This window comes from Herminiimonas aquatilis (assembly GCF_042665175.1).
Classification (GTDB): Bacteria; Pseudomonadota; Gammaproteobacteria; order Burkholderiales; family Burkholderiaceae_D; genus Oxalicibacterium; species Oxalicibacterium aquatilis.
In genome coordinates, this window is the sequence record NZ_JBHTCC010000001.1 from 1,681,812 (window position 1) to 1,737,671 (window position 55,860).

At 51.3% G+C, this 55,860-nt stretch carries 62 protein-coding genes and 4 tRNA genes (2 of these 66 running past the window's edge); 59 read left to right on the forward strand and 7 right to left on the reverse strand.

Going from position 1 to position 55,860, the window contains the following annotated elements:
• The 3 genes from ACFQO0_RS07765 to ACFQO0_RS07775 form a co-directional block, all read left to right on the forward strand.
• Nucleotides 1-88, forward strand: partial view of a hemolysin family protein gene (locus ACFQO0_RS07765; RefSeq protein ID WP_382233443.1) — the end only. 1,244 nt of this gene lie to the left of the window's left edge; the window shows 88 of its 1,332 coding nt (coding positions 1,245-1,332); its start codon lies beyond the left edge, outside the window; the stop codon is at nt 86-88.
• 391 nt (nt 89-479) lie between these two features.
• A complete protein-coding gene (locus tag ACFQO0_RS07770) occupies nt 480-1,733 on the forward strand; it encodes a GGDEF domain-containing protein (RefSeq protein ID WP_382233444.1) in 1,254 nt (417 codons plus the stop codon).
• 223 nt (nt 1,734-1,956) lie between these two features.
• Nucleotides 1,957-3,639 carry a response regulator gene (locus tag ACFQO0_RS07775; protein WP_382233445.1) on the forward strand — a complete coding sequence of 561 codons (1,683 nt, stop codon included), beginning with the start codon at nt 1,957-1,959 and terminating at the stop codon, nt 3,637-3,639.
• 40 nt (nt 3,640-3,679) lie between these two features.
• Here ACFQO0_RS07775 and ACFQO0_RS07780 read toward each other — a convergent pair whose 3' ends face one another.
• On the reverse strand, nt 3,680-4,051 hold the full coding sequence (locus ACFQO0_RS07780) for an ArsC/Spx/MgsR family protein (protein WP_382233446.1): 372 nt from the start codon (nt 4,049-4,051) through the stop codon (nt 3,680-3,682).
• A 272-nt stretch (nt 4,052-4,323) separates the two neighbouring features.
• Between ACFQO0_RS07780 and ACFQO0_RS07785 the strand changes: the two genes are divergently transcribed.
• The 50 genes from ACFQO0_RS07785 to ACFQO0_RS08030 all read left to right on the forward strand — a co-directional run bounded on the left by ACFQO0_RS07785 (nt 4,324) and on the right by ACFQO0_RS08030 (nt 42,657).
• The gene (locus ACFQO0_RS07785) at nt 4,324-5,382 is read left to right on the forward strand and encodes a gamma-glutamyl-gamma-aminobutyrate hydrolase family protein (protein WP_382233447.1); all 1,059 of its coding nucleotides are present in this window, start codon (nt 4,324-4,326) and stop codon (nt 5,380-5,382) included.
• A 129-nt stretch (nt 5,383-5,511) separates the two neighbouring features.
• Nucleotides 5,512-5,597, forward strand: a tRNA-Tyr gene (locus ACFQO0_RS07790).
• Nucleotides 5,598-5,657: 60 nt separating this feature from the next.
• Nucleotides 5,658-5,731, forward strand: a tRNA-Gly gene (locus tag ACFQO0_RS07795).
• A 50-nt stretch (nt 5,732-5,781) separates the two neighbouring features.
• A tRNA-Thr gene (locus ACFQO0_RS07800) sits at nt 5,782-5,856 on the forward strand.
• 82 nt (nt 5,857-5,938) lie between these two features.
• Nucleotides 5,939-7,129 (forward strand): elongation factor Tu, encoded by a 1,191-nt coding sequence (tuf, locus tag ACFQO0_RS07805; RefSeq protein ID WP_382233448.1) that lies wholly within the window; start codon nt 5,939-5,941, stop codon nt 7,127-7,129.
• A gap of 71 nt (nt 7,130-7,200) precedes the next feature.
• A tRNA-Trp gene (locus ACFQO0_RS07810) sits at nt 7,201-7,276 on the forward strand.
• A gap of 35 nt (nt 7,277-7,311) precedes the next feature.
• Nucleotides 7,312-7,695: a preprotein translocase subunit SecE gene (gene secE, locus ACFQO0_RS07815; protein ID WP_382233449.1), complete on the forward strand. Its 384-nt coding sequence runs from the start codon at nt 7,312-7,314 to the stop codon at nt 7,693-7,695.
• Complete coding sequence (nusG, locus tag ACFQO0_RS07820) at nt 7,695-8,297, forward strand: transcription termination/antitermination protein NusG (protein WP_382233450.1); 603 nt, start codon at nt 7,695-7,697, stop codon at nt 8,295-8,297. Before secE ends, nusG begins: the two co-directional genes overlap by 1 nt.
• Nucleotides 8,298-8,440: 143 nt before the next feature.
• Nucleotides 8,441-8,872, forward strand: a complete 432-nt coding sequence (rplK, locus tag ACFQO0_RS07825; protein ID WP_112990589.1) for a 50S ribosomal protein L11 — start codon at nt 8,441-8,443, stop codon at nt 8,870-8,872.
• A complete protein-coding gene (gene rplA / locus ACFQO0_RS07830) occupies nt 8,872-9,567 on the forward strand; it encodes a 50S ribosomal protein L1 (protein ID WP_382233451.1) in 696 nt (231 codons plus the stop codon). Before rplK ends, rplA begins: the two co-directional genes overlap by 1 nt.
• 313 nt (nt 9,568-9,880) lie before the next feature.
• Nucleotides 9,881-10,429 (forward strand): 50S ribosomal protein L10, encoded by a 549-nt coding sequence (gene rplJ / locus ACFQO0_RS07835; protein WP_382233452.1) that lies wholly within the window; start codon nt 9,881-9,883, stop codon nt 10,427-10,429.
• Nucleotides 10,430-10,522: 93 nt separating this feature from the next.
• Nucleotides 10,523-10,897 (forward strand): 50S ribosomal protein L7/L12, encoded by a 375-nt coding sequence (rplL, locus tag ACFQO0_RS07840; protein WP_011872536.1) that lies wholly within the window; start codon nt 10,523-10,525, stop codon nt 10,895-10,897.
• 286 nt (nt 10,898-11,183) lie between these two features.
• Nucleotides 11,184-15,290, forward strand: a complete 4,107-nt coding sequence (gene rpoB, locus ACFQO0_RS07845) for a DNA-directed RNA polymerase subunit beta (protein ID WP_382233453.1) — start codon at nt 11,184-11,186, stop codon at nt 15,288-15,290.
• A gap of 254 nt (nt 15,291-15,544) precedes the next feature.
• Nucleotides 15,545-19,789, forward strand: coding sequence for a DNA-directed RNA polymerase subunit beta' (gene rpoC / locus ACFQO0_RS07850; RefSeq protein ID WP_382233454.1), 4,245 nt, complete (start codon nt 15,545-15,547; stop codon nt 19,787-19,789).
• Between the two features lie 442 nt (nt 19,790-20,231).
• Complete coding sequence (gene rpsL / locus ACFQO0_RS07855) at nt 20,232-20,615, forward strand: 30S ribosomal protein S12 (RefSeq protein WP_011872533.1); 384 nt, start codon at nt 20,232-20,234, stop codon at nt 20,613-20,615.
• Between the two features lie 134 nt (nt 20,616-20,749).
• Nucleotides 20,750-21,220, forward strand: a complete 471-nt coding sequence (rpsG, locus tag ACFQO0_RS07860; protein ID WP_011872532.1) for a 30S ribosomal protein S7 — start codon at nt 20,750-20,752, stop codon at nt 21,218-21,220.
• Nucleotides 21,221-21,344: 124 nt separating this feature from the next.
• Nucleotides 21,345-23,453, forward strand: coding sequence for an elongation factor G (gene fusA / locus ACFQO0_RS07865; RefSeq protein WP_382233455.1), 2,109 nt, complete (start codon nt 21,345-21,347; stop codon nt 23,451-23,453).
• A gap of 134 nt (nt 23,454-23,587) precedes the next feature.
• Complete coding sequence (gene tuf / locus ACFQO0_RS07870; RefSeq protein ID WP_382233448.1) at nt 23,588-24,778, forward strand: elongation factor Tu; 1,191 nt, start codon at nt 23,588-23,590, stop codon at nt 24,776-24,778.
• Nucleotides 24,779-24,879: 101 nt separating this feature from the next.
• Nucleotides 24,880-25,212: a 30S ribosomal protein S10 gene (gene rpsJ / locus ACFQO0_RS07875; protein ID WP_012081250.1), complete on the forward strand. Its 333-nt coding sequence runs from the start codon at nt 24,880-24,882 to the stop codon at nt 25,210-25,212.
• 211 nt (nt 25,213-25,423) lie between these two features.
• Nucleotides 25,424-26,098 carry a 50S ribosomal protein L3 gene (gene rplC, locus ACFQO0_RS07880; RefSeq protein WP_382233456.1) on the forward strand — a complete coding sequence of 225 codons (675 nt, stop codon included), beginning with the start codon at nt 25,424-25,426 and terminating at the stop codon, nt 26,096-26,098.
• A gap of 3 nt (nt 26,099-26,101) precedes the next feature.
• Nucleotides 26,102-26,722, forward strand: coding sequence for a 50S ribosomal protein L4 (gene rplD / locus ACFQO0_RS07885; RefSeq protein WP_011872527.1), 621 nt, complete (start codon nt 26,102-26,104; stop codon nt 26,720-26,722).
• Entirely contained in the window at nt 26,719-27,036 is a 318-nt protein-coding gene (gene rplW, locus ACFQO0_RS07890; protein WP_112990597.1) for a 50S ribosomal protein L23, read from the forward strand. Before rplD ends, rplW begins: the two co-directional genes overlap by 4 nt.
• On the forward strand, nt 27,036-27,863 hold the full coding sequence (gene rplB / locus ACFQO0_RS07895; RefSeq protein WP_112990598.1) for a 50S ribosomal protein L2: 828 nt from the start codon (nt 27,036-27,038) through the stop codon (nt 27,861-27,863). Before rplW ends, rplB begins: the two co-directional genes overlap by 1 nt.
• A gap of 9 nt (nt 27,864-27,872) precedes the next feature.
• Entirely contained in the window at nt 27,873-28,148 is a 276-nt protein-coding gene (gene rpsS, locus ACFQO0_RS07900) for a 30S ribosomal protein S19 (RefSeq protein WP_008113170.1), read from the forward strand.
• On the forward strand, nt 28,145-28,477 hold the full coding sequence (rplV, locus tag ACFQO0_RS07905; protein ID WP_304780203.1) for a 50S ribosomal protein L22: 333 nt from the start codon (nt 28,145-28,147) through the stop codon (nt 28,475-28,477). The genes rpsS and rplV overlap by 4 nt, the downstream gene beginning before the upstream one ends.
• A 9-nt stretch (nt 28,478-28,486) precedes the next feature.
• Nucleotides 28,487-29,338, forward strand: coding sequence for a 30S ribosomal protein S3 (gene rpsC / locus ACFQO0_RS07910; RefSeq protein ID WP_382233457.1), 852 nt, complete (start codon nt 28,487-28,489; stop codon nt 29,336-29,338).
• 2 nt (nt 29,339-29,340) lie between these two features.
• A complete protein-coding gene (rplP, locus tag ACFQO0_RS07915) occupies nt 29,341-29,760 on the forward strand; it encodes a 50S ribosomal protein L16 (protein ID WP_304933779.1) in 420 nt (139 codons plus the stop codon).
• Between the two features lie 11 nt (nt 29,761-29,771).
• A complete protein-coding gene (rpmC, locus tag ACFQO0_RS07920) occupies nt 29,772-29,963 on the forward strand; it encodes a 50S ribosomal protein L29 (RefSeq protein WP_382233458.1) in 192 nt (63 codons plus the stop codon).
• Entirely contained in the window at nt 29,963-30,235 is a 273-nt protein-coding gene (gene rpsQ, locus ACFQO0_RS07925) for a 30S ribosomal protein S17 (RefSeq protein ID WP_011872520.1), read from the forward strand. The genes rpmC and rpsQ overlap by 1 nt, the downstream gene beginning before the upstream one ends.
• Before the next feature lie 225 nt (nt 30,236-30,460).
• Nucleotides 30,461-30,829: a 50S ribosomal protein L14 gene (rplN, locus tag ACFQO0_RS07930; protein WP_382233459.1), complete on the forward strand. Its 369-nt coding sequence runs from the start codon at nt 30,461-30,463 to the stop codon at nt 30,827-30,829.
• Between the two features lie 9 nt (nt 30,830-30,838).
• On the forward strand, nt 30,839-31,153 hold the full coding sequence (rplX, locus tag ACFQO0_RS07935) for a 50S ribosomal protein L24 (RefSeq protein ID WP_382233460.1): 315 nt from the start codon (nt 30,839-30,841) through the stop codon (nt 31,151-31,153).
• A gap of 6 nt (nt 31,154-31,159) precedes the next feature.
• Entirely contained in the window at nt 31,160-31,699 is a 540-nt protein-coding gene (gene rplE, locus ACFQO0_RS07940; protein WP_011872517.1) for a 50S ribosomal protein L5, read from the forward strand.
• Nucleotides 31,700-31,706: 7 nt separating this feature from the next.
• On the forward strand, nt 31,707-32,012 hold the full coding sequence (gene rpsN, locus ACFQO0_RS07945) for a 30S ribosomal protein S14 (RefSeq protein WP_304780138.1): 306 nt from the start codon (nt 31,707-31,709) through the stop codon (nt 32,010-32,012).
• A 14-nt stretch (nt 32,013-32,026) separates the two neighbouring features.
• A complete protein-coding gene (rpsH, locus tag ACFQO0_RS07950; protein ID WP_304778488.1) occupies nt 32,027-32,422 on the forward strand; it encodes a 30S ribosomal protein S8 in 396 nt (131 codons plus the stop codon).
• Between the two features lie 10 nt (nt 32,423-32,432).
• Complete coding sequence (gene rplF, locus ACFQO0_RS07955) at nt 32,433-32,966, forward strand: 50S ribosomal protein L6 (RefSeq protein ID WP_382233461.1); 534 nt, start codon at nt 32,433-32,435, stop codon at nt 32,964-32,966.
• Between the two features lie 9 nt (nt 32,967-32,975).
• The gene (gene rplR, locus ACFQO0_RS07960; protein WP_382233462.1) at nt 32,976-33,338 is read left to right on the forward strand and encodes a 50S ribosomal protein L18; all 363 of its coding nucleotides are present in this window, start codon (nt 32,976-32,978) and stop codon (nt 33,336-33,338) included.
• 12 nt (nt 33,339-33,350) lie between these two features.
• Entirely contained in the window at nt 33,351-33,869 is a 519-nt protein-coding gene (gene rpsE / locus ACFQO0_RS07965; protein WP_382233463.1) for a 30S ribosomal protein S5, read from the forward strand.
• A gap of 10 nt (nt 33,870-33,879) precedes the next feature.
• Nucleotides 33,880-34,059 (forward strand): 50S ribosomal protein L30, encoded by a 180-nt coding sequence (gene rpmD, locus ACFQO0_RS07970; protein WP_011872511.1) that lies wholly within the window; start codon nt 33,880-33,882, stop codon nt 34,057-34,059.
• Nucleotides 34,060-34,085: 26 nt separating this feature from the next.
• Nucleotides 34,086-34,517: a 50S ribosomal protein L15 gene (rplO, locus tag ACFQO0_RS07975; RefSeq protein ID WP_011872510.1), complete on the forward strand. Its 432-nt coding sequence runs from the start codon at nt 34,086-34,088 to the stop codon at nt 34,515-34,517.
• 25 nt (nt 34,518-34,542) lie between these two features.
• A complete protein-coding gene (secY, locus tag ACFQO0_RS07980; protein ID WP_382233464.1) occupies nt 34,543-35,874 on the forward strand; it encodes a preprotein translocase subunit SecY in 1,332 nt (443 codons plus the stop codon).
• A gap of 20 nt (nt 35,875-35,894) precedes the next feature.
• A complete protein-coding gene (infA, locus tag ACFQO0_RS07985; protein ID WP_014004414.1) occupies nt 35,895-36,113 on the forward strand; it encodes a translation initiation factor IF-1 in 219 nt (72 codons plus the stop codon).
• Between the two features lie 36 nt (nt 36,114-36,149).
• Nucleotides 36,150-36,263, forward strand: a complete 114-nt coding sequence (rpmJ, locus tag ACFQO0_RS07990; RefSeq protein ID WP_012081231.1) for a 50S ribosomal protein L36 — start codon at nt 36,150-36,152, stop codon at nt 36,261-36,263.
• A gap of 29 nt (nt 36,264-36,292) precedes the next feature.
• On the forward strand, nt 36,293-36,658 hold the full coding sequence (rpsM, locus tag ACFQO0_RS07995) for a 30S ribosomal protein S13 (protein WP_112990612.1): 366 nt from the start codon (nt 36,293-36,295) through the stop codon (nt 36,656-36,658).
• 43 nt (nt 36,659-36,701) lie between these two features.
• Nucleotides 36,702-37,106, forward strand: a complete 405-nt coding sequence (rpsK, locus tag ACFQO0_RS08000) for a 30S ribosomal protein S11 (RefSeq protein ID WP_011872507.1) — start codon at nt 36,702-36,704, stop codon at nt 37,104-37,106.
• A 170-nt stretch (nt 37,107-37,276) separates the two neighbouring features.
• Entirely contained in the window at nt 37,277-37,900 is a 624-nt protein-coding gene (rpsD, locus tag ACFQO0_RS08005; RefSeq protein WP_382233465.1) for a 30S ribosomal protein S4, read from the forward strand.
• Nucleotides 37,901-37,994: 94 nt separating this feature from the next.
• The gene (locus tag ACFQO0_RS08010; RefSeq protein WP_382233466.1) at nt 37,995-38,972 is read left to right on the forward strand and encodes a DNA-directed RNA polymerase subunit alpha; all 978 of its coding nucleotides are present in this window, start codon (nt 37,995-37,997) and stop codon (nt 38,970-38,972) included.
• Between the two features lie 145 nt (nt 38,973-39,117).
• Nucleotides 39,118-39,513, forward strand: a complete 396-nt coding sequence (gene rplQ, locus ACFQO0_RS08015) for a 50S ribosomal protein L17 (protein WP_112990616.1) — start codon at nt 39,118-39,120, stop codon at nt 39,511-39,513.
• A gap of 201 nt (nt 39,514-39,714) precedes the next feature.
• Nucleotides 39,715-40,056, forward strand: coding sequence for a divalent-cation tolerance protein CutA (gene cutA, locus ACFQO0_RS08020; RefSeq protein ID WP_382233467.1), 342 nt, complete (start codon nt 39,715-39,717; stop codon nt 40,054-40,056).
• A 79-nt stretch (nt 40,057-40,135) separates the two neighbouring features.
• Entirely contained in the window at nt 40,136-41,887 is a 1,752-nt protein-coding gene (gene dsbD, locus ACFQO0_RS08025) for a protein-disulfide reductase DsbD (RefSeq protein WP_382234073.1), read from the forward strand.
• A gap of 131 nt (nt 41,888-42,018) precedes the next feature.
• Nucleotides 42,019-42,657: a peroxiredoxin gene (locus ACFQO0_RS08030; RefSeq protein ID WP_382233468.1), complete on the forward strand. Its 639-nt coding sequence runs from the start codon at nt 42,019-42,021 to the stop codon at nt 42,655-42,657.
• Between the two features lie 76 nt (nt 42,658-42,733).
• Here ACFQO0_RS08030 and ACFQO0_RS08035 read toward each other — a convergent pair whose 3' ends face one another.
• From ACFQO0_RS08035 to yihA, 3 genes are all read right to left on the reverse strand, one after another.
• Complete coding sequence (locus tag ACFQO0_RS08035; protein WP_382233469.1) at nt 42,734-43,849, reverse strand: magnesium transporter CorA family protein; 1,116 nt, start codon at nt 43,847-43,849, stop codon at nt 42,734-42,736.
• A gap of 149 nt (nt 43,850-43,998) precedes the next feature.
• Nucleotides 43,999-45,012: a porphobilinogen synthase gene (hemB, locus tag ACFQO0_RS08040; protein WP_382233470.1), complete on the reverse strand. Its 1,014-nt coding sequence runs from the start codon at nt 45,010-45,012 to the stop codon at nt 43,999-44,001.
• Between the two features lie 199 nt (nt 45,013-45,211).
• Complete coding sequence (yihA, locus tag ACFQO0_RS08045; RefSeq protein WP_382233471.1) at nt 45,212-45,934, reverse strand: ribosome biogenesis GTP-binding protein YihA/YsxC; 723 nt, start codon at nt 45,932-45,934, stop codon at nt 45,212-45,214.
• A 158-nt stretch (nt 45,935-46,092) separates the two neighbouring features.
• Between yihA and ACFQO0_RS08050 the strand changes: the two genes are divergently transcribed.
• From ACFQO0_RS08050 to msrQ, 5 genes are all read left to right on the forward strand, one after another.
• Nucleotides 46,093-46,749 (forward strand): c-type cytochrome, encoded by a 657-nt coding sequence (locus ACFQO0_RS08050; RefSeq protein WP_382233472.1) that lies wholly within the window; start codon nt 46,093-46,095, stop codon nt 46,747-46,749.
• 145 nt (nt 46,750-46,894) lie between these two features.
• On the forward strand, nt 46,895-49,018 hold the full coding sequence (locus tag ACFQO0_RS08055) for a cytochrome c biogenesis protein ResB (RefSeq protein ID WP_382233473.1): 2,124 nt from the start codon (nt 46,895-46,897) through the stop codon (nt 49,016-49,018).
• A gap of 148 nt (nt 49,019-49,166) precedes the next feature.
• Nucleotides 49,167-50,318, forward strand: coding sequence for a c-type cytochrome biogenesis protein CcsB (gene ccsB / locus ACFQO0_RS08060; RefSeq protein ID WP_382233474.1), 1,152 nt, complete (start codon nt 49,167-49,169; stop codon nt 50,316-50,318).
• A 132-nt stretch (nt 50,319-50,450) separates the two neighbouring features.
• Nucleotides 50,451-51,434: a protein-methionine-sulfoxide reductase catalytic subunit MsrP gene (msrP, locus tag ACFQO0_RS08065; protein WP_382233475.1), complete on the forward strand. Its 984-nt coding sequence runs from the start codon at nt 50,451-50,453 to the stop codon at nt 51,432-51,434.
• Between the two features lie 61 nt (nt 51,435-51,495).
• Entirely contained in the window at nt 51,496-52,140 is a 645-nt protein-coding gene (gene msrQ, locus ACFQO0_RS08070) for a protein-methionine-sulfoxide reductase heme-binding subunit MsrQ (RefSeq protein WP_382233476.1), read from the forward strand.
• A 38-nt stretch (nt 52,141-52,178) separates the two neighbouring features.
• On the opposite strand, the gene lysA is transcribed toward msrQ, so the two are convergent.
• The gene (lysA, locus tag ACFQO0_RS08075; RefSeq protein ID WP_382233477.1) at nt 52,179-53,462 is read right to left on the reverse strand and encodes a diaminopimelate decarboxylase; all 1,284 of its coding nucleotides are present in this window, start codon (nt 53,460-53,462) and stop codon (nt 52,179-52,181) included.
• A gap of 7 nt (nt 53,463-53,469) precedes the next feature.
• On the reverse strand, nt 53,470-53,691 hold the full coding sequence (lptM, locus tag ACFQO0_RS08080) for an LPS translocon maturation chaperone LptM (RefSeq protein ID WP_382233478.1): 222 nt from the start codon (nt 53,689-53,691) through the stop codon (nt 53,470-53,472).
• Between the two features lie 40 nt (nt 53,692-53,731).
• On the opposite strand from lptM, the gene cyaY reads away from it, so the two are divergent.
• Nucleotides 53,732-54,073 (forward strand): iron donor protein CyaY, encoded by a 342-nt coding sequence (gene cyaY, locus ACFQO0_RS08085; protein ID WP_382233479.1) that lies wholly within the window; start codon nt 53,732-53,734, stop codon nt 54,071-54,073.
• A gap of 84 nt (nt 54,074-54,157) precedes the next feature.
• Here the strand turns inward: cyaY and ACFQO0_RS08090 are convergent, their stop codons facing one another.
• A protein-coding gene (locus ACFQO0_RS08090; protein WP_382233480.1) for a penicillin-binding protein 1A crosses the window boundary here: on the reverse strand, nt 54,158-55,860 show its 3' portion. 649 nt of this gene lie beyond the right edge of the window; the window shows 1,703 of its 2,352 coding nt (coding positions 650-2,352); its start codon lies beyond the right edge, outside the window; its stop codon occupies nt 54,158-54,160.

The window sequence follows — 55,860 nt, forward strand, 5'->3', positions numbered from 1 at the left end:
CGATATGGACAGGAATCGTATTGATCGCTTGCTGATTACCCAGATCAATCCTGAGCCGGAAGAGCCGGCACCAGAGAGTGAAAGCTGATAAGTCGCAAAACTGCTGAATAAAGAAATGGGCCGGATAATGTATCCGGCCCATTTTTTATGCGGCTGATGAAATGGTCTAGCGCACCATACGCCGATGTTCTTGCGGAGACGAAATAAATCACCCATGTCAGGCATCGCTTTGGCGCCGGACATTGAAGCCGATAAAACAGTAAATAAGCCGATATGTCAGGAAATGCAGCGGAATAGCCACAAAATTGCCGTTTTTTGACGATAGATGGCCACTGTAGGGCATGCGGATTGTGACGGATGGTTAAAAAGGGATTATATTGCGTGCGATTTACTGCAGGATATGATTTAGTTGCATCAAGGAAATTGACGGAATTTCTGTCGATTTATTTGTTTTTGACGAACCATTCTCGGTGGGTTTCATGCGGCAGACGGGTGATCAAAATGCTGTTTCGCAAACTGATGCACACGCGGATACTTTTCCGTCGGAGGCGGCTGGGCGTCAACTAGAATTCTTTGCGGAAACATCGCAGCATGCTGCCAAAGCCAAGCAGACTAAAGTCCATGTAGTACGCGCACGGCATATGACGCCGGTAGATCTCAAGGCCCGTCAAGGTGCGCGCGTCCAGCGTTTGATGTTTTCCGCCACGCTGGCGCTGATCTATCTGTTAGTCATCACGATTTTCTATCTGAAGGGTTTGGTCGAACTTCACGTGTTGCAAATGAATGCGGCTTTGATCGCTGCAAACTTTGTTTTTTTCCGTCTTTGCTTTGCCTCTGGTTTGAATCTTAAAGCCGAGGAAAAAAATCTGCGCTTGCCGATTACGCTATCCGCCATCTGCGTCATGCTGTACACGGTGTATGTAGCCCCGGTAACGCAAATTGCTTTTATTCCCTTCCTGTTCCTCATCCTTGCCTTTGTCATGCATCGCGTTACGCCGCGCGAGGTATTGTTTCTTGCCGGTGTCACTTTGGTCGGCTATGGCGTGGTAGTGGCTGTACATTACCGCGCGCGTAACGATAACGACATGCTGATGCTGGAATGCGCACAATTCCTGGTTCTGGCATTGACGCTGCCGGCGTTTGCCGTGCTGGCGAATCGTGTGCAACGGCTGCATAGCGCTCTGTTCAAGGCGAATCGCAAAATCAGGGATATTGAAGAAGATGCGCAACGCGATGTCTTGCTCGGTTGCTTCAATCGCCGCTACATTGTCGCTGCACTCGAACAGCAAAAGCGTCTGGCAGATGAAACCGGCACGCCACTTTGCCTGGCGGTGATCGATCTGGATCACTTCAAACGCATTAACGATGAAGCTGGTCATCTGGGAGGTGACGAAGTTTTGCGGGTATTTACCCGCATTGCACAAGCCAATGTGCGTGAAGGCGATATCTTTGGGCGCTACGGTGGTGAAGAATTCTTGCTGGTCTTGCCGGAGACTACATTGCTGGCCGCTCTAAATGTCGCTGAACGCATACGCGAGCAGGTCGAACATTTTGACTGGGATGAAAAATTGCGCAATCGCGTGACGGTGTCTATCGGTTTGACCCAGCATATGCCGGGCGAATCGGTGTTGGATCTTTTTTCGCGTACCGATACCGCCATGTATATGGCCAAGCAGGGCGGGCGCAACCAGGTCGTTGTTGAAGAGCCTACGCTGGATCTCGGTATCGTTTGAGTTGTCGTAGAACTCTAGGCACTACGCTGCCGTCGTTCGCGGTAGATTCCTCTTGTCAAATTCTTATCAAGATGCGCGCAAACGCGCGTAATTTTCGCTCGCGTCGTCCGCGCGTCACAATTGCGATGACGTCGATTAACAAATGTAATATTGTTCTGCAGTAATAGCGCTTTCATTCATTCGATGCGGGCAGTAACACCTACTTCTAGTGGTTTCAACGATCATGCAAGAACTCGCAGGACTCACCGCACTAATTATCGAGCCACACGCCGGCATGCGCGCCAGCATCCACAATATGTTGAGCCTGGGCGGCATCAGCAAGATAGATTATGCAAACAGTTCTGGCACGGCGATTCGGCCGCTGAAGCAAAAAGTCTTCGATCTGGTCATCTGTGAATATGATCTGGGCGAAGAGCAGCAGGATGGCCAGCAACTGCTGGAAGACTTGCGCCATAACAAATTGATTCCGCTATCGACTGTATTCTTCATGGCGACCGCCGAACGCACGCATGGCAAAGTAGTGAGTGCGGCCGAACTGGCGCTGAACGACTACGTATTAAAGCCCTTCACCGCAGATACCTTGATGGAGCGGATTGCCAAAGCGATTGAAAAGCGCAATGCACTGATGCCTGTGTATCGGATGATGGAACTCGGAAATCTCGGGGCGGCGATAGAAATTTGCCAGGCTGGCGAGGCTCCCAAAGCGCCACATCGCGTGGACTTTCTACGCTTGCGCGCAGAGATGCACATGACATTAGGTGAAGTCGGCGCGGCAGAAGAAATCTATACCGAGCTATTGTCCAAGCGGTCGATCGCGTGGGCGCATCTGGGTTTGGCCGGGACCTTGTTCATGCAAGATCGCTTCGAGGAAGCGGAAGAAAAACTGAGTGCACTGATAGAGACCAAAAGAGAATTCCTTGACGCTTACGACTGGCTGGCTAAAACGCAGGAGGCCAGAGGTAATTTGACGGCGATGCAAGCCACGCTGGAAAGCGCTGTCGCACGTTCGCCTCACGCATTGCGACGCTTGCGTACCTTGGGCAAGGTTGCATTGCAAAACGGCGATACTGAAACGGCGCATCGCATTTTTCAGCAGGTTGTCAGCAAGGCCAAGTTTTCCGAATTTCGCGAACCGGAAGATCATGTGCAATTGGTTGAAGCCTCGCTGGCCAAAGGCGAGGCAAAATCGGTGCCGGCGATCATTCGTGATCTGGCCAAATCATTATCCGGCCTCAAGAAAACCGCAGCCTGCCGTGCAATCGCGAGCGCGATGTTTCATCGGCATAACGGCGACAAGGAGCAGGCGACCGAGGAATTGGAAGTGGCTTTGCTCGCCTGCAAAGAGCCGATAGGCTTGAGCAACGAGACCAAGATCACGCTGGCAAAGAACTGTCTGGAAGCCGGTATGGAGCAAGGCGTCGTCGAGATCATGACCTCGGTGGTCGGCAATGCGCCTACCGCTGCGGCCATGAGCAGTGCGATGCGCCTGTTGCAGGAAGGTGGCCGCGAAGATCTGGCCAAGCGTGTCACGCAAGCCAGCAAGAACGAAGTGGTGGACCTGGTTTCTGCAGGAGCAGAGAAAGCACGCCTGGGCGATTTTCAAGGCGCGGTGACCTTGATGTCGCAAGCGGCAGAAAAACTGCCGCATAACCCGCAAGTGGTTTTCAATGCCGCGGTGGCAACACTGAAATGTCTGGATAATCTCGGGTGGGACATGCAATTGGGTGACAAAGCGCGCCGCTATGTGGCGGATGCCCGTCGTCTGGACCCACGCAATCCGCGCCTTTCCTTATTGGCTGGGATGTATCGCGATATTTTGAAAAAATACAAGATCAGTGGCGTAGATGATATCCCGACTCAACCCGTGATCAGCGTCGAAGCGCAAACTGCAGCATCTACAAAATAGTTGCTCGCGATTTTGATGAATGAAAATCGCGCCGGGCTACTTACTTCAGTTGCAATATGTTGTTGGCCAATTCGACCGGCCGCGCGATGACTGCGCGTTGATTGAAACGGAGGATCGGTCTTTGCAACAATTGCGGATGGGCGGCGAGCGCTGCCAGCAATGCAGCATCATCCGCATCTTGTAGTGCGAGTGTGGCAAACAATTCTTCATTGTCGCGCAACATTGCCTGCACACTGACGGTTTGCTCTGATTGCAAGACCTGATGCAGCTCTGTCAATTGCGCCAGCGTCAACGGCGATTTCTGATAGTCGATGACGGTGAGCTCAATGTGATGTAGTGCCGAAAATTGTTGTGCTAGTTCTAATGCGCTGCGTGATTTGGAACAGCTTGGGTTGTGATAAATGATGAGCATGATTTTTGCGCGAATAGGTAAGTATGGAAAGTATATTTGATCGGGGCAGGTATTCTGCCTTTTGGAGAAGAACGTTTTTAGTGAGCCAGTGCCAGGTTTATAAGATTGCTCATTACAGAAATCACACGCTTATACATCATGCGCAATCTATGAATTTGTTGCAGACTTAGATGCTGTTCTGCGATTTTTCTAGCGTTTTTATGAATGTTGAGCCAGTGCGGATAAATTGTTGCAATCTGTTGTCTACTCTTTCTCGATATTAAAGTGAACCCATGTCTGACAATTCCGATAGCAATTTGCCACCAATTGTTTCTGCTTCTTCCGAAACACCGACTCCCGATCACAATCCAACGCCCGCTACGACAAGTGCCGGTGCAACGGAGCCTCCTATTGCGCGTGCGCCAGCTGCGCCATACGTCCCCGCAGCCAAAATCGAATTCGGCAAGCATACTGCGCCAGCATGGCAACTGCCGGATGACACACCGTGGAAGCAAACCTGGCGGGTCTTTTCTGCGCGTTTGCAAAGCCTGTCTGATCAGGTGGGGCGTCGTCTTACCCAACGGACGCTGAAAATTGGTGTATCAGCGCGTATTTTTCATCCGGAAGCGGGCGCGCGTGGCCTGCAAGGCAAGACTCTGCAATATCTGGAGGAGTCGATTGCGCAATGGGTGATGTCGCGTGATGTGTTGGTGCTGATGATCCCGACCGTCAATACCAACGGGCTTTTGCATCCAAGCAAAATTCGCCTGCGTGACTATGCCAAGCATCTGGATGGGCTGGTGTTGCAGGGCGGTGCTGACGTCGCGCCACAAACCTATTCGCAAACCGCCACGCGGCCAGAATGGATAGGCGACAGCGCGCGCGACATGTATGAATTGGAGTTGTTGCATGAATTTGTCGAGGCTGGCAAGCCGGTGCTCGGTATCTGCCGCGGTTGCCAGTTGATTAACGTTGCGTTTGGCGGCACGCTATATCAGGACATCGCATCGGATGTGCCGGAGGCCAAACCCCACGTCAACGACTTGTACGATAGTCATCGCCATACAATTCAATTTCCGCCAGGATCGTCGTTGGCATCCATGTTTCCGGCGCAAACGCCGTTGGTGAACTCCATTCATCATCAGGCGGTGCGTGATCTAGGGCGTGATTTGATGATTGAGGCGGTGTCTGAGGGCGATAATATTGTAGAGGCGGTGCGTCATACCAAATCCCGTTTTGTGATGGGTTTGCAATGGCATCCGGAATTTCACCGCGCCGGTGGCTCCGAGCTGCTGGATTGCACGCCGATTCTCGATAATTTCTTGCGCGCGGCACGAGAAACGCGCTTCTAATATCTGCGCTGTTCATCAAAGCGGGTCGAAAGTGCATCCGCTTTGAAATTTTTTGAAAATATTACGCATCAAACCGCTTGCAGTTGTTGACAAGAGGTACTGACTCCCCTATAGTTTGGGGTTCCCCGCGGAGGGGTGGCCGAGTGGTTAATGGCAGCAGACTGTAAATCTGCCTTCTTACGAATACGCTGGTTCGAATCCAGCCCCCTCCACCAAGTTTCTAGGGAAGCTTATTAAGTTGAGTAAGTAGTGGCAGCGAAGATTAGGTGACCCTCGCGGGTGTAGCTCAATGGTAGAGCTGAAGCCTTCCAAGCTTATGACGAGGGTTCGATTCCCTTCACCCGCTCCAGTTTTAAGGTTGGACGTGCCGCTGTAAGGCGGCATCGGACGGCTAGTTTTGCCCTTTTAGCTCAGTGGTAGAGCACTCCCTTGGTAAGGGAGAGGCCACGTGTTCAATCCACGTAAAGGGCACCAAAGAATTCTGTTGTTTCAGTTTTTCAGTAAGTCGGTCGGGCGTGTGCCTGAACATTCTCATCAAAATTGTTAGGAGTTCAAAATGGCAAAAGGCAAATTCGAGCGGACCAAGCCGCACGTCAACGTCGGCACGATTGGTCACGTCGATCACGGCAAAACCACACTGACCGCAGCGATTGCGACTGTGTTGTCGAAAAAATTCGGTGGCGAAGCAAAAGCGTACGATCAAATTGACGCAGCGCCAGAAGAAAAAGCGCGCGGCATCACGATCAACACCGCACACGTTGAATACGAAACCACCAACCGTCACTACGCTCACGTTGACTGCCCAGGCCATGCCGATTATGTTAAAAACATGATCACCGGCGCGGCTCAGATGGACGGCGCGATCCTGGTTTGCTCCGCAGCAGACGGCCCTATGCCGCAAACACGTGAACACATCCTGTTGGCCCGCCAAGTTGGCGTTCCATACATCATCGTGTTCCTGAACAAATGCGACATGGTCGACGACGAAGAGTTGTTGGAATTGGTCGAAATGGAAGTGCGCGAACTTCTTTCGAAATACGAATTCCCAGGCGACGACTTGCCAATCATCAAAGGTTCGGCCAAGTTGGCACTCGAAGGCGACACCGGTCCATTGGGCGAACAAGCCATCATGGCACTGGCTGACGCACTCGACAGCTACATCCCAACACCAGAACGCGCAGTAGACGGCGCCTTCCTGTTGCCAGTAGAAGATGTATTCTCGATCTCGGGTCGCGGTACAGTTGTGACCGGTCGTATCGAACGCGGTATCGTCAAAGTTGGTGAAGCACTGGAAATCGTCGGCATCCGCGACACCCAAGTGACCACCTGCACCGGCGTTGAAATGTTCCGTAAACTGCTCGACCAAGGTCAAGCAGGCGACAACGTCGGCGTACTGTTGCGCGGCACCAAGCGTGAAGACGTAGAACGTGGTCAAGTCTTGGCAAAGCCAGGCTCGATCAAACCGCACAAACATTTCACAGGCGAAATCTACGTTCTGTCGAAAGATGAAGGCGGCCGTCATACACCATTCTTCAACAACTACCGTCCACAGTTCTACTTCCGTACAACGGACGTGACTGGTTCGATCGAGTTGCCGAAGGATAAAGAAATGGTTATGCCAGGCGACAACGTCTCGATTACCGTGATGTTGATCAACCCGATTGCGATGGAAGAAGGTCTGCGCTTCGCGATTCGCGAAGGCGGTCGTACCGTCGGTGCCGGTGTTGTTGCTAAAATTATTGAGTAATAAATGAAGTGTTTGCGGCGATCTTTGAAGGTCGCCGCAAATATTTCAAGTAGTGGTAGTGTTTAAAACGTAGGGGCGTAGCTCAATTGGCAGAGTGTCGGTCTCCAAAACCGAAGGTTGGGGGTTCGAGGCCCTCCGCCCCTGCCACCGATTCTGGTGCAGGGCATCGAAAGTAGAAAAGTATGTCTAATCATCCCGTACAAACTGTTGGCGCGTCAGGCGATAAGATCAAGATCGTCTTGGCGATACTCGTCGCAATCGCGGGCGTAGTTGGATTTTATGTTTTGTCGGACAAGGCAACCATCGTGCGCGCTGCTGCGCTGGTTGGTGGCTTACTGGTTGCAATCGCAATCGCATGGACGTCGTCGTCGGGTCGTGACTTTGTTAATTTTGCCAAAGAAGCGGTTCGTGAAACCAAGAAAGTAGTTTGGCCAACCCGCAAGGAAACATTGCAGATGACTGCGATTGTTTTCGGCTTTGTGTTGATCATGGCGCTTTTCCTGTTCGGTACGGATAAGTTACTCGAAGTTGTGTTGTACGACCTGATTTTGGGCTGGAAAAGATAATGGGCGACAATATTCAGGATGACGCGCAAGAAGGCGTGCCAAGCACGGCTGCCGCGACTGCTGCTACAAGTAAAAAACGTTGGTATGTTGTTCACGCCTATTCCGGTATGGAAAAGAGCGTGATGCGTGCGTTAACGGAGCGTGTTATACGCGCCGGCATGCAAGATCAGTTTGGCCAGATTCTGGTGCCTACCGAAGAAGTGATCGAAGTCAAAAACGGTCAAAAATCGGTCAGCGAACGCCGTTTCTTTCCTGGTTATGTGCTGGTCGAGATGGAAATGACTGATGAAACATGGCATTTGGTCAAGAATACAAGCAAGGTAACTGGCTTTATTGGTGGTAAATCGAACAAGCCTACGCCGATTCCGCCGCGCGAAGTCGACAAGATCATGCAGCAAATGCAGGATGGTGTTGAGAAGCCGCGTCCAAAAGTCTTGTACGAAGTGGGCGAGCTGGTGCGTATCAAGGATGGTCCGTTCACCGATTTCAATGGCAATGTCGAAGAAGTCAATTACGAGAAATCCAAGGTCCGTGTTTCGGTGACGATTTTCGGTCGTGCCACGCCAGTGGAACTTGAGTTCGGTCAAGTCGAAAAAGTATAAAGAACAAGCGCGGGTCGAGGCGCTGCAAGTCTTGCTGGTTTCAGGAAGACTTGCAAATTCGATGGCAGTAAAAAGAGGAGCCCAAGTAATGCGCCGCAAGGCAAGTGAACAGGCGCTACCACTCAATCAATGTAGGAGCCATCATGGCAAAGAAAATCATTGGTTTTATCAAGCTGCAAGTTCCAGCTGGTAAAGCAAACCCATCCCCTCCAATCGGACCTGCTCTGGGTCAACGTGGTCTGAACATTATGGAATTCTGCAAAGCGTTTAACGCGCAGACTCAAGGTGTTGAGCCAGGTATGCCAATTCCGGTTGTGATTACCGCGTTTGCGGACAAGTCTTTCACTTTTGTGATGAAGACGCCGCCAGCAACGTACCTGATCAAAAAGGCTGCGAACATCACTAAAGGTTCGCCTAAGCCACATACCGACAAAGTCGGCAAGATCACACGTGCGCAAGCTGAAGAAATCGCAACAACCAAACGGCCGGATTTGACGGCTGCCGACATGGATGCAGCTGTGCGTACAATCGCCGGTTCCGCACGTTCCATGGGCATCACGGTGGAGGGTCTGTAATGGCTAAGTTATCCAAACGCGCTAAGGCATTCGCGGCAAAAGTTGATCGTACCAAAGCGTACCCGTTCGACAATGCAGTTTCCTTGATCAAAGAATGTGCAACAGCAAAATTCGACGAATCGATCGATATTTCGGTTCAACTTGGTGTTGATGCCAAGAAATCCGACCAAGTGGTTCGTGGTTCGGTTGTTTTGCCAGCTGGTACCGGTAAATCGGTTCGCGTTGCGGTTTTCGCAACTGGCGAAAAAGCGGAGCAAGCGAAAGCTGCTGGTGCGGACATCGTTGGTATGGAAGATCTGGCTGAGCAAATCAAAGCTGGCAACATGCCTTTCGACATCGTTATCGCATCGCCAGATACCATGCGTATCGTTGGTACCCTTGGTCAAATCCTGGGCCCACGCGGCATGATGCCTAACCCGAAAGTCGGCACCGTGACTCCTGACGTAGCGACTGCAGTTAAAAATGCAAAAGCGGGTCAAGTGCAATACCGTACTGACAAAGCTGGCATTATCCACGCCACTATCGGTCGTAAATCGTTCTCCGACGAAGCGCTCAAATCCAACTTGTTGGCTTTGATCGATGCGTTGAATAAAGCTAAGCCAGCGACCAGCAAAGGTGTTTACCTGCGTAAAGTTTCGCTGTCGTCGACGATGGGCGCTGGTGTACGCGTCGATCAATCGACCCTGGCTGCTTAAGTATTGAATTAAGTCCCGTTGCCATATTGGTGACGGGCGCATCTTTGGGCTGGACCGGATTCGGCAATATTGAAGACGGTGCAGGCAATCAAAGACCGTTGGGCGGCGTGCATGTAAGTTGTGTGCAAAGTTAAATGAGAGGTTGGCAACGACTTCATACCCAACGCAGATGGTGACCCCGAACAAGTTTTGCAGTCTCTTCGCTGGCTTGCCAGTATGAACTCCTAACTTCGGACGCCGTGTTCGAACCGATGCAAGGCAAGCAATCAATGATGATTGTGTAAGCGCCGAGTATCATTTTTGGAGGTTGATCTTGAGTCTCAATCTGAATGACAAAAAGGCCGTAGTCGCCGAAATCTCTGCAAAGATCGCATCTGCACAGACTATCGTCGTGGCCGAATATCGTGGCATCCAGGTTGGTCACTTGACACAACTGCGCGCCAAAGCGCGGGACCAAGGCGTCTACTTGCGCGTGTTGAAAAACACACTCGCTCGTCGTGCTGTTGAAGGTACCGCATTTGCCGACCTCGCTTCTGAAATGACCGGCCCGTTGATCTATTCGATCTCGGACGATGCCGTTGCTGCAGCTAAAGTCATCAGTGACTTTGCTAAAACCAACGACAAACTGGTTGTTAAAGCAGGTAACTATGCAGGCAAGACGCTTGATAAAGCGGCTGTTACTGCATTGGCAAATATTCCTAGCCGTGAAGTCCTGCTGGCCCAAGTCTTGGGCATGATGCTGGTTCCGGTTGCGAGCTTTACGCGTGGTCTGGCTGCTCTTGCTGCTAAAAAATCTGAAGGCGAAGCGCCTGCAGCTGCAGCAGAACCAGTCGCCGAAGTTACCGAAGCAGCAGCGGAATAACGGGTCGCCTTTTAGGCGGCCTGCGCTCTTGTTTCGACGCTTCGCGTCAGTACCAATCAGATGTAATTATTGAAAAATATTTAGGAGTTTCAAATGGCAATTAGCAAAGACGACATCCTGGAAGCCGTAGGCAACCTGACAGTCCTGGAACTGAATGACTTGGTTAAAGCATTCGAAGAAAAATTCGGCGTATCCGCTGCTGCAATGGCTGCTCCTGCAGCTGGCGGCGCAGCTGGTGGCGCTGCTGCTGAAGAACAAACTGAATTCACCGTTATCTTGGCTGATTTCGGCGCGAACAAAGTTGGCGTGATTAAAGCAGTTCGTGAAATCACCGGTCTGGGCCTGAAAGAAGCTAAAGATCTGGTTGATGCTGCACCGAAACCTTTGAAAGAAGGCGTTTCGAAAGCAGATGCTGAAGCAGCTAAGAAAAAGCTGGAAGAAGCTGGCGCGAAAGCAGAAATCAAGTAATTCGGTTTTATCTGCGCTCGTTAATAGTTTTATTATCAGCGCCCGAGTCAAAGCATGGAACTACCCGAAAGGGTGGTTCGGCTTTGGCTCCTTTGTCGTTTTTGGATTTAAAAATGTGGTTGTCAGCAAGCTTGATTGACTTGATGTAATCTGGTGTGTTGTTCGACCGACCGGCCCAAGGGCAGAGACTTGAGGTTTCAATGTTTCGAATTGTGCGTTATTGCAATTCGGCAATGCAGCCTGAATCCTGAATTCTCTATCCTTCCCTGTCACTCACGGAGTGTCCATGCACTACTCATTTACTGAGAAAAAGCGCATTCGCAAATCATTCGCGAAACGCGCTAACGTTCACAACGTTCCGTTCCTGCTGGCGACCCAGCTCGAGTCTTATCACGGCTTTTTGCAAGAAGACAAAATACCGTCTCAACGCAAAAATGAAGGCTTGCAATCCGCCTTCACGTCCATTTTTCCTATCGTTTCGCACAATGGTTTTGCGCGTCTCGAATTCTTGTCGTATGTGCTCGGCGATCCGCCGTTCAACATCAAAGAATGCCAACAACGTGGATTGACGTACGCGTCGCCTCTGCGTGCCAAGGTGCGTCTGGTGATCCTGGATAAGGAATCGCCAACCAAACCTGTCGTCAAGGAAATGAAAGAACAAGAAGTCTACATGGGCGAATTGCCGCTCATGACGACAACCGGTTCCTTCGTCATCAACGGCACCGAGCGCGTTATCGTGTCGCAGTTGCATCGTTCGCCAGGCGTGTTCTTTGAACATGATCGCGGCAAGACACACTCGTCCGGTAAATTGCTGTTCTCCGCACGTATCATTCCTTACCGTGGTTCATGGCTCGACTATGAATTCGACCCGAAAGACATCCTGTTCTTCCGCGTCGATCGTCGTCGCAAAATGCCTGTCACAATCCTGCTGAAGGCTATCGGCATGACGCCGGAGCAGATCCTCGAAAACTTCTTTGTGTTCGATGATTTCACTCTGCACGCTGATGGCGCTGAAATGAAATTTGTCGCCGAGCGTCTGCGTGGCGAAGTCGCCCGTTTTGACATCGCTGACAAAGCCGGCAAAGTCATTGTCGCTAAAGACAAGCGTATCAACAGCAAGCATGTGCGCGATGTTGAAGCTGCTGGCATCAAGCAAATTTCCGTTCCGGAAGACTACCTGCTGGGTCGTATCCTGGCGAAAAACATCGTTGATGCAAGCACGGGCGAAGTCATTGCCAATGCCAATGATGAATTGACGGAAGATCTGCTGGCACGTTTGCGTGAAGGTGATGTTGCTGCAATCCAGACCTTGTACACCAATGATCTGGATCAAGGCGGCTACATCTCGCAAACACTGCGCATGGATGACACCAACGATCAGATGGCAGCGAAAGTTGCGATCTATCGCATGATGCGCCCAGGCGAACCGCCAACTGAAGATTCAGTTGAGGCATTGTTCAACGGCTTGTTCTATAACGCAGATCGTTACGATCTGTCGGCTGTGGGTCGCATGAAATTCAACCGTCGCATCGGTCGCGATGAATTGACTGGCGCCATGACACTGTCGAATGAAGACGTGCTGGCAGTGATCAAGATTCTGGTTGAGTTGCGCAATGGTCGCGGCGAAGTCGATGATATTGATCACTTGGGTAACCGTCGCGTTCGTTGCGTCGGCGAACTCGCTGAAAACCAGTTCCGTGCCGGTCTGGTCCGCGTTGAACGTGCTGTCAAGGAACGCCTCGGCCAAGCCGAAGCAGACAACCTGATGCCGCATGATTTGATCAACTCCAAGCCGATTTCGGCTGCGATCCGCGAATTCTTCGGTTCGTCGCAGTTGTCGCAGTTTATGGATCAAACCAATCCATTGTCGGAAATCACGCACAAACGTCGTGTTTCTGCCCTCGGACCTGGCGGTTTGACTCGTGAACGTGCAGGCTTTGAAGTGCGCGACGTGCATCCGACTCACTATGGTCGCGTGTGCCCGATCGAAACGCCTGAAGGCCCGAACATTGGTTTGATCAACTCGCTGGCTCTGTATGCTCGTCTGAACGAATACGGTTTCCTCGAAACCCCATATCGTAAAGTCGAAGGCAGCAAAGTCACCGATCAGATCGACTATCTGTCCGCTATTGAAGAAGGTCGTTACATCATCGCTCAGGCGAATGCAACGATCGACAAATCGGGTTCGCTGTCGGATGAACTGGTTTCTGCACGTGAAGCCGGCGAAACGATTCTGGTCTCGCCAGAGCGCGTTCAGTACATGGACGTTGCGCCAGGCCAGGTCGTGTCGGTTGCGGCTTCCCTGATTCCGTTCCTTGAACACGATGATGCGAACCGCGCTTTGATGGGTGCCAACATGCAACGTCAGGCAGTTCCATGCTTGCGTCCGGAAAAAGCATTGGTTGGTACCGGTATCGAACGTACGGTAGCAGTCGATTCAGGTACGACCGTGCAGGCATTGCGTGGCGGTATCGTTGATTACATCGATGCAGGCCGCGTCGTGATTCGCGTCAACGACGACGAAGCACAAGCGGGCGAAGTCGGTGTCGACATCTACAACTTGATCAAGTACACCCGTTCGAACCAGAACACGAACATCAACCAACGTCCAATCGTGCAAGTTGGCGACCGCGTTGCAAAACATGACGTGATCGCCGACGGTGCATCGACCGACTTGGGCGAACTCGCTCTGGGTCAAAACATGCTGGTCGCGTTTATGCCATGGAACGGCTACAACTTCGAAGATTCGATTCTGATCTCTGAAAAAGTCGTCGCTGATGACCGCTACACCTCGATTCATATCGAAGAGTTGTCGGTTGTTGCACGTGACACCAAGTTGGGCGCAGAAGAAATCACCCGTGATATCTCTAACCTGGCTGAAAACCAGCTGGCGCGTCTGGATGAATCCGGTATCGTCTACATCGGTGCAGAAGTCACCGCTGGCGATACGCTGGTCGGTAAAGTGACGCCTAAAGGCGAAACACAACTGACACCGGAAGAAAAGCTGCTGCGCGCGATTTTCGGCGAAAAAGCATCCGACGTAAAAGATACATCGTTGCGCGTACCGTCCGGCATGGTCGGCACCGTGATCGACGTGCAAGTGTTTACGCGTGAAGGTATTCCACGCGACAAACGTGCACAACAGATTATCGACGACGAACTGCAACGCTATCGTTTGGATTTGAACGATCAGTTGCGTATCGTTGAAGGCGATGCATTCCAGCGTCTGGAAAAAATGTTGATCGGCAAAGTCGTCAACGGCGGTCCTAAGAAAATCGCCAAAGGCGCGAAAATCACCAAGGAATATTTGGCCGATCTGGACAAATACCACTGGTTTGATATTCGTCCTTCCGACGACACATCGGCCAACGCACTGGAAGCGATTAAGGAATCGATCGCTGAAAAACGTCACCAGTTCGATCTGGCGTTCGAAGAAAAGCGTAAAAAACTGACGCAAGGCGATGAATTGCCGCCAGGCGTACAGAAGATGGTCAAGGTTTATCTGGCAGTCAAACGTCGTCTGCAACCAGGCGACAAGATGGCAGGTCGTCACGGTAATAAGGGTGTGGTTTCACGCATTCTGCCTATCGAAGACATGCCTCATATGGCTGACGGTACACCAGCGGACGTCGTATTGAATCCACTGGGCGTTCCTTCGCGGATGAACGTTGGTCAGGTTCTGGAAGTCCATCTGGGCTGGGCAGCTAAAGGTTTGGGTTTGCGTATCGGCGAAATGCTCGCTGCGCAGGTACAGCTTGCTGAACTGCGCAAATTCCTGGCAGCGATCTATAACGAGTCCGGCAAGACAGAGGATCTCGATAGTTTCAGCGATACGGAAATTCTGGAGCTCGCGAGCAATCTGAAGAACGGTGTGCCGTTCGCAACACCAGTGTTTGATGGTGCCGATGAAGGCGAAACCCGTCGCATGCTGGATCTGGCTTACCCGGATCACATTGCCAAGCAACTGGGCATGACTGCTTCCAAGAATCAGGTCACCATGTATGACGGTCGTACCGGTGAAGCGTTTGAGCGTTCTGTGACTGTCGGTTACATGCACTACCTCAAGCTGCATCACTTGGTTGATGACAAGATGCATGCACGTTCGACCGGTCCTTATTCACTGGTTACGCAGCAACCACTGGGCGGTAAAGCTCAGTTCGGTGGCCAGCGTTTCGGTGAGATGGAAGTCTGGGCACTGGAAGCATACGGCGCGTCTTACGTCTTGCAAGAGATGTTGACCGTCAAGTCCGATGACGTGAATGGCCGTACCAAAGTGTACGAAAATCTCGTCAAGGGCGACCACGTCATCGACGCCGGTATGCCGGAATCCTTCAACGTTCTCGTTAAGGAAATCCGCTCGCTGGGTATCGATATCGACCTGGAACGCGACTGATGTAAAGCAAGGGAAGGGTAGCGATCGCTGCTCTTCCCTTTGCTGACTGGAATTTAGTACTGAAGCAAGCGTAGTAGAAAAATAGCTAGGCAATAGCAGTTTCTGGAAGTGTCGTCTGTCCCGGTATGCGCGGAACTCAGTGTGGAAGTTACTCTTGCCACCTCAGCTCTCCCGCCCATGCGAACAGGGTTTAAAGCAGCGCCGACGCAACCTTCTCATCATCAAGCGTTTTTTCACGCCAACTGGAGTGATACATGAAAGCACTGCTCGATCTATTCAAGCAAGTTCAGCAAAACGAACAATTCGACGCGATCAAAATTGGTCTGGCGTCACCGGAAAAAATCCGTTCGTGGTCCTACGGCGAAGTCAAAAAGCCGGAAACCATTAACTATCGTACTTTCAAGCCTGAACGTGACGGCTTGTTTTGCGCAAAAATCTTTGGCCCGATTAAAGATTACGAATGCCTGTGCGGCAAATACAAACGCCTGAAACATCGCGGCGTTATCTGCGAAAAATGCGGCGTTGAAGTCACATTGGCCAAAGTGCGTCGTGAACGCATGGGCCACATCGAGTTGGCATCGCCGACCGCGCATATCTGGTTCTTGAAATCGCTGCCATCCCGTCTGGGTATGGTGCTCGATATGACACTGCGGGATATCGAACGCGTTCTGTATTTTGAAGCCTACGTTGTGACCGATCCAGGCATGACGCCGCTGAAGCGTTGCCAGATCATGTCAGAAGACGATTACGCAGCCAAGTACGAAGAATTCGGCGACGACTTCACCGCATTCATGGGCGCCGAAGGTATCCGTGAATTGCTGCGTGCCATCGACATCGATCGCGATGCTGAAATGCTGCGTCAGGAATTGAAAGATTCCAAATCCGAAGCCAAGATCAAGAAATACGCCAAGCGCCTGAAAGTGCTGGAAGCGTTCCAACGTTCGGGCATCAAGCCTGACTGGATGATCATGGAAGTGTTGCCGGTCTTGCCGCCAGAACTGCGCCCACTGGTGCCGCTGGATGGTGGTCGTTTTGCGACTTCCGATCTGAATGATCTGTATCGCCGCGTCATTAACCGTAACAACCGTTTGAAGCGTTTGATGGAACTCCGCGCGCCGGAAATCATTACGCGTAACGAAAAACGTATGTTGCAAGAAGCGGTCGATTCGCTGCTGGATAACGGCCGTCGCGGTAAAGCAATGACTGGTGCGAACAAGCGTCCGCTGAAGTCACTGGCAGAAATGATCAAAGGCAAGGGCGGTCGTTTCCGTCAAAACTTGCTGGGCAAACGCGTCGATTACTCGGGTCGTTCCGTGATCGTCGTGGGTCCACAATTGAAATTGCATCAATGCGGCTTGCCGAAATTGATGGCTTTGGAATTGTTCAAACCATTCATTTTCAACAAGCTCGAATTGATGGGTCTGGCAACAACCATCAAGGCTGCGAAAAAACTGGTTGAGATTCAAGAGCCGGTTGTGTGGGACATCCTGGAAGACGTGATCCGTGAGCATCCGGTCATGTTGAACCGCGCACCTACCTTGCATCGTCTTGGTATTCAAGCGTTCGAACCTGTCCTGATCGAAGGCAAGGCAATTCAATTGCACCCATTGGTCTGCGCTGCGTTTAATGCCGACTTTGACGGCGATCAAATGGCGGTCCACGTTCCACTGTCGATCGAAGCACAGATGGAAGCACGCACTTTGATGCTGGCTTCGAACAACATCTTGTTCCCATCGAACGGCGAGCCATCGATCGTTCCTTCTCAAGATATCGTGTTGGGTCTGTACTACGCGACTCGCGAAGCGATCAATGCCAAGGGCGAAGGCATGATGTTCCCGGACGTGTCCGAAGTCATCCGCGCCTACGACAACAAAGAAGTTGAACTGGCAACGCGTATTACCGTACGTATTACCGAATATCCGAAGAACGTCGAAACCGGCGAATTCGAAAAAACGGTAACCCGTTACGAAACAACAGTCGGTCGCGCGATCCTGTCGGAAATTCTGCCTAAAGGCTTGCCGTTCTCCGTATTGAACCGCGCGCTGAAAAAGAAAGAAATTTCACGCCTGATCAACTTGTCCTTCCGTAAGTGCGGTCTGCGCGCTACGGTTGTGTTTGCTGATCAATTGCTGCAATCGGGTTTCCGCCTGGCGACACGCGCTGGTATCTCTATCTGCGTCGACGACATGCTGGTACCACCGCAAAAAGTGGACATCATTGCGACTGCCGAAGGCGAAGTCAAACAGATCGAACAGCAATACTCGTCCGGTCTGGTGACTGCCGGCGAACGCTACAACAAAGTGGTTGATATCTGGGGCAAGGCAGGCGATGACGTCGGCAAGGCCATGATGGATCAACTCAAGGTTGAAGATGTGGTCAAGCGTGACGGTACGAAGTCCACGCAAGAATCCTTCAATGCGATTTACATGATGGCCGATTCGGGTGCGCGCGGTTCCGCAGCACAGATTCGTCAGCTGGCCGGTATGCGTGGCCTGATGGCGAAACCGGATGGTTCCATCATTGAAACGCCGATCACCGCGAACTTCCGCGAAGGTCTGAACGTGTTGCAATACTTCATCTCGACTCACGGTGCACGTAAAGGCCTGGCCGATACCGCCTTGAAGACAGCGAACTCGGGTTACCTGACACGTCGTCTGGTCGACGTGACGCAGGATCTGGTCGTGATCGAAGATGATTGCGGCACCTCGAACGGCGCTTCGATGAAGGCTATGGTCGAAGGCGGTGAAGTCATCGAAGCATTGCGTGACCGTATCCTCGGCCGCGTTGCAGCGAACGACATCGTCAACCCTGAAACACAAGCAACCCTGTACGCAGCTGGCTCCTTGCTGGATGAAGATATGGTTGAAGAAATCGAACGCCTCGGCATCGATGAAGTAAAAGTACGTACGCCATTGACTTGCGACACACGCTTCGGCCTGTGCGCAATGTGTTACGGCCGTGACCTCGGTCGTGGTTCCATGGTCAACGCCGGTGAAGCAGTGGGTGTTATCGCTGCACAATCGATCGGTGAGCCAGGCACACAGTTGACAATGCGTACCTTCCACATTGGTGGTGCAGCGTCGCGTGCGGCAGTTGCTTCGTCGGTGGAAGCCAAATCGAACGGTACCGTTCGATTCACAGCGACGATGCGTTATGTCACTAACGGTAAAGGCGGTCAGATCGTCATTTCCCGTTCAGGTGAAGTGCTGATTACCGATGATCACGGTCGTGAACGTGAGCGTCATAAAGTACCGTACGGTGCGACCCTGATCGTCAAAGATGGTCTGGTCATCAAAGCCGGTACTGCATTGGCAACATGGGATCCATTGACCCGTCCGATCATTACCGAATACACCGGTGTGGTGAAATTCGAGAACGTCGAAGAAGGTTCGACCGTTGCGCGTCAGATCGATGAAGTTACCGGTCTGTCGACTCTGGTTGTTATCGATGCGAAACGTCGTGGCTCGGTTACCAAAACTGTTCGTCCACAGGTCAAACTGTTGAACGAACAAGGCGAAGAAGTCAAAATCGCTGGTACCGAACATGCAGTGACGATCGGCTTCCAGGTCGGCGCGCTGATCACTGTTAAAGACGGTCAGCAAGTTACCGTCGGCGAAGTGCTGGCACGTATCCCGACCGAATCGCAGAAAACACGTGACATCACCGGTGGTCTGCCGCGTGTTGCCGAATTGTTCGAAGCGCGTTCGCCGAAAGATGCCGGCATGCTGGCAGAAGTCACCGGTACAGTTGCATTCGGTAAAGAAACCAAAGGCAAGCAACGTCTGGAAATCACAGACATGGACGGCAACAAGCACGAGTTCTTGATCACCAAGGACAAGCAAGTGCTGGTACATGACGGCCAGGTTGTGAACAAAGGCGAAATGATTGTTGACGGCCCAGCTGATCCACAAGACATCCTGCGTTTGTTGGGTATCGAAGCGCTGGCACGTTACATCGTCGACGAAGTGCAAGACGTGTACCGTTTGCAAGGCGTGAAGATCAACGACAAGCACATCGAAGTCATCGTGCGTCAAATGTTGCGTCGCGTTCAAGTTGTTGATGCCGGCGATGCGAACTACATCGTGGGTGAACAAGTTGAGCGCTCGGAATTGCTGGACGAAAACGACCGCGTCGTTGCCCAAGGCAAGATCCCTGCAACCTACGAAAACGTGTTGCTGGGTATTACCAAGGCATCGTTGTCGACCGACTCCTTCATCTCGGCTGCATCGTTCCAGGAAACTACACGTGTCCTGACCGAAGCTGCGATCATGGGCAAGCGCGATGGTCTGCGCGGCCTGAAAGAGAACGTCATCGTTGGTCGTTTGATCCCTGCCGGTACCGGCCTCGCGTTCCATCGTGCTCGCAAGGAAAAGGAATCGTGGGAAGCGGAAGAGCGCACAGCGCTGTTGCAATCCGAAAAGGCTGCTCGCGCAGCCGAAGCGGAAGCGCAGTTTGCTGACATCGCCAGCACGCCTGACAGCGATACCGACGCTTCTTAATCAAAGCGTAGTTAAAGCATCTAACGGCATCAGGAGAAATCCCGATGCCGTTTTTCTTTGTGGAAACAGATTGAGGGTATCGTTGAATCGATACTTGTAGCCCGATATTCAGCGAAATAAAATACCTTTTGACAACAAATAGATCGGAAATAGAGTGATTCCGGCGTGGTTCGCATCTTTTTGCAACGAAATTAAAGTGCGCGTCCCAATACATTTGTTGACTGCGAAGGTAGTCAGGGCTATACTCGCGAGTTCTCGATTTTAAGCTCTGCTGGGCTTAAGCGCTCTTTGGTCTTGCTTCTCCGCAATCCCCTTGTGCGTTTTCCTTCCTTGCCAATCGAGGCGCGCGTCGAATAAAAATTCTTCCGCAATGATTCTTTAGTCCCCGAACAACCGTTTTCGGGTTCGTATTATTAATGTTGTATTAGCTGGATATAGAGCGATGCCAACCATCAATCAATTGATTCGCCAGCCGCGTGTTTCTGCACGCGTCAAGAGCAAATCGCCGGCGCTGGAAAACAGCCCGCAAAAACGCGGCGTATGTACCCGCGTCTACACCACGACTCCAAAGAAGCCTAACTCGGCTCTCCGTAAAGTTGCCAAAGTGCGTTTGACCAACGGTTTCGAAGTTATTTCGTATATCGGCGGTGAAGGCCATAACTTGCAAGAACATAGTGTCGTGCTGTTGCGCGGCGGTCGTGTAAAAGATTTGCCGGGTGTGCGTTATCACATGGTTCGCGGCGCTTTGGATACTCAAGGTGTTAAAGACCGTAAGCAAGCGCGTTCGAAGTACGGTACTAAGCGTGCTAAAGCTGGCAAGAAGTAATTAAGTATTTTCGCGGTCTCCGCGAAATTGTGTCGGTCCCCAATGGGCCGAGTAAGTGGATGGTTATGATGACTATCCGCGAGTGTGCGGCAAACATGTTGTTGCGCCTCAACTGAAGATTGAAAGGAATCGAAATGCCACGTCGTCGTGAAGTTCCCAAGCGGGACATACTGCCAGATCCAAAATTCGGTAATGTTGATGTTGCCAAATTTGTAAACGTGTTGATGTTGTCCGGTAAAAAATCGGTCGCAGAAAACATCATCTACGGTGCGTTTGAGCATATCCAGACCAAATCAGGCAAGGATCCGCTGGAAGTATTTACAGCTGCAATCCTTAACTGCAAACCGCTGGTTGAAGTTAAATCCCGTCGCGTCGGTGGTGCAAACTACCAGGTGCCTGTTGAAGTTCGTCCGGTCCGTCGTATGGCTTTGTCCATGCGTTGGTTGCGCGAAGCTGCAAACAAGCGCAGCGAAAAATCGATGCCACAACGTCTCGCTGGTGAATTGCTCGAAGCTGCGGAAAGCCGCGGCGGTGCAATGAAAAAGCGCGATGAAGTGCACCGCATGGCAGAAGCGAACAAGGCGTTCTCGCACTTCCGCTTCTAATAGATTGGCGGATTCGTCTGCTTACGCAGGCGAGGTTCGTTACATGTGTAATTTGTTCGAGGCCGGGCACATTTTGGAAAAAATGGCGCTCGGTTTTGTTCATTAAAAAGAATTAGGACTAACTATGGCCCGCAAGACCCCCATTGAGCGCTACCGCAATATCGGTATTTCGGCTCACATCGATGCTGGTAAAACGACGACGACTGAGCGCGTACTGTTTTACACGGGCGTGAATCACAAGATTGGCGAAGTGCATGATGGCGCGGCCACCATGGACTGGATGGAGCAGGAACAAGAGCGCGGCATCACGATTACGTCTGCTGCGACGACTTGCTTCTGGAAAGGCATGGCGAACAATTTCCCTGCGCATCACATCAATATCATTGATACCCCGGGTCACGTTGACTTCACGATCGAAGTGGAACGTTCGATGCGCGTACTCGACGGTGCCTGCATGGTTTACTGTGCTGTCGGCGGCGTTCAGCCGCAGTCGGAAACGGTATGGCGTCAAGCTAACAAGTACAAAGTTCCACGTTTGGCATTCGTCAACAAGATGGATCGTACCGGCGCAAACTTCTTCAAAGTTTACGAGCAAATGCGTGCGCGTTTGAAGGCAAATCCGATCCCGATGCAAGTGCCTATCGGCGCTGAAGATTTGTTCGAAGGCGTAATCGATCTGGTAAAAATGAAGGCTATTTACTGGGATGACGCATCGCAAGGCATGAAGTTTGATTACCGTGAGATTCCGGATAATCTGCTGGCTGAAGCGAAAAAATGGCGTGAAAACATGGTTGAAGCGGCTGCCGAAGCATCTGAAGAATTGATGAACAAGTACCTGGAAGAAGGCGATTTGTCGGAAGCTGATATCAAGGCTGCGATTCGTCAACGTACCATCGCCAGCGAAATCGTTCCAATGATGTGCGGCACCGCGTTCAAAAACAAGGGCGTGCAAGCCATGTTGGACGGCGTGATCGAGTACTTGCCATCGCCAGTGGATATTCCACCTGTGCCGGGCCTGAACGAAGATGACGAGCCAGTCGTGCGTAAAGCAGAAGATACCGAGAAATTCTCGGCGTTGGCATTCAAGATCGCAACCGATCCGTTTGTTGGTCAGCTCTGCTTTATCCGTTGCTATTCCGGTACCTTGAATTCGGGCGATACCGTTTTCAACTCTGTAAAAGAGAAGAAAGAACGTATCGGCCGTATCGTTCAAATGCACGCTAATCAACGTGAAGAAATCAAGGAAATGCTCGCTGGCGATATCGCTGCGGTCGTTGGCTTGAAAGACACGACAACTGGCGACACATTGTGCGACGACAAGGCGATTGTTGTCCTTGAGCGCATGGTTTTCCCTGAGCCTGTGATTTCGCAAGCTGTTGAGCCTAAGACGAAAGTCGATCAAGAAAAAATGGGCTTGGCGTTGAATCGTCTGGCGGCTGAAGATCCATCGTTCCGCGTGCGTACCGATGAAGAATCGGGTCAAACCATTATTGCCGGTATGGGCGAATTGCATCTGGACATTATCGTTGATCGTATGAAGCGCGAATTTGGCGTCGAAGCGACTGTCGGTAAGCCACAGGTTGCGTATCGCGAAACCATTCGTAAAGTTTGCGAAGAAATCGAAGGTAAATTCGTCAAGCAATCCGGTGGTCGTGGTCAGTACGGTCACGTTGTTTTGAAAATCGAGCCGCAAGAGCCGGGCAAAGGTTTTGAATTCATCGACGCGATCAAGGGTGGTACGGTTCCTCGCGAATACATCCCTGCAGTTGAAAAAGGTGTGCGCGAAACACTGACTTCCGGCGTTCTCGCTGGTTACCCAGTTGTTGACGTAAAAGTCACCTTGTTCTTCGGTTCATACCATGACGTCGATTCGAATGAAAACGCGTTCCGTATGGCTGCATCGATGGCGTTCAAAGACGGCTGCCGTAAAGCTAGCCCAGTCATTCTGGAGCCAATGATGGCGGTCGAAGTTGAAACGCCTGAAGACTACGCTGGTACCGTGATGGGCGATTTGTCCTCACGTCGCGGCATGGTGCAAGGCATGGACGAAATCGCGGGCGGCGGCGGCAAGATCATCAAAGCCGAAGTTCCTTTGTCCGAAATGTTTGGTTACTCGACATCGTTGCGTTCCGCAACGCAAGGTCGTGCAACTTACTCGATGGAATTCAAGCACTACTCTGAAGCACCTAAAAACGTGATCGATGCAATCGTCACATCGAAGGCGCCTAAGTAATTGTATTAGTTGAAAAGTCAGGCGAGTCGAGCATATCTGCGACGCTCCCTGACTTGTAATAAGTAAAGTCAAATGATGCTCCCAACGGGGTGTCTTAAATTTAGATAAATCGTTCTTTTTGAAGGAAGAATAAAATGGCAAAAGGCAAATTCGAGCGGACCAAGCCGCACGTCAACGTCGGCACGATTGGTCACGTCGATCACGGCAAAACCACACTGACCGCAGCGATTGCGACTGTGTTGTCGAAAAAATTCGGTGGCGAAGCAAAAGCGTACGATCAAATTGACGCAGCGCCAGAAGAAAAAGCGCGCGGCATCACGATCAACACCGCACACGTTGAATACGAAACCACCAACCGTCACTACGCTCACGTTGACTGCCCAGGCCATGCCGATTATGTTAAAAACATGATCACCGGCGCGGCTCAGATGGACGGCGCGATCCTGGTTTGCTCCGCAGCAGACGGTCCTATGCCGCAAACGCGTGAACACATCCTGTTGGCCCGCCAAGTTGGCGTTCCATACATCATCGTGTTTCTGAATAAATGCGACATGGTCGACGACGAAGAGTTGTTGGAATTGGTCGAAATGGAAGTGCGCGAACTTCTTTCGAAATACGAATTCCCAGGCGACGACTTGCCAATCATCAAAGGTTCGGCCAAGTTGGCACTCGAAGGCGACACCGGTCCATTGGGCGAACAAGCCATCATGGCACTGGCTGACGCACTCGACAGCTACATCCCAACACCAGAACGCGCAGTAGACGGCGCCTTCCTGTTGCCAGTAGAAGATGTATTCTCGATCTCGGGTCGCGGTACAGTTGTGACCGGTCGTATCGAACGCGGTATCGTCAAAGTTGGTGAAGCACTGGAAATCGTCGGCATCCGCGACACCCAAGTGACCACCTGCACCGGCGTTGAAATGTTCCGTAAACTGCTCGACCAAGGTCAAGCAGGCGACAACGTCGGCGTACTGTTGCGCGGCACCAAGCGTGAAGACGTAGAACGTGGTCAAGTCTTGGCAAAGCCAGGCTCGATCAAACCGCACAAACATTTCACAGGCGAAATCTACGTTCTGTCGAAAGATGAAGGCGGCCGTCATACACCATTCTTCAACAACTACCGTCCACAGTTCTACTTCCGTACAACGGACGTAACTGGTTCGATCGAGTTGCCGAAGGATAAAGAAATGGTTATGCCAGGCGACAACGTCTCGATTACCGTGATGTTGATCAACCCGATTGCGATGGAAGAAGGTCTGCGCTTCGCGATTCGCGAAGGCGGTCGTACCGTCGGCGCCGGTGTTGTTGCTAAAATTATTGAGTAATCAATAACGCAATAAACGATTTGGCTTAATCGCCATTTACTATCGCCGCGAGTGCTTACTTACTTGTACTCACTCGCGGCTCGCTCTTTTAAGGAATGAATATGTCAACAGCACCGAAGTCAGCTCCAAACCAAAAGATCCGTATTCGCCTGAAAGCTTTCGATTACCGTTTGATCGATCAATCGGCACTCGAAATCGTTGATACCGCTAAGCGTACCGGCGCAGTTGTCAAGGGCCCAGTGCCATTGCCAACACGTATCCAGCGTTTTGACGTTTTGCGTTCGCCGCACGTCAACAAAACATCGCGCGATCAATTCGAAATCCGTACTCACGTTCGTCTGATGGACATTGTTGATCCTACGGACAAAACAGTTGACGCTCTGATGAAACTGGATTTGCCTGCTGGCGTTGATGTAGAAATCAAACTGCAATAATTTGTTTTTTAATAATGCGGGGCAGAATATGTCCCGCATTTAAGCTGCAGACAGCAACAATTCACGTATTTATGTGTTGTGGAAGCGCTGTTCACCAGTTATAATCTCGGGCTTCGCTGAGGATTCCAATTTGGAATCCTTGTCGCATTTCGTAGTTTTAAGTAGTTTTATATATCAGCCCCGCCCAATCGTAGGTGGGAATGGAGAAAAAATGAACCAAAACCAAGATAAAGGCCAAGGCCTGCTTGGTCGCAAGGTTGGTATGATGCGCATCTTCACGGATGACGGGGATTCAATTCCTGTGACCGTGCTGGACGTGTCTAACAATCGTGTGACACAAATCAAAACGCCTGACGTCGATGGTTATTCGGCTGTTCAGATCGCTTTCGGTAGCCGTCGTGCTTCCCGTGTCAATAAAGCTTCTGCTGGTCATCATGCCAAAGCAGGTGTTGAAGCTGGCACTGTCCTGAAAGAATTCCGTGTTGCTGCTACTGCTGCCTCCGAACTGAAAGTCGGCGATGTTATCGCTGCCAGCCTGTTCGAAGTCGGTCAAAAAGTGGATGTGCAGGGCGTGACTATCGGTAAGGGTTACGCTGGTGTTATCAAGCGTTATCACTTCTCCTCCGGTCGTGCAACGCACGGTAACTCACGTTCGCATAATGTTCCAGGCTCCATCGGTATGGCGCAAGATCCAGGTCGCGTTTTCCCTGGTAAGCGCATGACTGGTCACTTGGGTGACGTGAATCGCACAATTCAAAACCTTGAGATCGCTCGTATTGATGCTGATCGCCAGTTGTTGCTGGTTAAAGGTGCTGTTCCTGGTGCGAAAAATGGTCAGGTGATTGTTTCGCCGGCTATTAAAACCAAAGCAAAGAAGGGGGCTTAATTCATGGAACTCAAGCTCCTGAATGACCAAGGTCAATCGTCTTCGAACGTTGCTGCGCCAGATACTATTTTCGGCCGTGACTACAATGAAGCGCTGATTCACCAGGTCGTCGTTGCCTATCAAGCCAACGCACGTAGTGGTAATCGCAAACAAAAAGATCGTGAAGAAGTTCATCACACCACCAAAAAACCTTGGCGTCAAAAAGGTACGGGCCGCGCTCGTGCTGGTATGTCATCATCGCCTTTGTGGCGCGGCGGCGGTCGGATTTTCCCGAACTCGCCTGATGAAAACTTCTCGCACAAAGTTAACAAAAAGATGTATCGCGCAGGTCTCTGCTCGATCCTCTCGCAGTTGGCTCGCGAAGGTCGTCTCTCCGTAATCGAAAGCCTGTCAGTTGATGCGCCTAAGACCAAGCTCTTGTCGCAAAAATTGAAAGGTATGGGTCTTGATTCCGTGCTGGTCATTACTGACAGTCTGGATGAAAACCTGTTGTTGGCATCGCGCAATCTGCCTAACGTGCTGATTTGCGAGCCACGTCATGCTGATCCAGTTTCGCTGGTCTTCTACAAGAAGATCCTGATCACGAAATTGGCATTGGCCAAGATTGAGGAGATGCTGGCATGAGCGCGATTCTGAAACATAGTGAAGAACGCTTGATGAAAGTGTTGTTGGCGCCAGTCATTTCCGAGAAGGCAACGTTTGTTGCCGAGAAAAACGAGCAAGTCGTTTTCCTCGTGATGCCGGACGCTACCAAGCTTGAAATCAAAGCTGCGGTTGAGTTGCTGTTCAAGGTTCAAGTTGAATCTGTTCAAGTTGCCAATCGTCAAGGTAAGCAAAAACGTTCGGGCCGCTTCAATGGTCGTCGCAATCACACGCGTCGTGCGTTTGTATGCCTGAAGCCTGGTCAAGAAATCAACTTCACCGAGGAGGCTAAATAATGGCACTCGTTAAAGTCAAGCCGACCTCGCCTGGTCGTCGTGGCATGGTCAAGGTCGTCAATGCCGACCTGTACAAAGGCCGTCCATTCGCAGGTCTGATCGAAAAGAAATCGAAAACTGCTGGTCGTAATAATAACGGTCACATCACTACCCGTCATATCGGTGGTGGTCACAAGCAGCACTATCGCGTTATCGACTTCAAGCGCACTAAAGATGCTATCCCTGCAAAAGTAGAACGTATCGAATACGATCCAAACCGCACGGCAAACATCGCGTTGGTATTGTATGCGGATGGTGAGCGTCAATACATCATTGCAACCAAAGGCATGGCCGTTGGTGATCAAGTGATGAATGGCTCGGAAGCGCCGATTAAATCGGGTAACTGCCTGCCTATCCGTAACATCCCAGTCGGCACAATCATGCATTGCGTCGAAATGCTGCCAGGCAAAGGTGCACAAATTGCACGTACAGCTGGCGCTGGTGTTGTTCTGATGGCGCGTGAAGGTACTTACGCTCAAGTTCGTTTGCGCTCTGGTGAAGTTCGCCGCATTCACGTTGAATGCCGTGCGACCGTAGGTGAAGTCGGCAATGCCGAACACAGCTTGCGTAAAATCGGTAAAGCAGGTGCGATGCGTTGGCGCGGTGTTCGTCCTACCGTTCGCGGTGTGGTCATGAATCCGGTCGATCACCCGCACGGTGGTGGTGAAGGTAAAACGGCAGCGGGTCGTCATCCAGTGTCGCCATGGGGCCAGCAGACCAAGGGCAAGAAGACGCGTCGCAACAAGCGCACGACTTCCATGATCGTCTCGCGCCGCGGCAAGAAATAAGGATAAGACATGACACGTTCATTGAAAAAAGGGCCGTTTTGCGACGCCCACCTGGTGAAAAAAGTCGAAACCGCGCAAGCGATCAAAGACAAAAAGCCAATCAAAACCTGGTCTCGCCGTTCGACCATCATGCCGGATTTCATCGGTTTGACGATTGCTGTGCATAACGGCAAGCAACACGTCCCGGTGTATGTTTCGGAAAACATGGTTGGTCATAAACTTGGCGAATTCGCGCTGACCCGTACGTTCAAGGGCCACGCTGCTGACAAGAAGGCTAAGAAATAATGGAAACTAAAGCTATCCTCAAAGGCGTGCGCCTGTCGGATCAGAAGGGTCGTCTGGTTGCGGATCAAATCCGCGGCAAGAAAGTTGACGCCGCTCTGAATCTTCTGCAGTTCAGCCCGAAGAAAGGTGCTGCAATCATCAAGCGTGTTCTGGAATCCGCAATTGCGAATGCCGAGCACAATGATGGCGCAGACATCGACGAATTGTTCGTGAAAACGATCTATGTCGAAAAGGGCCCGATCCTGAAGCGCTTCACAGCACGCGCTAAAGGCCGGGGTGATCGTATCTCTAAACAATCCTGTCACATTTACGTGACTGTCGGTAACTAAGGAGTCACGATGGGACAGAAGATACATCCAACCGGTTTTCGCCTTGCGGTTACACGTAACTGGGCATCGCGTTGGTATGCTGGCAATAGCAATTTTGCCACCATGCTCAACGAAGATCTCAAAGTTCGTGCATACCTCAAAACCAAACTGAAGAATGCTTCGGTTGGTCGCGTCATTATTGAGCGTCCAGCAAAAAATGCTCGCATCACTATTTACAGCTCACGTCCTGGTGTCGTGATCGGTAAAAAAGGCGAAGACATCGAAGTATTGAAATCCGCGCTGACAAAAATGATGGGCGTGCCGGTTCATGTGAATATCGAAGAAATTCGTAAACCTGAAACCGATGCGCAATTGATCGCTGATTCGATTGCACAGCAATTGGAAAAACGAATCATGTTCCGTCGTGCAATGAAGCGTGCGATGCAAAATGCAATGCGCCTCGGTGCACAAGGTATCAAGATCATGTCGTCCGGTCGTCTGAACGGTATCGAGATCGCACGTAAAGAATGGTATCGCGAAGGCCGCGTGCCACTTCACACGCTGCGCGCTGATATTGACTACGGTTTCGGCGAAGCTGAAACAACCTACGGCATCATCGGTATCAAAGTCTGGGTCTACAAGGGTGATCGTTTGCCTAGCGGCGAACCACCAGTCGATCTGACCAAGGAAGATGACACCAAACGTCGTGGCCCGCGCCGCGATGATGGCAAACCAAGCAGCCGTCCACGTACAGCTCGCCCAGAAGGCGCACCAAGTGCAGCAGCTGCACCAGGCGCCGCACCGGCTGCTAAGCGTGTTCGTGCTAAAAAGCCGGATGCCGCTGTTGACGGTGCTGTTTCGGCTGAGAAAGCAGGAGAATAATCATGCTGCAACCAGCACGCAGAAAATATCGTAAAGAGCAAAAAGGCCGTAATACTGGTATTTCCCACTCGCGCGGCACAGCCGTATCGTTTGGTGAATTCGGTTTGAAAGCTATTGGTCGCGGTCGTATTACAGCGCGTCAAATTGAAGCGGCACGTCGTGCAATGACGCGTCACATCAAACGTGGTGGTCGTATCTGGATTCGCATTTTCCCAGATAAGCCAATTTCGAATAAGCCTGCTGAAGTCCGTATGGGTAACGGTAAGGGTAATCCGGAATACTACGTGGCTGAAATTCAGCCAGGCAAAATGTTGTACGAGATGGATGGCGTTGACGAAACTCTGGCACGCGAAGCGTTCCGGTTAGCTGCAGCTAAACTGCCGCTGTTGACCAAGTTCGTCGTCCGTCAAGTCGGACAATGATAGGGATGAACATGAAAACATCTGAACTCCAAGGCAAAGACCAAGCGGCTTTGACCAAAGAACTGAACGAGCTGCTGAAAGCGCAGTTCGGTCTGCGTATGCAGATTGCAACACAGCAGCTGAGCAATACATCGCAGCTGAAAAAAGTACGTCGCGACATAGCACGTGTGAAAACGGTCATGAATCAGAAGGACGCCAAATAATGAACGATCAAGTGAAACAAGCGCTCAAGCGTACGTTGATTGGCAAAGTCGTGTCTGACAAGATGGACAAGACCGTAACCGTGCTGATCGAGCGTCACGTCAAGCATCCGCTTTACGGGAAAATCATTATGCGCTCGAATAAATACCATGCGCACAATGAAGGTAACCAGGCAAAAGCTGGTGATACGGTCGAGATTCAAGAAGGTCGCCCGATCTCCAAAACTAAAGCCTGGACCGTGACGCGCGTTGTACAAGCCGCACAAATAGTTTAAATAGTTGTTGCGAGCCCGCTATTTCGATGTAATAATAGCGGGCTTCGCTGTTGCAATGTTTTGATTGCAAGAGCTGCAGTAAAAAGTTTTAGCTCAGAATTTGAGTTAATTGAGTTTTGAAAATCGTCCACCTCATCAGTCTGCTTTCGGCAGTCTGCCGAGACCAAGACTGACCGCGAATGTGCGTTGTGTGCAATAGCGGGTTAAGTTGGGAAAGAAAACACTATGATTCAAACTGAAAGCCGGCTCGAAGTAGCCGACAACACGGGTGCTCGCGAAGTTCTGTGCATCAAGGTGCTTGGCGGTTCCAAGCGCCGTTACGCAAGCATTGGCGATGTGATCAAAGTCACTGTCAAAGTTGCTGCGCCACGTGGTCGCGTGAAAAAAGGCGAAATTTATAACGCAGTTGTTGTGCGTACTGCCAAGGGTGTTCGTCGTCAAGATGGTTCCCTGGTCAAGTTCGACAGCAATGCCGCAGTTTTGCTCAATGCAAAGCTCGAGCCAATTGGTACGCGTATTTTTGGACCGGTTACACGTGAACTGCGCACTGAGCGCTTCATGAAAATCGTTTCTCTCGCGCCTGAAGTTCTGTAAGGAGTCGTGATGGATAAGATTCGTAAAAGCGACGCAGTCATTGTGCTGACTGGCAAAGACAAAGGCAAACGTGGTGTTGTGCAACGTCGCGTTGACGCTAACTACCTTGTTGTTGACGGTGTGAACGTCGCTAAAAAAGCGACCAAGCCTAACCCGATGACAGGTGCAACTGGCGGCATCGTCGATAAGCTGATGCCAATTCATGTGTCGAATGTTGCGTTGTTTAACGCAGCAACTGGCAAGGCAGATCGTGCTGGCTTTAAAGATGTGGACGGTAAAAAAGTCCGCGTTTACAAGTCAAGCGGCGAAGTCGTTAAGGTTTAAGAGATCATGGCCCGTCTCCAAGAATTCTATAAAGAAAAAGTCGTTGGTGATTTGACTGCGAAGTTCGCGTACAAATCAGCAATGGAAGTTCCGCGTATCCTGAAGATCACCCTGAACATGGGTTTGTCGGAAGCGATTGCGGATAAAAAGATCATCGAGCACGCAGTTGGCGATTTGACCAAGATTGCAGGTCAAAAACCGGTTGTGACCAAAGCGCGTAAGGCGATTGCGGGTTTTAAAATCCGTGAAGGTTATCCAATCGGTTGTATGGTGACTTTGCGTGGCGCTCAGATGTACGAATTCCTTGATCGCTTTATTACGGTAGCGTTGCCGCGTGTGCGCGATTTCCGTGGTATTTCGGGTAAGGCTTTCGATGGTCGTGGTAACTACAATATCGGTGTGAAAGAGCAGATCATTTTCCCCGAAATTGAATACGACAAAATTGATGCATTGCGTGGTATGAATATCAGTATCACGACAACTGCAAAGACCGACGATGAAGCAAAAGCGCTTCTCGCCGCATTTAAATTTCCGTTCAGAAACTGAGGTTGCCATGGCAAAACTGGCACTGATTAACCGTGAACAAAAGCGCGCAGACCTGGTAAAGAAATTTGCCGGCAAACGTGCTGAGTTGAAGGCAATCATTGATGACCAATCGAAGTCGGAAGAAGAGCGCTACGAAGCGCGCCTGAAATTGCAGGCGTTGCCACGTAACTCGGCTCCTACTCGTCAACGTAACCGTTGCGCTTTGACTGGTCGCCCGCGTGGCACTTTCCGTAAGTTCGGTTTGGGCCGTATTAAGCTCCGTGAATGCGCCATGCGTGGCGAAATTCCCGGTATGACTAAAGCCAGCTGGTAATAGGAGAATAAGCAATGAGTATGAGCGATCCTATCGCCGATATGCTGACCCGTATCCGCAATGCGCAAGTTGTGCAAAAAACATCGGTGGCCATGCCATCGTCGAAAGTCAAAATTGCCATCGCCAACGTCCTGCGCGACGAGGGTTACATTGAAGACTACGCCGTGACAGAAGCTGCTGGTAAGGCAGAACTGAAAATCGGTTTGAAATATTACGCCGGTCGTCCAGTTATCGAGCGTTTGGAGCGTGTTTCCCGTCCAGGGTTGCGCGTCTACAAAGGCAAAGATGAGATTCCAAACGTTATGAACGGTTTGGGTGTGGCGATTGTGTCGACACCAAAAGGTGTCATGACTGACCGCAAAGCGCGCGCAACCGGTGTCGGTGGCGAAGTTATTTGCTACGTCGCCTAAGGAGCACAAGATGTCTCGTGTAGGTAAAATGCCAGTTGCACTGCCTAGTGGCGCGGAAGCGACCATCACAGCAGCGCAAATTACAGTTAAAGGTCCTTTGGGCTCTTTGACCCAGTCGTTGAACGGCTTGGTGCAAATCGAAAACAACAGCGGTACTTTGAGTTTCAAAGCCGCTAACGACAGCCGCGAAGCAAATGCGATGTCGGGTACGATTCGCGCCCTGGTCAACAACATGGTCAATGGTGTTACCAAAGGCTTTGAAAAGAAATTGACGTTGGTTGGTGTTGGTTACCGTGCAGCAGCGCAAGGTGACAAGCTGAACCTGTCGTTGGGCTTCTCGCATCCGGTTGTGCACCAAATGCCGCAAGGCGTGAAAGTGGAAACGCCGACGCAAACCGAGATCCTGATCAAGGGCATCAGCCGCCAACAAGTTGGTCAAGTGGCAGCTGAAGTTCGCGCGTACCGCAGTCCTGAGCCTTACAAAGGCAAAGGCGTTCGTTATTCGGACGAAGTGGTTGTGATTAAAGAAACCAAGAAGAAGTAAGGGTTGACGATGGATAAGAAACAATCACGTCTGCGCCGCGGACGCCAGACTCGGGCCAAGATTGCCGAGTTGAAGGTTATCCGCTTGGCAGTGCATCGCACCAACTTGCACATCTACGCGAGCATCATCGGACCGGATGCCAAGATTTTGGCGTCGGCTTCGACACTTGAAGCTGAAGTGCGTAAAGAGTTGGCTGGTCAATCTGGCGCGGGTGGTAACACTGCTGCAGCTGCATTGGTTGGTAAGCGCGTTGCAGAAAAAGCACTGAAAGCAGGAATCGCCGAAGTTGCGTTCGATCGCTCCGGTTTCCGTTATCACGGCCGCGTTAAAGCAGTTGCTGAAGCTGCGCGTGAAGCTGGTCTGAAGTTCTAAGGAAAAATCGTCATGGCAAAAATGCAATCGAAAATGCAAAGCGAGAAGCCGGACGACGGCATGCGCGAAAAAATGATCGCGGTCAACCGTGTGACCAAAGTGGTCAAGGGTGGTCGAATCATGGGTTTCGCTGCGCTCGCAGTCGTTGGTGATGGCGATGGCCGCATCGGTATGGGTAAAGGCAAGTCGAAAGAAGTGCCAGTAGCCGTACAAAAAGCAATGGAAGAAGCACGCCGCAAAATGATCAAGGTGACGTTGAAAAACGGTACTTTGCAACACATGGTTACCGGCAAGCACGGCGCATCTTCAGTTTTGATGCTGCCAGCTAAAGATGGTACCGGTGTGATCGCTGGCGGTCCAATGCGCGCAATTTTTGAAGTAATGGGTGTGACGAACGTTGTGGCGAAATCCACTGGTTCGACCAATCCTTACAACATGGTTCGTGCAACTCTGGACGGCTTGGCAAAAATGAATACCGCTTCGGAAATTGCAGCGAAACGCGGCAAGTCTGTCGAAGAAATTCTGGGCTAAGGTGAGCACTATGGCAAATACAGTCAAAGTTAAATTGGTCAAGGGTCTGATCGGCACACGCGAAACACATCGCGCTACCGTTCGCGGCCTTGGCTTGCGCGGTATCAATTCGGTTTCCGAGTTGGAAGATACGCCGGCAGTTCGCGGCATGATTAATAAAGTATCGTACCTTGTGAAAGTAGTGTCGTAAGCTTCGGCTTGCACACGGAGAACATCATGGAATTGAATACTATTCAACCAGCAGACGGCGCCAAGCACTACAAGCGTCGCGTCGGTCGCGGTATCGGCTCTGGCCTGGGCAAGACAGCCGGTCGTGGTCACAAAGGTCAAAAATCCCGTTCAGGCGGTTTCCATAAAGTCGGTTTCGAAGGCGGTCAAATGCCTTTGCAACGTCGTTTGCCTAAGCGTGGTTTCAAATCGCTGGCAACGCCGTACAAAGCAGAAGTTCGCTTGTCCGATCTGGAAGCATTGCCAGTGACGGAAATCGATATCCTGGCATTGAAGCAAGCTGGCGTTATCGGTGAACTGGCACGCGTTGTTCGCGTTATCTTGTCCGGTGAGCTCACTAAAAAAGTGACACTCAAAGGCCTGATCGCGACCAAAGGCGCAAAAGCAGCGATCGAAGCCGCTGGCGGTTCGGTTGCTTAAGTTTAGTCTGATAACGGAGTAAATTGTGGCAACTACTCCTCAGCTTGCTAAAGGCGCTTCCACTGGTTTTCCGTGGAATCGCCTGTGGTTTCTGCTCGGTGCGTTGGTAGTATTTCGCATCGGAGCGCACATTCCTGTTCCTGGTATTAACCCGGAGGAATTGGCGCAGTTGTTCAAGCAAAATCAAGGTGGCATCCTGGGCATGTTTAACATGTTCTCGGGTGGTGCATTGTCCCGTTTTACAGTGTTTGCGCTGGGCATCATGCCTTACATTTCTGCGTCGATCATCATGCAGCTTATGTCGGTAGTGTCGCCACAGTTGGAAGCGCTGAAGAAGGAAGGCGAAGCAGGTCGTAGAAAGATTACGCAGTACACGCGCTACGGCACATTGTTACTGGCGACTTTCCAGGGCTTGGGTATTGCTGTTGCATTGGAATCCCAAGCAAATTTGGTGATCGATCCAGGCATGGCATTCCGCCTTACTACTGTAATTACGCTGGTTACCGGCACGATGTTCCTGATGTGGTTGGGCGAGCAAATTACCGAACGTGGTTTGGGTAATGGCATCTCCATCATCATTTTTGCAGGTATTGCCGCTGGCTTGCCAACAGCAGTTGCCGGTTTGTTTGAATTGGTTCGTACCGGTTCGATGAACGCGTTGTCGGCAATTCTGATTTGTCTGGTTGTCGCCGCAGTCACCTATCTGGTTGTGTTCATTGAACGCGGTCAGCGCAAGATTCTGGTGAACTACGCCAAGCGTCAAGTTGGCAACAAGATTTACGGTGGTCAAAGCAGTCATTTGCCACTGAAACTGAATATGGCTGGTGTGATTCCTCCTATTTTCGCTTCGTCGATTATTCTGTTCCCGGCGACGATTACGAGTTGGTTCACATCTGGGGAAACAAATAGTCCGTTTGTTCGCTTCCTGAAAGATTTGGCTGCATCGATGGCGCCGGGTGAACCGATTCATGCGCTGCTGTATGCTGCTGCGATTGTTTTCTTCTGCTTCTTCTATACCGCTCTGGTATTTAACAGCAAAGAGACAGCCGATAATTTGAAGAAAAGTGGTGCGTTTGTTCCAGGTATTCGTCCTGGCGATCAAACCGCTCGTTACATTGATAAAATTTTGACTCGGTTGACGTTGGCTGGCGCGGTCTACATTACGCTGGTTTGTTTGTTGCCTGAGTTCCTGATTGCTCGTTGGAAGGTGCCTTTCTACTTCGGTGGAACATCGCTTCTGATTATTGTGGTGGTAACGATGGATTTCATGGCGCAAGTGCAAAACTACGTGATGTCCCAGCAGTACGAATCGTTGCTTCGCAAGGCTAATTTCAAGGGCGGGATTCCAACGCGTTAAGCGCGAGGAAAACGAAACGAATGGCAAAAGACGACGTAATCCAAATGCAGGGGGAGATTCTAGAAAATCTCCCAAACGCGACATTTAGAGTCAAGTTGGAAAATGGGCACATAGTGCTCGGTCATATTTCAGGAAAAATGCGCATGAACTATATTCGCATTCTGCCTGGTGACAAGGTGACGGTAGAGTTGACACCTTATGATCTGAGTAGGGCACGTATTGTGTTCCGTACTAAGTAACTTTAAAACGAATCAACTGTAAGAAAGAGGGCAAAAATGAAAGTGCTCGCATCAGTTAAGCGGATCTGCCGCAACTGTAAGATCATCAAGCGCAAGGGCGTCGTTCGAGTAATTTGCATCGAACCGCGTCATAAGCAGCGCCAAGGTTAATTTAACGTTATTGATTTGAGGAATAACGAATGGCACGTATCGCAGGGGTAAACGTACCCAATCATCAACATACCGTAATCGGTCTGACCGCTATTTATGGTATTGGCCGCCCACGTGCGCAAAAAATTTGCGACACAACAGGTGTTCTGACCACTAAAAAGGTCAAGGATCTGGACGATAACGAGCTCGAAAAGCTGCGCGATGAAATTGCAAAATTCATCGTAGAAGGCGATCTGCGTCGTGAAATTTCGATGAACATCAAGCGCCTGATGGACTTGGGTTGCTATCGTGGTATGCGTCACCGCAAAGGCTTGCCTTGCCGTGGTCAACGTACACGCACAAACGCTCGTACTCGCAAGGGTCCGCGTAAAGCAGCGCAATCGCTGAAAAAATAATCCAAGCGCAGTTTGACTAGTCGTCGGATTCAAGGAAAGAATTATGGCAAAAGCACCTAATAACGCCGCAGCAGCACGTGTGCGTAAAAAAGTTAAAAAGAACGTTGCTGAAGGCATCGCGCACATTCACGCGTCTTTCAATAACACCATCATCACGATCACCGATCGTCAAGGCAATGCTCTGTCATGGGCAACGTCTGGCGGTGCCGGCTTTAAAGGTTCGCGTAAATCGACCCCGTTTGCAGCGCAGGTTGCAGCCGAAGCCGCTGGTAAAGTCGCGATCGAATGCGGTATCAAGAACCTTGAAGTGCGTATCAAAGGCCCAGGCCCAGGTCGTGAATCTTCGGTTCGTGCATTGAACAATCTTGGTATCAAAATTACCCAGATTCAAGATGTCACACCAGTGCCACATAACGGTTGCCGCCCACCTAAGCGTCGTCGTATATAAGCATTTGTTTCAACGGACGTAGTTGTGCCGTTATCTACCCGCCAATGACCTTGGCGGGTTTTGTTCTTAGTAAGCCCACCGTCTGATTGCAGATTTGTCAGACTAGCGCTCAATGAATTGGTTTTCGTCAGAAGATTCATTCGGGGCGTCATCATTTAAAGGAAATTCTCGTGGCACGTTATATTGGACCTAAAGCAAAACTCTCCCGTCGTGAAGGTACCGACCTTTTCCTGAAAAGCGCGCGTCGTTCGCTTGACTCGAAATGCAAACTTGATTCGAAACCTGGTCAACATGGTCGCACCTCTGGTGCTCGTACCTCTGACTATGGCAATCAATTGCGTGAGAAGCAAAAAGTAAAACGTATGTACGGCATCCTGGAACGTCAGTTCCGCCGCTACTTCGCTGAAGCTGATCGCCGTAAAGGCAACACCGGTGAAACACTGTTGAAATTGCTCGAAACGCGTCTCGACAACGTCGTTTACCGTATGGGCTTTGGTTCGACTCGTGCTGAAGGCCGTCAATTGGTTTCGCACAAAGCGTTCACCGTCAACGGTATCGTTGTCAACATCGCTTCGTACCAAGTGAAACCAGGCGACGTCGTTGCTGTTCGTGAAAAATCGAAGAAGCAAGTGCGTATCGTTGAAGCTCTGTCGCTGGCTGAACAAATCGGCATGCCTACATGGGTAGCGGTTGATTCGAAGAAAATGGAAGGTACTTTCAAGTCCGTTCCAGATCGTAGCGAAATCGCCGCAGACGTCAACGAATCGTTGATCGTCGAACTGTATTCCCGTTAATTTTGAATTCCGGGCCCACCATCTGGTGGGCTTTTTTCGTCATGCCATCAGCCTTATCGGTGTAATGAGCCGAGGGTATTGAAAAGGACATTTCATGCAAAACAGTTTGTTGAAGCCACGTATTATTGAAGTCGAAGTACTCGGTGCAGGTCACGCCAAAGTCGTGATGGAACCGTTTGAACGCGGCTATGGCCACACCTTGGGTAACGCACTGCGTCGCGTCTTGTTGTCTTCTATGGTTGGCTACGCGCCGACAGAAGTCACGATCGCCGGTGTCGTTCATGAATATTCGTCACTCGACGGCGTGCAGGAAGACGTCGTGGATATGTTGTTGAATTTGAAGGGCGTTGTGTTCAAACTGCACAATCGCGACGACGTCACACTGATCCTGAAAAAAGAAGGCGAAGGCGCTGTTCTCGCATCCGACATCGAGTTGCCGCATGATGTTGAACTGATCAATCCAGACCACGTGATTGCTCATTTGACCGCTGGCGGCAAACTCGACATGCAGATCAAAGTCGAAAAAGGCCGTGGCTATGTGCCAGGTAACGTTCGTCGCTTGTCGGAAGATACCAACAAAACCATCGGTCGCATCATTCTCGACGCATCGTTTTCGCCAGTTCGCCGCGTTTCCTACGCAGTTGAATCGGCTCGCGTTGAACAACGTACCGATCTGGACAAACTCGTGATCAACATCGAAACCAACGGCGTGATCACACCTGAAGAAGCGATTCGTCAATCGGCGCGCGTTCTGGTTGATCAGTTGAATGTGTTTGCTGCGCTGGAAGGCACAGAAGCACCTGCAGATGCACCTTCACGTGCACCAGCAGTTGATCCGATCCTGTTGCGCCCAGTTGATGATCTGGAACTCACAGTTCGTTCGGCTAACTGCCTCAAAGCAGAAAACATTTACTACATTGGCGATTTGATCCAACGTAGCGAAAACGAGCTGCTCAAAACGCCTAACCTCGGTCGGAAATCCTTGAATGAAATCAAGGAAGTATTGGCTTCCCGTGGTTTGACATTGGGTATGAAACTCGAAAACTGGCCTCCAGCCGGTTTGGAGAAGTAATTTTTACTGGGGCAGAGGAAACTCTGTCCCAGTAAATTTGTAGTAGAATCTGCCGTCTTAAAAAATATAGATACCGGTCCGCGACATTGCTTATGCAATTCGATAGAAGAACTGGATTTAAACTCAAAAACTGAAAGGAATTACCATGCGTCACCGTCACGGCCTTCGTAAATTAAATCGTACTTCTTCCCATCGCCTCGCAATGTTGCGCAACATGACTGTTTCGCTGCTGCGTCACGAAGCAATCAAAACCACATTGCCAAAAGCTAAAGAGCTGCGTCGCGTGATCGAACCGATCCTGACCCTCGGCAAAACCGACAGCCTGGCTAACAAACGTCTGGCATTCAACCGTCTGCGCGATCGCGAAATGGTTGTCAAACTGTTCGCTGAATTGGGCCCACGTTACGCAAATCGTAACGGTGGCTACCTGCGTATCCTGAAAATGGGTTTCCGCGCTGGTGACAATGCACCTATGGCATTCATCGAATTGGTTGATCGTCCAGAAATCACAGAAGCTGTAGAAGACAATACCGGCGATTAAGTCGACCCGCAAGTAATCGCAAACGCGATTGCAAGTACAAAAAGCCAGGCATTGCCTGGCTTTTGCTTTTGTGGCGCGACTTCGATGTGAGCTTGTTTGTGGCAAGATAGAGGCCTTTTACGCACGAGTAGATTCGTCCTAGTGTAATGATAGCGTCTTCGCACTTTTAATCTATCAACACTTCACCGTGTTGCTTTCATCATGTCGCTCATGCCTCAAGTCTTGCTGGTTTTAACGAACGTACCAAACGAGGAAGTTGCAGAACAATTGGCGCGCCAGATAGTCGAACGGCGGCTGGCTGCCTGCGTCAACATCCTGCCAGCGATACGCTCCGTCTATCGCTGGGAGGACCAAGTCGAGGCGACGCAAGAGGTGGCTATCCACATCAAGACGATCGCTGCGCGCTACGCAGAACTCGAAGCAACCATCAAGGAAATGCATCCGTATGCAGTGCCTGAAATTATCGCTGTACCGATTACTGATGGCTTGCCGGCATATCTTGATTGGATCACGCGGGAAACGAGCAAGGAACGGAATGTTTAAGTATGTGTTGTCGATAGTGAGCGCCTTGCCCGGTTGCGGTAAGCAGGGCGGGATGATCTCTCGAGCGGGGGCAGCCTTTATGCGCGCTATCGCTTTGTGCGTAGTACTGGTTGGGTTGCCTTTCACTGCGCACGCCGAGGAAGATTTTCTTGCACCTGAAGTAGCATTCAAGTTTTCCGCTCAGATGGCGGATGCGCAAACGATAGCGGTCACTTATGCCATCGCTGATGGTTACTACATGTATCGCGAACGGTTTGCCTTCAAGGCGAGTAATGCGAGTCTGGGCGAGCCACAGATCCCTTCCGGAAAGATCAAGTTCGATGAGACGTTCCAGAAAAATGTGGAAACCTATCGCAATAGCGTGACGATACGCATCCCGGTTCAGGCCGACGGCCGTTTTACCCTGACTGCCACGAGTCAGGGGTGTTCGGACAAAGGCTTGTGCTACTCGCCTATGGATTCCCAAGCATCGCTGGCGGCTCAAGGTGGTGTGACTGGCAACGTGCCGCAGAGTATGGAAGTGTCACCTTTGAGTGAAGGCCCGGGCACGCGCGTGGTACTAGATTCAGACATGGGGCGCATCGAGCGCTCGCTGCAGAGCGGGAAATTGCTGGCCATACTGCCACTTTTCCTGTTGCTGGGGCTGGGTCTGGCATTTACGCCCTGCGTGCTGCCTATGGTGCCTATTTTATCCAGCATCATTGTCGGTGAAGGGGCGCAGGTAAAGCGTAGTCGAGGTTTGTTGTTGGCCGGTCTGTATTCGCTCGGCATGGCACTGGTTTATACGTGCCTGGGAATTGCCGCAGGATTGATCGGCGAGGGGTTATCAGCGGCACTGCAGAATCCGTGGATGTTGAGCGCATTCGCTCTCTTGATGGTCGGCCTCGCATTATCGATGTTCGATGTTTACCACTTGCAAATGCATACATCGGTGCAAAGAAAGCTAACGCATGCATCCTCGAAACAGACAGCTGGAAAACTAGTCGGTGTTTTTGCGATGGGTGCCCTGTCCGCCTTGATTGTAGGGCCATGCGTTGCCGCACCGTTGGCGGGCGCGCTGGTTTATATCAGCCAGACGCGTGACGTCATCATAGGCGGTGGCGCCTTGTTTGCGATGGCGATCGGGATGAGTGTGCCGCTACTACTGGTGGGTGTGTCCGCAGGCGCGCTTCTGCCCCGTGCAGGATCGTGGATGAATGCGGTCAAGCGCTTCTTCGGTGTCTTGATGCTGGGACTTGCCATCTGGATGATCTCGCCTATTATTCCTGATGCTGTGCAAATGATCGGCTGGGCCGCGCTGGGAATTGCTTATGGCGCTTATTTGCTATGGGCGGCAAAGGGGCGCTGGATCTCCAAAGCAGTCGGCCTGGTGTTTGCCGCACTGGGATTGGTGCAGTTGGTGGGTGTGACTACGGGCGGCCGTGATGCGCTGGCACCATTAGCGCATATGCGTAAAGACAGCGCTGAGCACGCAGACTTCACGCGCGTCAAAACCGTCGCTGATCTGGATGCGGCCATAGCGAAAGCGCATGGTAAAAACGTCATGCTGGATTTCTATGCGGACTGGTGCGTGTCCTGTATCGAGATGGAAAAGCTGACTTTTACTGATCCCCGTGTGCAAAGGCAATTCGCTGATATGGTATTGCTGCAGGTTGACGTTACCGCCAACGATATGCACGACAAAGAGTTGCTGCGCCGATACAATTTATTCGGGCCACCGGGCATTATTTTCTTTGACAAGAATGGCCAGGAAATTCGTGGTGGGCGCGTGATCGGATTTCAAAAAGCGGATAAATTTACCCAATCGCTGGCGCTGATCAAACAGTTCTAAATTTGGCGGGCATGACGTCCTCGCCGGATCATAGCTTCTTGTTATTTGTATAGTTGATATCTGTCGTTGGAAAAGCGGTCTGACGCAGCTATAGTCAGACTTTCATGATTGCCATTGCAAAGGAGAAAAAAATGACTTTACGCTTGGGTGACATCGCCCCTGATTTCGAGCAGGATAGCTCGATCGGGAAAATCAAGTTTCATCAATGGGCTGGCGACTCCTGGATAGTTTTGTTTTCGCATCCTGCTGATTTCACGCCGGTATGCACAACCGAACTCGGTTTGACAGCCAAACTGAAAGCAGAATTCGACAAGCGCAACGTCAAGGCGATTGCGCTCTCCGTCGATCCGGCTGACAAGCATTTGGAATGGATCAAGGATATCGAAGCGACGCAAAAAACCGTTGTTGGTTTTCCTATCGTTGCCGATGCGGATAAATCGGTTGCCACCCTGTATGACATGATTCATCCAAATCAATCGGCAACGGCAACAGTACGCTCAGTGTTTATCATTGATCCGCAAAAGAAAGTGCGCCTGACATTGACTTACCCCATGAGCGTAGGACGTAACTTCGATGAAATATTGCGTGTGATTGATGCCTTGCAATTGACGGATAGTCATACAGTGGCCACACCAGGTAACTGGCGCGACGGTGATGATGTGATCATTCCATTGACGATTCAGGATGAAGAAGTCATCAAACAGAAATTCCCCAAAGGCTACAAGGCTGAGCGCCCTTACTTGCGTCTGACGCCGCAGCCAAATAAATGAGCTGCATAAATATTATGTGTTGCTAAATAAAAAAGCGTCCGTTCAAGGACGCTTTTTTATTGTGAGCGCTTGTTACTCAATGTCGCCCGCGCTCATTATCCGATCTTCTATCTTCCAGATAACGTCTGCGGCGGAAGAATATCAGCAGGCCGACGACGATCACGACCATCAACCCCATCGCGATCCAGAAACCCGATCGATCCTGCAGCAAAGGCATATCCACAAAGTTCATGCCAAAGATGCCGGTGATGACCGTGAGCGGCATGAAGAGCGCAGTAATGACTGTCAGCGTGCGCATGATCTCGCTGGTACGGTGCGCCATCGCAGAGAAATGGATTTGAACCGCTGACTCTATCGAGGCTTCCAATCTGCGCGCATGGTTCAGCACGCGATTGATATGTTCCATGACATCGTGCACGCGCACCAGAAGTAAATCTTGTGCGCGATTATTGGCACCTTGATTGTTGTCTACCAGGTAGTCGCGCAACTCCTGCAATGCATCGTGTTGCTCTTCGCACAGGTGATCGAGTTTGCGCAATTCTATGCGGGCATCCAGCAAGGCGGTCCAATCCTGAAACGCGCGACGCGGATTGAGAAGCGCGCGCTGCCAGCGATCGATTTGTCCAGTCAGCGGCTGGCGCAAATCGAGATACTGATCGACCATCGCATTGAGCAAGCGTAGCGCCAGTTCGGCCGGCGAAGTCGGCGGGCGATTGTGTTGCGTATTTCCCTCCGGTTTGTACTTGTACTCTAGCAGCCGCGCCCGGGTTGCTTCTATCGTGCGACTGTTCGCTGCGTGTACGGTAACCAGTGCCCGCCCCATCAATAAAAATGTGACAGGTTGCGTCATTAATTTACTGAGCGCGGGCGGGATTTTGCGTCTTTCATCGTCATCGATATTGCTTTCTACGGATGGCAAATCAGCATTGAAGGATAGCTTGCGAAACACAACCATGGCGTAATCTTGCGTCGAATCAAAGTACGAAGGATGTTTTTGATTGATGACATCCTGCAGATGCAAGTCGTAGATGCGGGTCGCGGTTGCATGCTCAATCGCATTGCGCCACAACTCGGGATTGTTGGCGACTTCATCGTGGGTCGCATCTATCCATAAAAAGCCCGTTTCAGGCACGGCATAAGGTACATCGCCGACAAGGGTCACCTGATGCTCACCGATTTGATAAATATTCATGGGTAGCATGCTTTCCAAAAATGGCAGTGATGCGCGAATAAGCTGGGAATGCTTACCGGCCGATCAGTATTGTGGCTGGCTGAATCCGCCTCGCGCCAAAATAGTACGCGTGGATTGCGCGTCAGCAGCAGGATTTCGGATGTTCTTAATCAGCCAAGTTTCAAACGTCGGGCAATATCGCGCGCAAAGTATGTCAGCACGCCATCAGCACCTGCGCGCTTGAAGGCCATCATGGATTCCATCATGGTTTTGTCATGGTCGAGCCAGCCATTTTGCGCAGCCGCTTTGATCATCGCGTATTCGCCGCTGACCTGGTATGCAAAGGTGGGTACCTTGAACTCATCCTTAACGCGGCGCACGATATCCAGATAAGGCATGCCTGGTTTAACCATCACCATGTCTGCACCTTCGGCGATGTCGAGTGCAACTTCACGCAAGGCTTCATCGCTATTGGCCGGATCCATCTGATAAGTGGCTTTGTCGCTTTTCCCCAGCGTGGCGGACGAGCCGACTGCATCACGGAACGGGCCATAGAATGCCGATGCATACTTGGCCGAGTAGGCCATGATGCGCGTGTAGATATGGTGATGTGCTTCAAGCGCATTGCGTATGGCGGCGATGCGGCCGTCCATCATGTCCGACGGCGCGACAATGTCGACACCTGCCTCGGCTTGCGTCAGCGCCTGGCGTGTCAGAATCGCGCAGGTTTCGTCATTTAACACATAGCCGCTCGCGTCCAGCACCCCATCCTGACCATGGCTGGTGTAGGGATCCAGCGCGACGTCGGTCAAGATCCCGAGTTCAGGAAAACGCTTTTTCAACTCGCGCACTGCGCGCGGCACCAAGCCGTCCGGATTGGTCGCTTCGATGCCATCCGGTGTTTTTAGCGAGGCATTAATAACAGGAAAGAGTGCGAGGACAGGAATGTGCAGGCCTACGCATTCTTCAGCGACGCCGAGCAGCAAGTCAACCGAAAGGCGCTCCACGCCAGGCATGGAAGAAATCTTTTCGCGATGGTTTTCGCCTTCCGTAATAAACACCGGGTAGATCAGATCGGCCGGCGTCAATACGTTTTCTCGCATCATTGCGCGCGAGAAGGCATCCTTGCGCATACGTCGCATACGTAAGGCTGGAAATTGTGCGTTGGATAATAATTTGGACATGGCCGTCTTCAGCAAAGATGAGGTTGGTTAAAAAAGCGATCAAATAAATGAAACTTTTTGATCACGTGCTCGTCCTAGTAGTAGATGCTTTGCATCTCCCGCTTCTCCTCCCTGAGCGGGGCCAGGTCGTACTATGCGATATGGCGTTATTGCCCTGGAGATACTCCCCTTTCTCCAGGGCTTTTTTTTTGTCTTTTTATTACTCGTGCAAGTCATTCTCGCTCGCGGATGATGCGGGTGGCAAGTCTTTGGCGTCAGCATCATTCAATCCCAGTAACTCCAGAATTTTTTGATCGGCTTCTTCTATGCCGGTGCGCTTGAGCGCGGAAAATAATTGCGCAGTAAATGGAAACGGTTGTCCTTCTGCATCCACATAGCTGGCCAGAATGGTACGTGCAGTGCGCAACGCATTGGTTGATTCATTTCTGTTTAATTTATCCGACTTCGTCAGTATGCAGTGGATCGGTTTTCCCGTAGGAGCAAACCATTCCAGCATCTGGATATCGAGATCGGTAAAAGGTCGGCGCGAGTCTATGATCAACACCAGCGCGGCGAGTTGTTCGCGACGCTGAACGTAATCGCCGAGCAATTCCTGCCAATGCAGTTTTGCCGAGCCGGATACCTGTGCATAGCCATAGCCGGGTAAGTCGACCAGCAAGCCGCGTATCTCTTCGACTTTGGTTTCATCTTTTCGGTGTTGCCCGACCTGCGCGCCACCGATAGAAAAGTAATTGATATGTTGTGTGCGCCCCGGTGTTTTGGAGGCGAAAGCCAGCTTTTTCTGGTTGGACAGAATGTTGATGGCGGTAGACTTTCCGGCGTTGGAGCGGCCGGCAAAAGCGATTTCAGGGACTTGCGTATTTGGCAAATCACGGAGATGATTCACCGTGGTGAAGAAGCGGGCTTGCCAAAGTAGGGACATAGGATGTGCAGAAAATGCAAAGGTGTGGCAAAAATGCCGGAAAGCTATTGTACAATAAGGGGTTGCGCTTGTTGCACTGCAGTAGGGAAAGCGTATCGGTTGTAACAAAAAACGTCGCCAATAAGGCAGATTTTAATACTAAGTCTCAGGGTGTCTGAATGAATCGTATTTGTTTACCAATCGTAAAATCCTTGTGCATTTCGCTGCTGGCAATCGCTTCCGTTGCACATGCGGCCGAAGAAAAAAAGGTCGTCAAGGCCGATGCTGCCAAAGGTGAAGCGCTGTACAACACAGGTGATGCCACACGCAACATAACAGCTTGCATCGCTTGTCACGGCGCAGCAGGCAATTCTTCGATTGCGGAGAATCCCACTCTGGCGGGGCAGCATGGCGCTTATATTCACAAGCAATTAGTCAGTTTTAAAAGTGGCGAACGCAAGAATGCCATCATGGCACCTATCGCCAAAGGCATGACTGAAGAAGATATGCAAAACCTGATTGCTTATCTGGCGAAGTCGAAACCGACACCGGGCGCAGCCAAAAACAAAGACACAGTAGAACTGGGCAAGAAGATTTTCCGCGGTGGTATCGCAGAGAAGAATGTTCCTGCCTGTGCAGCTTGCCACAGCGCCAACGGTGCCGGTATGCCAGCACAGTTTCCGCGTTTGGCTGGTCAGCATCAAGCTTACACAACAGCGCAGCTGATGAGCTTCCGTGCGGATACGCGCAAGAACGACCAGATGAACAAGATCGTGAAGCGGATGTCTGATGAGGAAATTCAAGCTGTATCAGATTACGTCGCCGGCTTGAAGTAATAAACAAATTGCCAGGGTATGAATAGAGAGGGGTGGCCAAGGCTGCCCCTTTTTCTTTTCAAGAGTAATCGATGTCGTGCAGGCAACTCAAGATGGCATCGCTGCATGGTTGGCACGTGTCTGGATCAGGTTTTAGGATGATGGAATGACGAGCGAGACCGAAACAAATACTGGCGGTTGGGAATTACAAACCAGCCGTCGCTGGTTGGCTGATGCAGTTGAATTGTTGTCTTCGATGCGCTTTGCGATCAGCTTGCTGACACTGATTTCAATCGCCTCGATTATCGGGACCGTACTCAAGCAGAACGAGCCAATGACGAATTACGTCAATCAGTTTGGGCCTTTCTGGTTTGAAGTGTTCGCCAAGTTCAATCTGTACGCGCTTTATTCGACGTGGTGGTTCTTGCTGATTATGACCTTCCTGGTGATCTCTACATCGCTGTGCCTGATTCGCAATGCACCCAAGATGTTGAAGGACATGCGCAGCTGGCGTGAAAATGTGCGCGAACAATCATTGCGCAATTTCCATCACAAGGCGGAATGGCACAGCAAGCTTGCACGTACTGCATTGATGAAGCAAACCCTGGTCAGAATTGCTGCGCACGGCTACAAGGCCAAGGTTGTCGAGAAAGAAAATGCAACCCTGATCGCGGCAAAGCAGGGTGCGGCGAACAAGTGGGGTTATATCTTTGCGCATAGCTCCATCATTATTATTTGTGTCGGAGGTTTGCTGGATTCCGAGTTGCCGATTCGCATACAGAAACTGATCTTTGACAAAACGCCGTTTTCCGGCAATGGCGTGATTTCACAAATTCCTGCTCAGCATAGGCTGGGTTTGGGCAATCCAACCTTTCGCGGCAATACGCTCATTCCTGAAGGCAGTAGTAGCAGTACAGCCATCATTCCGCAGCAGGATGGCGTGCTGATTCAGGATTTGCCATTCACGATCCAGTTGAAAAAATTCGTCATCGATTACTACTCGACCGGCATGCCGAAGTTGTTTGCCAGCGATGTCGTTGTGACCGATCACGAAAACGGCAAGGTATTCGCTGCCACCATCAAGGTAAACGAACCGCTGATCTATCGCGGAGTGGCGGTCTATCAATCCAGTTTTGAAGATGGCGGCAGCAAATTGAAGTTGTCTGGTTACCCGATGCGGGGGCTGGGACATGCGGCGTTTTCCATGCAGGGCGAAGTAGGTGGTACGTCGGCACTGGGCGCGGATAAGGGCGGCGATCACACGATTGAATGGTCGGGTTTCCGCGCATTCAACATCGAGAATATGGCGCAGAACGGACAGGATGTGCGTGCCGTTAATCCGAAACAGGGTTTCATGGCATCCGGTCTCGACAAGCATCTCGGTTCGGCCGCCAAGAATGCGAACAACAAGGATTTGAAAAACGTCGGCCCTAGCGTGCAGTACAAGTTGCGCGACAAGAACGGCCAGGCGCGCGAATACAGCAACTATATGCAGCCTGTGCTGGTCGATGGCGCTTATGTATTTCTCGCCGGTGTGCGCGAATCTCCGGCAGAACCATTCCGCTTCCTGCGTATTCCGGCGGATGATAACGATACAGTGGAAGAGTGGATGCGCTTGCGCGCGGCTATCCTGAATCCGGATTTGCGTGCTTTGGCTGCGCAACGTTACGCCAAACGCGCATTGTCCGATGCGCGTACAGACGCCGCAGGATTGCGGGCGCAATTGCAGGCATCGTCGTTGAAAGGCTTGACGATTTTTGGTGGTGACGCGCAAGAGGCTGGCTATATTGCCGTTTCAAAATTTCTTGAAAAGATTCCTCCGCAGGATCAGGAAAAAGCTGCAGATATTTTCATGAAAATTCTGAATGGCAGCCTGTGGGATCTGTGGCAGGTTGCACGTGAAAAAGATGGTTTGAAAGCAATCGAGCCTGATGAAAAACATGGGCGCTTTTTGCAACTGGCGACGAATGCTTTTTCCGATGCATTTTTTTATGGCGCACCGGTTTACCTGCAGTTGCAAGGTTTCGATGAGGTCAAGGCGTCGGTGCTGCAGGTAACGCGTTCGCCAGGCAAAAATATTGTTTACTTTGGTTGCCTGCTGCTCGTTCTCGGAGTTTTCTCGATGTTTTATATACGTGAACGTCGCCTCTGGGTCTGGATCAGATCAGAAGCCGATGGCAGTTCCCATGCGTTGATGGCTGTGAGTTCGCAGCGCAAGACGATGGATTTCGAAAAAGAATTTGAAGTCTTGAAGCAGCAATTATTGCAATCCGGACCAGCGCAGAAATAGCAGGCGGACTCGACTATACTGAGTCGCGTTTTTAAATCTAACGCAAACCGAAGTGCGCCGAACTCGTAGCAAGAAATGAGGACTGCGCTTTTCACGCGCGACGCAAGATGCTCTTGCAAGTCGTCAGCAGTTATTACGGAGAATCGTCATGGATGTAGTGCAAGATCAGATATATACACAGCCGCGGGGGTTTTTTAAGCGACTGACCGTCATTGACTGGCTGTATGGCGCGGCCTTGCTGGTAGCGTCACTGTTTGCGTTGAATCGCTTCGGCCATCACATGGATATCTACGAAGAAGTGATTCTGGTCATGGCTGCGCCGACATTCGCCTGGCTGGGCTGGCACTGGAAATCCGTCCGTTGGCTGATGGCATTGCTGGCTGTCCTCGCCTTGTCGGCGATTGCGATGTATGACGGTTCGTTGGCGATGGGCGAGCAGAAATTCTTCCTGAAATATTTGCTGTCCAGCCAATCGGCCATCCTGTGGATGAGTACCTTGTTCCTGTTGTCGACTGTATTCTATTGGGGCGGTTTGATCGCGCGTTCGCAAACTGGCGGCTCGATCGGCAGCAAGCTGTGCTGGGCTGCAGTCATCATGGGTTTTACCGGCATGCTGGTGCGCTGGTATGAGTCTTACCTGATCGGTGCCGATGTCGGCCACATTCCTGTTTCCAATCTCTATGAAGTGTTCATCTTGTTTTGCATGATCACAGCCTTGTTCTATTTGTATTACGAACAGGTATATGCAACATATCAATTGGGGCCATTTGTATTGCTGGTGATTAGCGCGGCCGTTGGCTTCCTGATTTGGTATACCGTGAGCCGCGACGCATCGGAAATCCAGCCGCTGGTCCCTGCCTTGCAAAGCTGGTGGATGAAAATTCATGTGCCGGCCAACTTCATTGGCTATGGCACTTTCTCATTAGCCGCCATGGTGGCGGTTGCCTATCTGTTGAAATCTCACGGCATGCTAGTTGACCGATTGCCTGCGCTCGAAGTGCTGGACGATGTGATGTACAAGGCGATCGCCGTCGGTTTCGCTTTCTTTACGATTGCCACGATTCTGGGTGCCTTGTGGGCGGCCGAGGCGTGGGGTGGTTACTGGTCGTGGGACCCGAAGGAAACCTGGGCCCTGATCGTCTGGCTCAACTACGCATCATGGCTACATATGCGGTTGATGAAGGGTTTGCGCGGCAGGGTTGCCGCATGGTGGGCGGTTGTCGGTCTGCTGGTCACAACGTTTGCTTTCCTTGGCGTGAATATGTTCTTGTCAGGTTTGCATTCCTACGGAGAGTTATAAGACCGGCGTTTGCATGGTGGCGGAATCGCTGTAAATGTAAAATTTACGCGCTCCGCTTTCTGAAATGAAACTCCTGTAATGTTGGCAGGTCTGAATAGACTCAATGGTCATTATTTTCAATACGGAGTAGCCATGTTAATCAAGCGTAACCCGAATGGGATTGACATCCCATTCGCATCTGAAATTACGCCGCGTGAAGTTTTTGAATCACGCCGCGCGTTTATTCAAAAAATAGCGGCCGGCTCCATTGCCGGTGGTGCAATGCTGGAAATGGCAACGCGCGAGGCTTTTGCCGCGACGTCGGCGAATGCGCAAAAGCTCGTCGCCCGTCCCAATCCATCCTATGTCGTGCTCGATAAAGCCACGTCCTATAAAGACGCCACGACTTACAATAATTTTTACGAATTCGGTACCGACAAGGCCAGTCCGGCGCGTTATGCGCCCGCGATGAAGACGCGGCCATGGACCTTGACTATTGAGGGTGAAGTCAAAAAACCGATCACGCTGGATATTGATAGCTTGCTGAAACTGGCGCCGCTGGAAGAGCGCATCTATCGTTTGCGTTGCGTAGAAGGCTGGTCGATGGTGATCCCGTGGAGCGGCTATTCGCTGGCTGAGTTGATCAAGAAAGTCGAGCCGACTTCCAGCGCGAAATACGTGGAGTTTGTCACCGTTGAAGATAAAGAGTCTATGAATGGCCTGCGCAGGCCGGTGCTGGATTGGCCTTATGTAGAAGGCTTGCGGATAGATGAAGCCAATCACCCGCTGACGCTGCTAACCTTGGGTATGTATGGCGAAGTATTGCCGAATCAGAATGGCGGTCCTGTGCGCATCGTCGTGCCGTGGAAGTATGGTTTTAAATCCGCCAAGTCCATCGTCAAGATTCGCTTCGTCAAAGAGCAGCCGCGTACCGCATGGAATGTGTCGGCACCACGTGAGTACGGATTCTATTCCAACGTCAATCCGGAAGTTGATCATCCGCGCTGGTCGCAAGCGACTGAACGTCGTATCGGCGAAGATGGATTCTTCGCGAAAAAACGTCCGACACTGATGTTCAATGGATACAGCCAGGTTGCGTCCTTGTACACTGGCATGGATCTGAAGAAATTTTTCTGATTTCTCGTCCATTAAATGACGTACTACATCCTATCGCCGCTCGATTGCCTCTGGATAAATAATGACGGCGTTTAATCCATCATCAAAGCAGCTTACGATTATCAAAAGTCTGCTATTCGTGATTGCCTTGCTGCCGTTTGGCAGATTGTTCCTGTTTGCTTTTACGGATCAACTAGGCGCGAATCCAATTGAATTCATCACGCGCAACACCGGCGATTGGACACTGTATTTTTTGTGCATCACGCTGGTTGTCACGCCTTTGCGTCGCCTGAGCAAATGGAACTGGCTGATTAAGTTGCGTCGAATGCTGGGCTTGTTTGCGTTCTTCTACGCCACTTTGCATTTCACGACTTTTCTCTGGTTCGATCATTTCTTCGATGTCAGCGAGATGCTGAAAGATGTGATCAAGCGTCCCTTTATCACGGTGGGGTTTGCGGCCTTTATATTGCTCATTCCGCTCGCGATCACCAGCACGAACGGCATGGTGAAACGTTTGGGCGGCAAGCGCTGGCAATGGCTGCATAGACTGATCTATGTCATCGCATCGCTAGGGATATTGCATTACTGGTGGATGAAGGCAGGCAAGCACGATTTCGAGCAGCCGATTATTTTCGGTGTGATCGTGGCGATTTTGTTGTTGATACGGATATTCTGGGCCTGGCAGAAGCGCTCAAAAGCGAATCTGGTTGCTGGGAGTGCCGTGTGATCGACGCCGGATTCGCATTGCGAGTCCGGCTCCTTGCATCATGGAAGCAAGGATTCCAGTGCAAACAGATCGGCAGCCGATTCACGTTTGCGAATCAAATGGACGCTCGTGCCATCGACCATGATTTCGGCTGCGCGACCGCGCGTATTGTAGTTGGATGACATGGTCATGCCGTAGGCGCCAGCCGACATGATTGCCAGCAAATCACCTTCTTGAATCGCCAGCTCACGCGAGCGCGCCAGCCAGTCACCGGACTCGCAGACTGGACCCACTACGTCGTAAATCTGCGCATCCGTTTCGCGTTGCAATACTGGTTGCACACCGTGCCACGCCTCGTACATTGCCGGGCGCATCAAATCATTCATTGCGGCATCGACGATCGCGAAGTTCTTGGTTTCGCCATGCTTGATGTATTGCACTTCAGTCAGCAGTACGCCGGCATTGCCGACGATAGAGCGGCCCGGCTCAAACAATACTTTGATCGGTGTGCCTTGATAACTCTTTGCGCGCCATGCATCAATCTTTGTGAATACGCGTGACAGATAATCGCCGACTGCTACCGGCTGATCGTTGTCGTAATTGATGCCGATGCCGCCACCAATATCAACGTGATGGATGACGATGCCTTCGCTCGCCAGCGTATCGATCAATTCGATCAACTTATCTACGGCTTCCAGCAAGGGCGCATCGTCCAATAGTTGTGAGCCGATATGGCAGTCGATGCCTACGACGCTAATATTGGGCAGCGCTGCAGCAACGCGATACGTCGTCAATGCATCTTCATAAGCGACACCGAATTTATTGTCTTTCAATCCGGTCGAAATATATGGGTGGGTTTTCGCATCGACGTTGGGATTGACGCGTAGCGATACGGACGCACGTTTCCCCATTTCTCCCGCGACCTCATTCAAGCGATGCAACTCCGGAATCGACTCGACGTTGAAGCACAGAATGTCGTGCGACAAAGCGAGTCGCATTTCTTCACGCGATTTGCCGACGCCGGAAAAAATCACTTTGCGTGGCGAGCCGCCTGCGGCCAATACGCGCAGCAACTCACCGCCGGAAACGATATCAAAACCGGAGCCGAGTTTGCCGAGTACATTCAGCACCGCCAGATTGGAGTTGGATTTGACCGAATAGCAAACCAGCGCGGTCTCATCATTGCGGCCATGCTTTTTGCATGCGTCGGCATAGGAAGAGAAATGCTCCACCAATGCGGCCTTTGAGTAGATATATGTCGGCGTACCGAATTGCTGGGCGATCTGCGTCAGCGGAACGTTTTCCGCGCACAGCACGCCGTCTTGATAAGAAAAATGCGACATGACGAAATTATTTGGAATCGGAAGAACTGGCTGGCGGCGTATTGACCGGCAGTGAGACGGAGGTCGAGCTGCCTGTTGTTTGAATCGTGGTCGTTTGGTAGCCTTTTTCGCCTTGCGGCATGTACAAGGGACCTTTTTGACCGCAACCGGCGAGCAGGCTGACGCACAAGGCACCGGCCAGGATTGTGAAAAAAGCGCTGATGCGCGGCAAACAAGAAAGGGACTTCACGATTAGAATCACTGTTTAACGAAACGTGGTGGAGTGTAGCATGACCGAATCAGAATTCCTGCAGCAGGCAGAGGCAACTTTGAGCCAAATTGAGGCTACCCTGGAAGCGTTGGCCAATACCAGTGACCTAGATGTGGAGTGTACGCGTAGCGGCAATGTGCTGGAAATAGAGTTTGTCGACAACGGTACCAAAATTATCGTCAATAGCCAGGCACCCATGCAGGAACTATGGGTGGCGGCTAAATCCGGCGGTTTTCATTTCAAGGCGCAAGGTTCGAAATGGATCAATCATCGCGATGACGGCGCGGAATTGTTTTCGGCCTTGTCACAAATGGTCAGCCAGCAGGGCGGGATAGACGTCATCTTGCATGATGCAAAGTGAGTCGGGTTGCGCCTCGGCCCAATAGAAAAAGCGGAAAAGTCCTGCGACTTTTCCGCTTTTTTTAAACCGAGCGCTGCGCTATAGCTAGAACAACTCGTTCTTGACTTCATCCCTGGTCGGTTCGTTGGCGCGCGCGGGGCCATCGCCGATTCCGAGGTTGCGCACGCCCAAGCCTGGCGGGTTCTCTGCGTAGAAATATTCGCCATTGGCCGTGATGATTCCTTCTGGCACCGTGCGTTCGACCATAGGTACGTTTCTCAATGCCTTTTGCATGTAATTGATCCAGATCGGCAGGGCCAAGCCGCCACCCGTTTCACGGTTGCCCAGGTTTTTCGGTTGATCGAAACCTATCCATGCAATACCGACAATGTCTGGCTGATAGCCGGCGAACCATGCATCAAACGAATCATTGGTCGTGCCGGTTTTGCCGGCCAGGTCGGTGCGCTTCAATGCCATGGCTTTGACTGCTGTGCCTGAGGTCACGACGTCCCTCAGCATGCTGTCCATCAGGAATGCATTACGCGCGTCTATGACGCGATTGGCTTCATCGCCAGCCTTGTCTGGCTTGGCTTCCGACAAGGGCTTGCCACTTGCATCGGTAATTTTGGAAATCAGGTAAGGGCTGACCTTGTAGCCGCCATTGGCGAACACGGCATATGCACCGGCCATTTGTAGAGGTGTGACGGCACCTGCCCCCAGCGCCAGTGTCAGGTAAGGTGGGTTTTTGTCCGCATCGAAGCCGAAACGGGTAATGTATTCCTGTCCGTATTTGGCACCGATCTTGTGCAGGATACGGATCGAAATCATGTTTTTCGATTTGGTCAGGCCTTTGCGCATCGTCATCGGGCCATCGTATTTGCCATCGTAATTTTTCGGTTCCCACGGTTGGCCACCGGTTTGGCCCGCGTCAAAACTGATAGGCGCATCGTTGATGACGGTAGATGGCGACAAACCTTTTTCCAGCGAGGCCGAATAAATGAATGGTTTGAACGAAGATCCCGGTTGGCGCCAGGCTTGCGTGACGTGGTTAAACTTGTTGCGGTTAAAGTCGAAGCCGCCTACGAGAGCGCGAATCGCGCCGTCGTCGGTGTTTGCCGCGACAAATGCCGATTGCACCTCGGGCATTTGAATTACGCTCCAGTTTTTGCCTTCCTGCATGACGCGAATCACCGCGCCACGTTTGATGCGTTTATTCGGTGGCGCCTTGGCACTCAGTAAATTGGCGGCGAAGGTGAGGCCGGCACCCTCAATCTTGATCTCTTCACCCGATACCAAAACGGCGGTCACTAATTGTGGCGTCGCGTCCAGCACGACTGCTGCCACCAGATCGTCGCTATCCGGATGATTGGCGAGCTCGACTTCGATCGCGTCTTCAGCTTCTTCCTTGTTGGTCGGAATCTCGATATAGTTTTCCGGGCCGCGATAACCGTGCCGCTTTTCATAGTCCATCACGCCGCGGCGCACGGCGAGATATGCCGCATCCTGATCCGCTTTGGTAATGGTGGTGAACACATTCAAACCACGCGTGTAGGTTTCTTCCTTGAATTGCTCGTACACTAACTGGCGTGTCATTTCCGCGACGTATTCGGCATGTACGCCGAATTCGCTGCTATTTGTTTTGATCTTGAGCTCTTCTGCCTTGGCTTGGGTATATTCCGGTTCGGTGATGTAGCCAAGTTGATACATGCGCTGCAGAATATATTGCTGGCGCGCTTTTGCGCGTTTTGGATTGACGACCGGGTTGTAGGCAGACGGCGCTTTAGGCAGGCCGGCCAGCATTGCCGCTT

Coding starts and splice junctions, on each gene's coding strand:
- ACFQO0_RS07770 (WP_382233444.1), top strand. CDS start 480: ATGCGGCAGACGGGTGATCAAAATGCTGTTTCGCAAACTGATGCACAC.
- ACFQO0_RS07775 (WP_382233445.1), top strand. CDS start 1,957: ATGCAAGAACTCGCAGGACTCACCGCACTAATTATCGAGCCACACGCC.
- ACFQO0_RS07780 (WP_382233446.1), bottom strand. CDS start 4,051: ATGCTCATCATTTATCACAACCCAAGCTGTTCCAAATCACGCAGCGCA.
- ACFQO0_RS07785 (WP_382233447.1), top strand. CDS start 4,324: ATGTCTGACAATTCCGATAGCAATTTGCCACCAATTGTTTCTGCTTCT.
- tuf (WP_382233448.1), top strand. CDS start 5,939: ATGGCAAAAGGCAAATTCGAGCGGACCAAGCCGCACGTCAACGTCGGC.
- secE (WP_382233449.1), top strand. CDS start 7,312: ATGTCTAATCATCCCGTACAAACTGTTGGCGCGTCAGGCGATAAGATC.
- nusG (WP_382233450.1), top strand. CDS start 7,695: ATGGGCGACAATATTCAGGATGACGCGCAAGAAGGCGTGCCAAGCACG.
- rplK (WP_112990589.1), top strand. CDS start 8,441: ATGGCAAAGAAAATCATTGGTTTTATCAAGCTGCAAGTTCCAGCTGGT.
- rplA (WP_382233451.1), top strand. CDS start 8,872: ATGGCTAAGTTATCCAAACGCGCTAAGGCATTCGCGGCAAAAGTTGAT.
- rplL (WP_011872536.1), top strand. CDS start 10,523: ATGGCAATTAGCAAAGACGACATCCTGGAAGCCGTAGGCAACCTGACA.
- rpoB (WP_382233453.1), top strand. CDS start 11,184: ATGCACTACTCATTTACTGAGAAAAAGCGCATTCGCAAATCATTCGCG.
- rpoC (WP_382233454.1), top strand. CDS start 15,545: ATGAAAGCACTGCTCGATCTATTCAAGCAAGTTCAGCAAAACGAACAA.
- rpsL (WP_011872533.1), top strand. CDS start 20,232: ATGCCAACCATCAATCAATTGATTCGCCAGCCGCGTGTTTCTGCACGC.
- rpsG (WP_011872532.1), top strand. CDS start 20,750: ATGCCACGTCGTCGTGAAGTTCCCAAGCGGGACATACTGCCAGATCCA.
- fusA (WP_382233455.1), top strand. CDS start 21,345: ATGGCCCGCAAGACCCCCATTGAGCGCTACCGCAATATCGGTATTTCG.
- tuf (WP_382233448.1), top strand. CDS start 23,588: ATGGCAAAAGGCAAATTCGAGCGGACCAAGCCGCACGTCAACGTCGGC.
- rpsJ (WP_012081250.1), top strand. CDS start 24,880: ATGTCAACAGCACCGAAGTCAGCTCCAAACCAAAAGATCCGTATTCGC.
- rplC (WP_382233456.1), top strand. CDS start 25,424: ATGAACCAAAACCAAGATAAAGGCCAAGGCCTGCTTGGTCGCAAGGTT.
- rplD (WP_011872527.1), top strand. CDS start 26,102: ATGGAACTCAAGCTCCTGAATGACCAAGGTCAATCGTCTTCGAACGTT.
- rplW (WP_112990597.1), top strand. CDS start 26,719: ATGAGCGCGATTCTGAAACATAGTGAAGAACGCTTGATGAAAGTGTTG.
- rplB (WP_112990598.1), top strand. CDS start 27,036: ATGGCACTCGTTAAAGTCAAGCCGACCTCGCCTGGTCGTCGTGGCATG.
- rpsS (WP_008113170.1), top strand. CDS start 27,873: ATGACACGTTCATTGAAAAAAGGGCCGTTTTGCGACGCCCACCTGGTG.
- rpsC (WP_382233457.1), top strand. CDS start 28,487: ATGGGACAGAAGATACATCCAACCGGTTTTCGCCTTGCGGTTACACGT.
- rplP (WP_304933779.1), top strand. CDS start 29,341: ATGCTGCAACCAGCACGCAGAAAATATCGTAAAGAGCAAAAAGGCCGT.
- rpmC (WP_382233458.1), top strand. CDS start 29,772: ATGAAAACATCTGAACTCCAAGGCAAAGACCAAGCGGCTTTGACCAAA.
- rpsQ (WP_011872520.1), top strand. CDS start 29,963: ATGAACGATCAAGTGAAACAAGCGCTCAAGCGTACGTTGATTGGCAAA.
- rplN (WP_382233459.1), top strand. CDS start 30,461: ATGATTCAAACTGAAAGCCGGCTCGAAGTAGCCGACAACACGGGTGCT.
- rplX (WP_382233460.1), top strand. CDS start 30,839: ATGGATAAGATTCGTAAAAGCGACGCAGTCATTGTGCTGACTGGCAAA.
- rplE (WP_011872517.1), top strand. CDS start 31,160: ATGGCCCGTCTCCAAGAATTCTATAAAGAAAAAGTCGTTGGTGATTTG.
- rpsN (WP_304780138.1), top strand. CDS start 31,707: ATGGCAAAACTGGCACTGATTAACCGTGAACAAAAGCGCGCAGACCTG.
- rpsH (WP_304778488.1), top strand. CDS start 32,027: ATGAGTATGAGCGATCCTATCGCCGATATGCTGACCCGTATCCGCAAT.
- rplF (WP_382233461.1), top strand. CDS start 32,433: ATGTCTCGTGTAGGTAAAATGCCAGTTGCACTGCCTAGTGGCGCGGAA.
- rplR (WP_382233462.1), top strand. CDS start 32,976: ATGGATAAGAAACAATCACGTCTGCGCCGCGGACGCCAGACTCGGGCC.
- rpsE (WP_382233463.1), top strand. CDS start 33,351: ATGGCAAAAATGCAATCGAAAATGCAAAGCGAGAAGCCGGACGACGGC.
- rpmD (WP_011872511.1), top strand. CDS start 33,880: ATGGCAAATACAGTCAAAGTTAAATTGGTCAAGGGTCTGATCGGCACA.
- rplO (WP_011872510.1), top strand. CDS start 34,086: ATGGAATTGAATACTATTCAACCAGCAGACGGCGCCAAGCACTACAAG.
- infA (WP_014004414.1), top strand. CDS start 35,895: ATGGCAAAAGACGACGTAATCCAAATGCAGGGGGAGATTCTAGAAAAT.
- rpmJ (WP_012081231.1), top strand. CDS start 36,150: ATGAAAGTGCTCGCATCAGTTAAGCGGATCTGCCGCAACTGTAAGATC.
- rpsM (WP_112990612.1), top strand. CDS start 36,293: ATGGCACGTATCGCAGGGGTAAACGTACCCAATCATCAACATACCGTA.
- rpsK (WP_011872507.1), top strand. CDS start 36,702: ATGGCAAAAGCACCTAATAACGCCGCAGCAGCACGTGTGCGTAAAAAA.
- ACFQO0_RS08010 (WP_382233466.1), top strand. CDS start 37,995: ATGCAAAACAGTTTGTTGAAGCCACGTATTATTGAAGTCGAAGTACTC.
- rplQ (WP_112990616.1), top strand. CDS start 39,118: ATGCGTCACCGTCACGGCCTTCGTAAATTAAATCGTACTTCTTCCCAT.
- cutA (WP_382233467.1), top strand. CDS start 39,715: ATGTCGCTCATGCCTCAAGTCTTGCTGGTTTTAACGAACGTACCAAAC.
- dsbD (WP_382234073.1), top strand. CDS start 40,136: ATGCGCGCTATCGCTTTGTGCGTAGTACTGGTTGGGTTGCCTTTCACT.
- ACFQO0_RS08030 (WP_382233468.1), top strand. CDS start 42,019: ATGACTTTACGCTTGGGTGACATCGCCCCTGATTTCGAGCAGGATAGC.
- ACFQO0_RS08035 (WP_382233469.1), bottom strand. CDS start 43,849: ATGAATATTTATCAAATCGGTGAGCATCAGGTGACCCTTGTCGGCGAT.
- hemB (WP_382233470.1), bottom strand. CDS start 45,012: ATGTCCAAATTATTATCCAACGCACAATTTCCAGCCTTACGTATGCGA.
- yihA (WP_382233471.1), bottom strand. CDS start 45,934: ATGTCCCTACTTTGGCAAGCCCGCTTCTTCACCACGGTGAATCATCTC.
- ACFQO0_RS08050 (WP_382233472.1), top strand. CDS start 46,093: ATGAATCGTATTTGTTTACCAATCGTAAAATCCTTGTGCATTTCGCTG.
- ACFQO0_RS08055 (WP_382233473.1), top strand. CDS start 46,895: ATGACGAGCGAGACCGAAACAAATACTGGCGGTTGGGAATTACAAACC.
- ccsB (WP_382233474.1), top strand. CDS start 49,167: ATGGATGTAGTGCAAGATCAGATATATACACAGCCGCGGGGGTTTTTT.
- msrP (WP_382233475.1), top strand. CDS start 50,451: ATGTTAATCAAGCGTAACCCGAATGGGATTGACATCCCATTCGCATCT.
- msrQ (WP_382233476.1), top strand. CDS start 51,496: ATGACGGCGTTTAATCCATCATCAAAGCAGCTTACGATTATCAAAAGT.
- lysA (WP_382233477.1), bottom strand. CDS start 53,462: ATGTCGCATTTTTCTTATCAAGACGGCGTGCTGTGCGCGGAAAACGTT.
- cyaY (WP_382233479.1), top strand. CDS start 53,732: ATGACCGAATCAGAATTCCTGCAGCAGGCAGAGGCAACTTTGAGCCAA.